This is a genomic window from Streptococcus pseudoporcinus LQ 940-04, from assembly GCF_000188035.1.
Lineage (GTDB): Bacteria > Bacillota > Bacilli > Lactobacillales > Streptococcaceae > Streptococcus > Streptococcus pseudoporcinus.
Genome location: NZ_AEUY02000005.1, coordinates 57672 through 115342, shown reverse-complemented (window position 1 = coordinate 115342; position 57671 = coordinate 57672). Strand labels below are relative to the sequence as shown.

Annotated in this window: 51 protein-coding genes and 1 pseudogene (2 of these 52 cut by a window edge); 46 read left to right on the top strand and 6 right to left on the bottom strand. The window is 37.3% G+C overall.

The window, feature by feature from the left end:
* Positions 1-2516, top strand: the 3' portion of a protein-coding gene (alaS, locus tag STRPS_RS01970; RefSeq protein ID WP_007894615.1) for an alanine--tRNA ligase. 106 nt of this gene lie to the left of the window's left edge; the window shows 2516 of its 2622 coding nt (coding positions 107-2622); its start codon lies beyond the left edge, outside the window; its stop codon occupies positions 2514-2516.
* A gap of 187 nt (positions 2517-2703) precedes the next feature.
* On the opposite strand, the gene STRPS_RS01965 is transcribed toward alaS, so the two are convergent.
* The 4 genes from STRPS_RS01965 to nrdH form a co-directional block, all read right to left on the bottom strand.
* A complete protein-coding gene (locus STRPS_RS01965) occupies positions 2704-3942 on the bottom strand; it encodes a chloride channel protein (protein ID WP_007894818.1) in 1239 nt (412 codons plus the stop codon).
* Positions 3943-4081: 139 nt separating this feature from the next.
* Positions 4082-5041 (bottom strand): class 1b ribonucleoside-diphosphate reductase subunit beta, encoded by a 960-nt coding sequence (gene nrdF / locus STRPS_RS01960; protein WP_007894771.1) that lies wholly within the window; start codon positions 5039-5041, stop codon positions 4082-4084.
* Between the two features lie 132 nt (positions 5042-5173).
* Entirely contained in the window at positions 5174-7333 is a 2160-nt protein-coding gene (gene nrdE, locus STRPS_RS01955) for a class 1b ribonucleoside-diphosphate reductase subunit alpha (RefSeq protein WP_007894803.1), read from the bottom strand.
* A gap of 18 nt (positions 7334-7351) precedes the next feature.
* Positions 7352-7570, bottom strand: a complete 219-nt coding sequence (gene nrdH, locus STRPS_RS01950; RefSeq protein WP_007894655.1) for a glutaredoxin-like protein NrdH — start codon at positions 7568-7570, stop codon at positions 7352-7354.
* 557 nt (positions 7571-8127) lie between these two features.
* Here nrdH and STRPS_RS01945 point away from each other — a divergent pair.
* From STRPS_RS01945 to STRPS_RS01930, 4 genes are all read left to right on the top strand, one after another.
* A complete protein-coding gene (locus STRPS_RS01945) occupies positions 8128-8391 on the top strand; it encodes a phosphocarrier protein HPr (protein ID WP_003085030.1) in 264 nt (87 codons plus the stop codon).
* 4 nt (positions 8392-8395) lie between these two features.
* Positions 8396-10129, top strand: coding sequence for a phosphoenolpyruvate--protein phosphotransferase (ptsP, locus tag STRPS_RS01940; RefSeq protein WP_007894703.1), 1734 nt, complete (start codon positions 8396-8398; stop codon positions 10127-10129).
* A gap of 340 nt (positions 10130-10469) precedes the next feature.
* Positions 10470-11897: an NADP-dependent glyceraldehyde-3-phosphate dehydrogenase gene (locus STRPS_RS01935; RefSeq protein WP_007894814.1), complete on the top strand. Its 1428-nt coding sequence runs from the start codon at positions 10470-10472 to the stop codon at positions 11895-11897.
* A gap of 168 nt (positions 11898-12065) precedes the next feature.
* Complete coding sequence (locus STRPS_RS01930; protein WP_007894700.1) at positions 12066-13352, top strand: polysaccharide deacetylase family protein; 1287 nt, start codon at positions 12066-12068, stop codon at positions 13350-13352.
* A 165-nt stretch (positions 13353-13517) separates the two neighbouring features.
* On the opposite strand, the gene STRPS_RS01925 is transcribed toward STRPS_RS01930, so the two are convergent.
* Positions 13518-14600 (bottom strand): DEAD/DEAH box helicase, encoded by a 1083-nt coding sequence (locus STRPS_RS01925; RefSeq protein WP_007894627.1) that lies wholly within the window; start codon positions 14598-14600, stop codon positions 13518-13520.
* A gap of 154 nt (positions 14601-14754) precedes the next feature.
* Here STRPS_RS01925 and udk point away from each other — a divergent pair, with 154 nt between their 5' ends.
* From udk to STRPS_RS01900, 5 genes are all read left to right on the top strand, one after another.
* Positions 14755-15390 carry a uridine kinase gene (gene udk / locus STRPS_RS01920; RefSeq protein WP_007894681.1) on the top strand — a complete coding sequence of 212 codons (636 nt, stop codon included), beginning with the start codon at positions 14755-14757 and terminating at the stop codon, positions 15388-15390.
* A gap of 1 nt (position 15391) precedes the next feature.
* Positions 15392-15676 (top strand): DUF1294 domain-containing protein, encoded by a 285-nt coding sequence (locus STRPS_RS01915; protein ID WP_408646527.1) that lies wholly within the window; start codon positions 15392-15394, stop codon positions 15674-15676.
* Positions 15677-15757: 81 nt separating this feature from the next.
* Entirely contained in the window at positions 15758-16255 is a 498-nt protein-coding gene (locus tag STRPS_RS01910; RefSeq protein WP_007894791.1) for a GAF domain-containing protein, read from the top strand.
* Positions 16255-17937, top strand: a complete 1683-nt coding sequence (dnaX, locus tag STRPS_RS01905; protein ID WP_007894744.1) for a DNA polymerase III subunit gamma/tau — start codon at positions 16255-16257, stop codon at positions 17935-17937. Before STRPS_RS01910 ends, dnaX begins: the two co-directional genes overlap by 1 nt.
* A 58-nt stretch (positions 17938-17995) precedes the next feature.
* Positions 17996-18199, top strand: coding sequence for a DUF3272 family protein (locus STRPS_RS01900; protein WP_007894838.1), 204 nt, complete (start codon positions 17996-17998; stop codon positions 18197-18199).
* Here the strand turns inward: STRPS_RS01900 and birA are convergent.
* Positions 18180-19114, bottom strand: a pseudogene (gene birA, locus STRPS_RS01895) (bifunctional biotin--[acetyl-CoA-carboxylase] ligase/biotin operon repressor BirA). The gene STRPS_RS01900 and the pseudogene birA sit on opposite strands and share 20 nt — an antisense overlap.
* 156 nt (positions 19115-19270) lie before the next feature.
* Here birA and STRPS_RS01890 point away from each other — a divergent pair.
* The 36 genes from STRPS_RS01890 to STRPS_RS01720 form a co-directional block, all read left to right on the top strand.
* Positions 19271-21478 (top strand): leucine-rich repeat domain-containing protein, encoded by a 2208-nt coding sequence (locus tag STRPS_RS01890; RefSeq protein ID WP_007894718.1) that lies wholly within the window; start codon positions 19271-19273, stop codon positions 21476-21478.
* A gap of 211 nt (positions 21479-21689) precedes the next feature.
* Positions 21690-22877: a methionine adenosyltransferase gene (gene metK / locus STRPS_RS01885; RefSeq protein WP_007894629.1), complete on the top strand. Its 1188-nt coding sequence runs from the start codon at positions 21690-21692 to the stop codon at positions 22875-22877.
* A 179-nt stretch (positions 22878-23056) separates the two neighbouring features.
* Positions 23057-24316: a UDP-N-acetylglucosamine 1-carboxyvinyltransferase gene (locus STRPS_RS01880; protein ID WP_007894762.1), complete on the top strand. Its 1260-nt coding sequence runs from the start codon at positions 23057-23059 to the stop codon at positions 24314-24316.
* 361 nt (positions 24317-24677) lie between these two features.
* Entirely contained in the window at positions 24678-26222 is a 1545-nt protein-coding gene (locus STRPS_RS01875; protein WP_007894723.1) for an MFS transporter, read from the top strand.
* Positions 26223-26288: 66 nt separating this feature from the next.
* On the top strand, positions 26289-27314 hold the full coding sequence (locus STRPS_RS01870; protein ID WP_007894683.1) for a sugar kinase: 1026 nt from the start codon (positions 26289-26291) through the stop codon (positions 27312-27314).
* An 11-nt stretch (positions 27315-27325) separates the two neighbouring features.
* Positions 27326-29116 carry a beta-glucuronidase gene (gene uidA / locus STRPS_RS01865; protein WP_007894844.1) on the top strand — a complete coding sequence of 597 codons (1791 nt, stop codon included), beginning with the start codon at positions 27326-27328 and terminating at the stop codon, positions 29114-29116.
* A gap of 38 nt (positions 29117-29154) precedes the next feature.
* Positions 29155-29874 carry a FadR/GntR family transcriptional regulator gene (locus STRPS_RS01860; protein WP_007894661.1) on the top strand — a complete coding sequence of 240 codons (720 nt, stop codon included), beginning with the start codon at positions 29155-29157 and terminating at the stop codon, positions 29872-29874.
* 125 nt (positions 29875-29999) lie between these two features.
* On the top strand, positions 30000-30620 hold the full coding sequence (locus tag STRPS_RS01855) for a bifunctional 4-hydroxy-2-oxoglutarate aldolase/2-dehydro-3-deoxy-phosphogluconate aldolase (RefSeq protein WP_007894662.1): 621 nt from the start codon (positions 30000-30002) through the stop codon (positions 30618-30620).
* 10 nt (positions 30621-30630) lie between these two features.
* Positions 30631-32031: a glucuronate isomerase gene (gene uxaC, locus STRPS_RS01850; RefSeq protein WP_007894640.1), complete on the top strand. Its 1401-nt coding sequence runs from the start codon at positions 30631-30633 to the stop codon at positions 32029-32031.
* 16 nt (positions 32032-32047) lie between these two features.
* On the top strand, positions 32048-33142 hold the full coding sequence (locus STRPS_RS01845; RefSeq protein WP_007894802.1) for a mannonate dehydratase: 1095 nt from the start codon (positions 32048-32050) through the stop codon (positions 33140-33142).
* A 41-nt stretch (positions 33143-33183) separates the two neighbouring features.
* Positions 33184-34023, top strand: coding sequence for an SDR family oxidoreductase (locus tag STRPS_RS01840; protein ID WP_007894659.1), 840 nt, complete (start codon positions 33184-33186; stop codon positions 34021-34023).
* 160 nt (positions 34024-34183) lie between these two features.
* Entirely contained in the window at positions 34184-34987 is an 804-nt protein-coding gene (locus STRPS_RS01835) for an HAD family hydrolase (RefSeq protein ID WP_007894774.1), read from the top strand.
* Positions 34988-35012: 25 nt separating this feature from the next.
* Complete coding sequence (locus STRPS_RS01830; RefSeq protein WP_007894687.1) at positions 35013-36803, top strand: glycoside hydrolase family 3 protein; 1791 nt, start codon at positions 35013-35015, stop codon at positions 36801-36803.
* Between the two features lie 142 nt (positions 36804-36945).
* Positions 36946-37497, top strand: coding sequence for a GNAT family N-acetyltransferase (locus tag STRPS_RS01825; protein WP_007894734.1), 552 nt, complete (start codon positions 36946-36948; stop codon positions 37495-37497).
* The gene (gene spxR / locus STRPS_RS01820; RefSeq protein WP_007894805.1) at positions 37490-38773 is read left to right on the top strand and encodes a CBS-HotDog domain-containing transcription factor SpxR; all 1284 of its coding nucleotides are present in this window, start codon (positions 37490-37492) and stop codon (positions 38771-38773) included. Before STRPS_RS01825 ends, spxR begins: the two co-directional genes overlap by 8 nt.
* Positions 38774-38805: 32 nt before the next feature.
* Positions 38806-39666, top strand: coding sequence for a methionyl aminopeptidase (locus tag STRPS_RS01815; protein ID WP_007894795.1), 861 nt, complete (start codon positions 38806-38808; stop codon positions 39664-39666).
* A gap of 1 nt (position 39667) precedes the next feature.
* Positions 39668-40627, top strand: coding sequence for a YihY/virulence factor BrkB family protein (locus STRPS_RS01810; RefSeq protein ID WP_007894663.1), 960 nt, complete (start codon positions 39668-39670; stop codon positions 40625-40627).
* Positions 40628-40716: 89 nt separating this feature from the next.
* Complete coding sequence (gene aroA / locus STRPS_RS01805; protein WP_007894812.1) at positions 40717-42000, top strand: 3-phosphoshikimate 1-carboxyvinyltransferase; 1284 nt, start codon at positions 40717-40719, stop codon at positions 41998-42000.
* Positions 41993-42484, top strand: a complete 492-nt coding sequence (locus STRPS_RS01800; RefSeq protein ID WP_007894705.1) for a shikimate kinase — start codon at positions 41993-41995, stop codon at positions 42482-42484. Before aroA ends, STRPS_RS01800 begins: the two co-directional genes overlap by 8 nt.
* Before the next feature lie 160 nt (positions 42485-42644).
* Complete coding sequence (locus tag STRPS_RS01795) at positions 42645-44123, top strand: LCP family protein (RefSeq protein WP_007894610.1); 1479 nt, start codon at positions 42645-42647, stop codon at positions 44121-44123.
* A 71-nt stretch (positions 44124-44194) separates the two neighbouring features.
* Complete coding sequence (gene rlmD, locus STRPS_RS01790) at positions 44195-45556, top strand: 23S rRNA (uracil(1939)-C(5))-methyltransferase RlmD (protein WP_007894741.1); 1362 nt, start codon at positions 44195-44197, stop codon at positions 45554-45556.
* On the top strand, positions 45553-45714 hold the full coding sequence (locus STRPS_RS10680; RefSeq protein ID WP_001843395.1) for a hypothetical protein: 162 nt from the start codon (positions 45553-45555) through the stop codon (positions 45712-45714). Before rlmD ends, STRPS_RS10680 begins: the two co-directional genes overlap by 4 nt.
* Positions 45715-45717: 3 nt before the next feature.
* Positions 45718-45999: a CD1845 family protein gene (locus STRPS_RS01785; protein WP_126476003.1), complete on the top strand. Its 282-nt coding sequence runs from the start codon at positions 45718-45720 to the stop codon at positions 45997-45999.
* Between the two features lie 90 nt (positions 46000-46089).
* The gene (locus STRPS_RS01780) at positions 46090-46860 is read left to right on the top strand and encodes a replication initiator protein A (RefSeq protein ID WP_007896428.1); all 771 of its coding nucleotides are present in this window, start codon (positions 46090-46092) and stop codon (positions 46858-46860) included.
* Positions 46857-47708, top strand: coding sequence for an ATP-binding protein (locus STRPS_RS01775; RefSeq protein ID WP_000588833.1), 852 nt, complete (start codon positions 46857-46859; stop codon positions 47706-47708). Before STRPS_RS01780 ends, STRPS_RS01775 begins: the two co-directional genes overlap by 4 nt.
* The gene (locus STRPS_RS01770) at positions 47705-48190 is read left to right on the top strand and encodes a PcfB family protein (protein WP_007896479.1); all 486 of its coding nucleotides are present in this window, start codon (positions 47705-47707) and stop codon (positions 48188-48190) included. The genes STRPS_RS01775 and STRPS_RS01770 overlap by 4 nt, the downstream gene beginning before the upstream one ends.
* Complete coding sequence (locus tag STRPS_RS01765; protein WP_007896201.1) at positions 48187-49971, top strand: VirD4-like conjugal transfer protein, CD1115 family; 1785 nt, start codon at positions 48187-48189, stop codon at positions 49969-49971. The genes STRPS_RS01770 and STRPS_RS01765 overlap by 4 nt, the downstream gene beginning before the upstream one ends.
* Before the next feature lie 166 nt (positions 49972-50137).
* Positions 50138-50449, top strand: coding sequence for a hypothetical protein (locus tag STRPS_RS01760; RefSeq protein WP_000807040.1), 312 nt, complete (start codon positions 50138-50140; stop codon positions 50447-50449).
* 3 nt (positions 50450-50452) lie between these two features.
* On the top strand, positions 50453-50668 hold the full coding sequence (locus tag STRPS_RS01755) for a Maff2 family mobile element protein (RefSeq protein ID WP_000394208.1): 216 nt from the start codon (positions 50453-50455) through the stop codon (positions 50666-50668).
* Between the two features lie 19 nt (positions 50669-50687).
* Complete coding sequence (locus STRPS_RS01750) at positions 50688-51551, top strand: VirB6/TrbL-like conjugal transfer protein, CD1112 family (RefSeq protein WP_007896405.1); 864 nt, start codon at positions 50688-50690, stop codon at positions 51549-51551.
* A gap of 17 nt (positions 51552-51568) precedes the next feature.
* Positions 51569-51832, top strand: coding sequence for a hypothetical protein (locus tag STRPS_RS01745; protein ID WP_007896551.1), 264 nt, complete (start codon positions 51569-51571; stop codon positions 51830-51832).
* 3 nt (positions 51833-51835) lie between these two features.
* Positions 51836-52225 (top strand): PrgI family protein, encoded by a 390-nt coding sequence (locus STRPS_RS01740; RefSeq protein ID WP_007896228.1) that lies wholly within the window; start codon positions 51836-51838, stop codon positions 52223-52225.
* Positions 52137-54566, top strand: coding sequence for a VirB4-like conjugal transfer ATPase, CD1110 family (locus STRPS_RS01735; RefSeq protein WP_037598881.1), 2430 nt, complete (start codon positions 52137-52139; stop codon positions 54564-54566). The genes STRPS_RS01740 and STRPS_RS01735 overlap by 89 nt, the downstream gene beginning before the upstream one ends.
* Positions 54567-54570: 4 nt before the next feature.
* Entirely contained in the window at positions 54571-56730 is a 2160-nt protein-coding gene (locus STRPS_RS01730) for a CHAP domain-containing protein (RefSeq protein WP_007896190.1), read from the top strand.
* A gap of 12 nt (positions 56731-56742) precedes the next feature.
* On the top strand, positions 56743-56979 hold the full coding sequence (locus STRPS_RS01725; RefSeq protein ID WP_000711923.1) for a hypothetical protein: 237 nt from the start codon (positions 56743-56745) through the stop codon (positions 56977-56979).
* Positions 56957-57671 carry the start of a CD1107 family mobile element protein gene (locus STRPS_RS01720; RefSeq protein WP_007896303.1) on the top strand. It continues 1475 nt past the right edge of the window, so the window shows 715 of its 2190 coding nt (coding positions 1-715); the start codon lies at positions 56957-56959; its stop codon lies beyond the right edge, outside the window. The genes STRPS_RS01725 and STRPS_RS01720 overlap by 23 nt, the downstream gene beginning before the upstream one ends.

Genomic DNA, 57671 nt, shown 5'->3' with positions numbered 1-57671 from the left:
CTACATTGCTCTGGATCAACTCGGGAGTGGCCACATTAAAAAAATATTTTGATGGTTCCGTAATCCCTGAAAATCCAAGAATTACCAATGCTCAAAAATCTATACGGACAAACGATATTGAAAATGTGGGTAAAACAGCTCGTCATCATACTATGTTTGAGATGCTAGGTAATTTCTCTATTGGGGATTATTTCCGTGATGAAGCTATTGAATGGGGGTTTGAACTCTTAACAAGTCCAGAGTGGTTTGATTTTCCCAAAGATAAACTTTATATGACTTATTATCCGGCAGATACTGATTCTTACAACCGTTGGATTGCATTGGGTGTTGACCCAAGTCACTTGATTCCCTTAGAGGAAAACTTTTGGGAAATTGGTGCGGGTCCTTCAGGTCCAGACACTGAGATTTTCTTTGATCGTGGCCCTGCTTTTGACCCAGAAAACATTGGAATACGTCTTTTGGAAGAGGATATTGAAAATGACCGCTACATTGAGATTTGGAATATTGTTTTGTCGCAATTCAATGCAGACCCTAAAGTGCCTCGTTCTGAATACAAGGAACTTCCTAGTAAAAACATTGATACCGGCGCAGGCTTAGAGCGTCTAGTTGCTGTTATGCAAGGTGCTAAGACAAACTTTGAAACGGATCTCTTTATGCCCATTATTCAGGAAGTTGAGAAACTCTCAGGTAAAACCTATGATCAAGATGGGGATAACATGAGTTTTAAAGTTATTGCGGATCATATCCGTGCACTTTCATTTGCCATCGGTGATGGTGCCCTACCTGGAAATGAAGGCCGTGGCTATGTACTTCGTCGCTTGCTCCGTCGCGCGGTCATGCATGGTCGTCGCTTGGGAATTACGGAGACTTTCCTTTATAAATTAGTTGTGACAGTTGGTCAAATCATGACATCTTACTACCCTGAAATTCTTGAAAAACGTGATTTTATCGAAAAGATCATAAAACGCGAAGAAGAAACCTTTGCCCGGACAATAGATGCAGGGTCAGGTCACTTGGATCAATTGCTAACGCAGTTAAAAGAAGCTGGTAAGGATACACTTGAAGGTAAAGATATCTTTAAATTATACGATACCTATGGTTTCCCAATAGAATTGACTGAGGAAATGGCAGAAGATGCAGGTTATAGAGTTGACCACGAGGGCTTCAAAGCTGCCATGAAAGAACAACAAGATCGTGCCCGTGCTGCTGTTGTTAAAGGTGGCTCTATGGGTATGCAAAATGAAACCTTGGCAGGCATCGTTGAACCGTCAGAATTCTCATATCAGGAAGAGACCTTAGATGCCAAACTTTCTGTTATTATTGTGGATAATGAACGTAGTGAGATGGTTTCTGAAGGTCAGGCCTTACTTGTTTTCGATCGGACACCATTTTATGCTGAGATGGGTGGACAGGTAGCTGATCATGGTCTTATAAAAAATGCAGCCGGCGACGTATTGGCAAAAGTAGTTGATGTGCAAAAAGCGCCAAACGGACAAGCACTCCATACCGTTGAAGTACTTGCAAGTCTTTCTATTAATGCTATCTATACTTTAGATATTGATCATAAACGTCGCTATGCTGTTGAGAAAAATCATACGGCCACTCACTTATTACATGCTGCTCTGCATAAAGTTATTGGTCAACATGCTACTCAGGCAGGCTCATTAAACGAAGAAACCTTTTTACGTTTTGACTTTACCCATTTTGAAGCGGTCACAGCAGAAGAACTTCGTCGGATTGAAGAAGAAGTCAATCAGCAAATTTGGAACGCTCTCTCTGTTACAACCGTTGAAACGGATGTTGATACGGCTAAATCAATGGGGGCTATGGCTTTGTTTGGTGAAAAATATGGTAAACTTGTCCGTGTTGTCACAATCGGCGATTACTCAGCTGAGCTTTGTGGTGGAACTCACCTTGGCAACACATCAGAAATTGGCCTCTTTAAAATCGTTAAAGAAGAGGGCATTGGATCTGGAACACGTCGGATTTTAGCCTTAACTGGTCAACAAGCTTTCGAAGCCTTCCGTCAACGTGAAGATGCCCTCAAAGAAATTGCTGCTAATCTAAAAGCACCACAATTAAAAGAAGTTCCTGCTAAAGTTGCAAGTCTTTCTGAACAGGTTCGTGACTTGCAAAAAGAAAATCATGAACTTAAAGAAAAAGCTGCAGCGGCACAAGCTGGAGATCTCTTTAAAGATGTTAAAAAAGCAAATGGTCATACCTACATTGCTACTGAAGTCGCAGTAGCAGACGCTGGTGCATTACGAACTTTTGCTGATAATTGGAAGCAAAAAGATTATTCAGATGTCTTAGTTCTAGTTGCTGCAATTGGTGAAAAAGTTAATGTACTCGTTGCAAGTAGAGATAAGGCAGTTCATGCTGGTAATCTCATTAAGTCTTTGGCACCAATTGTTTCTGGTCGTGGTGGTGGTAAACCAGATATGGCTATGGCAGGTGGTTCTGATGCGGGCCAAATCCAAGCTTTGCTATTAGCAGTCCCAGAGCTTTTGAAATAATAGGATAAGTGTCTCAGCACTTATTTCTTGATACCGAAAATAAGGTATGGTGTTCTATCGCCTAGGGCATCATGCCTTTTATTAGTTGAAGTCAATGACATAGAAAAATCCCCTTGAAAGCTAGATAATGTCTAACTTTTAAGGGGATTGAGTCATATTTTAGTGGTAGTCGTCACATTACCTTAGCCTAGATTTTTATCTTGAATAGAGAGGATCCTATTTTTTGACAAAGCAGTGCTGATAGAACAGCAATGGCGATAGGCAAAGCGTTCCAAAGAGGTTGGTCAGTAATCTCAAGTAAGAAAAAGACTGCGGCTACTGGTATATTGTTGATGATTGCTAAGAAAAGGGCAGCTCCAATAACGATGGCAAAGGGGATTGAGATATTTGGCAGGTAGGAATTCCAAGCCTGGGCTGCTAGTAAACCAAGTCCACCTCCCATCATCATAGACGGTGCTATTCTGCCTCCGAAAGCTCCAGCATAAAAAGTAACAAGGACAGCAACAGCCTTTGCGCTTAACAGACCACTAACATAAAAAAAATCATATTTAGCATGGAGAAAATAAAGTAAACCAGCTTTGCCATTCCCTAAAATGTGAGGAAAAAAGATACTAAGAATTGCCACAAGTACAAATGAGCTTATGACCCAATAGATGTAAGTAGGGCTTGTTAAATCTCTCTTTGGACTCATTTTAAGTAGGTATTTATAGAAAAAAATAATGATAGCCACGAAGAAACCAAAAAGAGGGGCCCACAGGAATAAAGAGCTATTCCAGTCTAGGGGGCTTAGTTTGTATTGAATCACATTTCCAGACAAGAGTCGAACAGTCCAGACAGCAGTAAATGATGTGATAGCGGCCGATAACACGTGACGTTTTGACCATTTTAAGAGAATATTCTCTATAATGAAAATTGCTGTGGCTAAGGGAGCGTTATAGACAGCACCTAAGGCAGCTCCAGAGGCACAGGCCAGTAGGAGACTTATCTCTTTTTTGTTCAGCTGGAAAAATTGTAACCAAGTGGCTGTGAGAGCAACTGAGACTTCACGAGAAGCTCCTTCACGTCCTAGTGGTGACCCCATAGAAACAGTCACTAATTGTAGTATTCCATGACAAAAGGTTGAGCTTGGATAGACCTTTTCATGATCCTGGACAATTGCCTTAATTGTTTTAAAAGGTTTAAAGTATTTGGCTAAAGCATGCCAACCAAAGGCAGCAACAATTCCTGCTAAAAAGACACTAATAGCGCGACGAAGGGGTGCTACTTTTGCAATTTCTGAACTAAATGAGCCTGAGTGATAACCAAAACTAATAGCTTGAATAAGGTGAATGAGAATAGTTAGTGTACTAGCAACGACTCCTGCTGTAATCCCAGTTAAGAGGAGAAGTAGCAACCATCTGAACTGGTTTTTTATTGATATCTTCATAATATCATTATAACAGAAGCTATTAGCCTTTGAAAGATATGACTATAAGGAAGGTCTAATAGAATAGAGGATTTAACTTTTAGAGATAAGAAAAAGGAACTGAGACGATTATCTTAGTTCCTTTTATATCTAATAGAGGTTAGCGGCCCATATTATAGTCGTCATCTTGCATAGCTTCTACAGAGCCTAACAAATAACCATTTCCGACTTGAGAAAAGAAGTCGTGGTTTGAAGTTCCAGTAGAAATACCATTCATAACGATTGGATTCACGTCATTTGCAGTATCAGGGAAAAGCGGATCTTGGCCGAGATTCATAAGGGCCTTGTTAGCGTTGTAACGTAAGAAAGTCATGACTTCATCAGTCCAGCCAACTTGATCATAGAGGGTTTTAGTGTAGTTTTCTTCGTTTTCATAGAGTTGATAGAGAAGATCATACATCCATTCTCTGAAGGATTCTTGTTCTTCTTCATTTAATTCGTTAAAACCGAGTTGGAACTTATAGCCAATGTAGGTTCCGTGGACAGATTCATCACGGATAATTAATTTGATAATTTCTGCTACGTTTGCTAATTTATTGTTTCCTAGATAGTAAAGGGGAGTGAAAAAGCCAGAATAAAAGAGAAAGGTTTCAAGGTAAGTTGAGGCCACTTTTTTTTGTAAGGCATCTCCGTTTGCATAGATGTCATTAATGATTTTTGCTTTTTTCTGCAAGAATTCATTATTGTTGGTCCATTCAAAAATGTCTTCAATTTCTTTTTTGGTATTCAATGTTGAGAAAATTGAAGAGTAGGATTTAGCATGAACAGACTCCATGAATTGAATATTATTCAAAACAGCTTCTTCATGAGGTGTTCTAATATCAGCACGGATAGCTTCAACACCTGTTTCAGATTGCATAGTATCAAGTAAGGTTAGACCTCCGAAAACTTTACCGACTAAATCTTTTTCTTGATCGGAAAGTTTGCGCCAGTCATCCAAATCATTTGATAGAGGTATTCGTGTATCGAGCCAGAATTGTTCCGTTAATTTTTCCCAAGTTGATTTATCGATGACATCTTCGATTTCATTCCAATTTATTGCTTCATAATAGGTTGTCATAGTATGAGTTCTCCTAAAGAGTATTATCAAGATATAAGCCAGTAACCTATTCTTGAGTAGATTACTGGCAGTTTTATTTTTAAACTGAATGTGATCTATTCAGTTGATGATGTTAGAAGGAACCTTCTAACACTAGATGACACAAGATTCACATTGATTTGCGCCAACTTCTTCCCCATCATCAGTAAAGGTGCGAACATAATAGATTGATTTAATACCTTTATTAAAGGCATAGTTACGAAGAATAGAAAGATCGCGTGTTGTTTGTTTACTTTCTGTTTTCCACTCATAAATCTCTTTTGGCAGCTCACTACGAAGGAAAAGTGTTAAAGATAGGCCTTGATCAACGTGCTGCGTTGCAGCGGCATAGACATCAATCACCTTACGCATATCCATATCATAAGCAGAAGTGTAATAAGGGATTGTATCGGTAGATAGACCATTTGCAGGGTAGTAAATTTTACCAATTTTTTTCTCTTGACGTTCTTCAATTCTTTGGGTTATAGGATGAATTGAAGCAGAGCAGTCATTAATATAGGAGATAGAACCATTAGGAGCGACTGCTAAACGGTTTTGGTGGTAGAGACCATCTTTTTGAACGGCTTGGCGAAGAGCTTGCCAGTCAGAAGCCTGAGGAATAAAATGGTTCTTAAAGAGCTCTTTAACCAAGTCTGATTTAGGAATAAATTGGCCGGTCACATATTTATCAAAGTAAGTTCCATCGGCATATTGTGACTTTTCAAAACCGACAAAAGTTGTGTGACGCTCACGAGCGATGTTGTTTGATTCTACCAAGGTCCAGTAATTCATCAACATAAAGTAGATATCAGTAAATTCTATCGATTCAGGGCTGCCATATTCAATGTGATTTTGTGCTAAGAAGGAGTGGAGACCCATAGCTCCAAGCCCAAAAGTATGTGCTTGTTGGTTACCGTTTTTGATTGTTGGCACAGCTTCAATATGGGAAGAATCGGTCACATAAGTTAAGGCTCTAGTCATGGCTTTGATGGAGCGACCGAAGTCTGGAGAGGTCATCATATTGAGAATATTGGTTGAACCCAGATTACATGAAATATCCGTACCTAGTTCAAGAAATTCTTGAGCATCATTGATAACACTTGGTTTTTGAACCTGTAAAATCTCTGAACAGAGGTTACTCATGATGATTTTGCCATCAATAGGATTTGTTTTGTTTGCCGTATCAATATTGATAATATAGGGATAACCGGATTCTTGTTGTAATTTTGAGATTTCAGTTTCTAAATCACGAGCACGTAGCTTAGTTTTTGTAATATTAGGGTTAGCTACTAGCTCATCATATTTCTCGGTGATATCAATGTAGTTGAAAGCAATGCCATATTCACGTTCTATGTCGTAGGGACTAAACAAGTACATATCGTCATTGTTACGAGCCAATTCATAAAATTTATCAGGAACGGTTAAACCAAGTGATAAGGTCTTAACGCGTACTTTCTCATCAGCATTTTCTTTCTTAGTTGAAAGAAAAGCAATAATATCAGGATGGAAAATATTAAGGTAGACAACACCTGCTCCTTGTCTCTGACCTAATTGGTTAGAGTATGAAAAACTGTCTTCGAAGAGTTTCATAACAGGTACAACGCCAGAAGCAGCACCTGCATAGCCTTTAATAGGGGCACCAGCTTCGCGAAGGTTTGATAAACTAATGCCTACGCCGCCACCGATTCGAGATAATTGCAAAGCTGAGTTAATAGAGCGACCAATTGAATTCATGTCATCAGTAACTTGAATAAGGAAGCAAGAAACCAGTTCTCCACGACGACTACGACCGGCATTCAAGAAAGAAGGAGTAGCTGGCTGATAACGTTGATTAATCATTTCAACTGCTAAATCTTTTGCCAGTTCCTCATTGCCATCAGCATAGTAGAGAGCGTTAAACATGACTCGATCTTCAATACTTTCTAAATAAAAATTGCCGTCATTAGTTTTCAAAGCATATTGTTGGTAGAATTTATAAGCTGCCATAAAAGATTTAAAGCGAAAATTTTCTGATTTTAATATAGTAGCTAATTCTTCAAGAAATTCTGGGCGGTATTTTTGGATAAATGCAGTTTCAATGTAGTCATTTTCCATTAAAAACTTAATCTTATCAGTAATAGATGGAAATTGTTTTGTATTTGGTAATACATTTTCTTCAAAAAAAGCTTTTAAAGCTTCTTTATCCTTGTTTAAAGGAATTGTCCCATTAACAGGACGGTTAATTTCGTTATTTAGGCGAAAATAAGAAATATCGCCAATATCTTTAAGACTCATAAAAATCTTCCTTACTACTTAAATAATTTCTTTTAATTTTGCGGGTTGGAATCCTGAGAAAACCATTTGCTCACTCTCAATGACGGGAGCAGCAGTAAATCCTAAACTTTTAACATAGTCAATTTTTTCAGGATGTTCATCAATGTTAATTTCTTGGAAGCTTGCACCATTTTGTTCTAAGAATTTTTTGGTCATTTTACATTGCATGCAGTTATTTTTTGAATAAAGTGTAATCATAAATAATTTCTCCTTTGCTATTTTCAATACTCTAATAGCATATAAAAATTGTATTTAAAAAGCAAGGTTTTTCTCTGAAAAAAACACAATATTTTGGGGTAGTTATTCAGGTGCGTCACTATATATTGTGTAAAAACTAAATTAGATCAGGATTTAAGAAGACAAGGACAGTGCTCCTCTTTGTTGGGTGATGCAAGGATGATTTGGACATCTTGTCTCATTAAAGGATGTCCTTGAAAATGGGATAGCTGAGTAACGTCAAGAATAGGCAGTGGCTTTGTGAAAAAGAAATAACTATAGAAAATTTCATGAAAACTTTCTGTTGAACTATAGAAAATTTAAGATTGTAAATGAAGATGAGTTGTAAGAACTCTAATAAAGATAGGGCTTTAAGCTAGATTGGAGCTATATGAAAATTTTAGGAAAATTTTAAGTGCTTTTTTCTTGTTAGAAGATTTAATCTTGAAAATAAAAATACAATATGCTATAATCGGTTATTGTAAGGGTTACCATGTGGCGACTCGAAAATACACAACTATTAAAAGGAGAACCATACTATGGCTTCAAAAGATTTTCACATTGTTGCGGAAACAGGAATTCACGCACGTCCAGCAACATTACTAGTTCAAACAGCTAGCAAATTTGCATCTGACATCACTTTAGACTATAAAGGTAAAGCTGTTAACTTAAAATCAATCATGGGCGTAATGAGCCTTGGTGTTGGTCAAGGTGCTGATGTTACAATCACTGCTGAAGGTGCTGACGCTGATGATGCTATTGCAGCTATCGAAGACACAATGACAAAAGAAGGATTGGCATAAGATTATGACAGAAATGCTTAATGGAATTGCAGCTTCAGATGGTGTTGCCGTTGCCAAAGCATATCTACTCGTTCAACCGGATTTGTCGTTTGAGACTGTCACAGTCCAAGATACAAACGCAGAAGAAGCTCGCCTTGATGTAGCATTACAAGCTTCACAAGACGAGCTTTCTGTTATTCGTGAAAAAGCAGTAGAGAGCTTAGGAGAAGAAGCAGCATCAGTTTTTGATGCCCATTTAATGGTTTTAGCTGATCCTGAAATGATTAGCCAGATAAAAGAGACCATTCGTGCAAAACAAACTAATGCAGAAACTGGACTAAAAGAAGTAACGGATATGTTCATCACAATCTTTGAAGGTATGGAAGATAATCCATACATGCAAGAACGTGCAGCTGATATTCGTGACGTTGCCAAACGCGTATTGGCACATCTTTTAGGTGTTAAGTTACCAAATCCTGCTACAATTGATGAAGAATCAATTGTTATTGCGCATGATTTGACTCCTTCTGATACAGCACAATTAAACAAGCAATTTGTTAAAGCCTTTGTTACTAACATTGGTGGACGTACTAGCCATTCTGCTATTATGGCACGTACCCTTGAAATTGCTGCTGTTTTAGGGACAAACGACATTACACAGCGTGTTAAAGACGGTGATATTGTCGCTGTTAATGGGATTACTGGTGAAGTGATCATCAACCCTAGCCAAGATCAGATTGTTGCTTTTAAAGAAGCAGGTGCTGCATATGCTAAACAAAAAGCTGAATGGGCGTTATTAAAAGATGCTGAAACTGTTACAGCCGACGGTCAGCATTTTGAACTTGCAGCTAATATTGGTACCCCAAAAGATGTTGAAGGTGTCAATGACAATGGTGCTGAAGCAGTTGGTTTATACCGTACAGAGTTCCTATATATGGATTCACAAGATTTCCCAACTGAAGATGAACAGTATGAAGCCTACAAAGCTGTTTTAGAGGGCATGAATGGTAAACCTGTTGTTGTCCGTACAATGGACATCGGTGGAGATAAGGAATTACCATATTTTGATCTTCCAAAAGAAATGAACCCATTCTTAGGTTATCGTGCCCTTCGTATCTCAATTTCTGAAACAGGAGATGCTATGTTCCGTACACAGATTCGTGCCTTGTTACGCGCTTCTGTTCACGGTCAACTGCGTATCATGTTCCCTATGGTTGCACTCCTGAAAGAATTCCGTGCAGCGAAAGCTGTTTTTGAGGAAGAAAAAGCGAAACTTACAGCTGAAGGAATTGCAGTTTCAGAGGATATTCAAGTTGGTATTATGATTGAGATACCGGCGGCAGCAATGTTAGCCGACCAATTTGCCAAAGAAGTTGATTTCTTCTCAATTGGAACAAATGATTTGATTCAATATACAATGGCTGCTGACCGTATGAATGAACAAGTTTCATATCTTTATCAACCTTATAACCCATCGATCCTACGCTTAATTAATAATGTCATTAAAGCGGCTCATGCTGAAGGTAAATGGGCTGGGATGTGTGGTGAAATGGCTGGTGATCAACAAGCTGTTCCATTGCTTGTTGGTATGGGCTTAGATGAGTTTTCAATGTCGGCTACCTCGGTATTACGTACACGGAGCTTAATGAAAACTCTTGATATTGCTAAAATGCGCGAATATGCACAACGTGCATTGACAGAATGTTCTACAGCTGAAGAAGTGCTTGACTTAGCAAAAGATTACTTACCAGAAAATTAATCTAAGAGGTTGGAGAACCGACTTCTCAGATTGAAGAAAAAGTCCAATTTGGACCATTTTCTTCAATCTTTTTTTGTTGGATTCGCTACTAAAAACGTTTATAGATACTGCTGCTATAGTCTTTATAAGAGCTATTGTTAAATTTGCAAACTTCTGACATTTCCAAAACTTTAACTTTGCATAGGTTTCTTAAATTTTAAGAAGTTGGAGAACCAAGGTTTTTACAACTATTTTGATGAATCAAATTGTTTTAATATTCTGAAAATAACTATATCAGATGTTTGAATTATCCTGAAAAAGTGTTAGAATAGATATATTATCTAAAAAGGAGATAAGTAATTTGACTAAACAGTATAAAAATCTTGTTAATGGAGAATGGAAACTTTCTGAAAATGACATCAAGATTTATGCACCAGCAACTGGGGAAGAATTAGGTTCTGTTCCAGCTATGTCAACTGATGAAGTAGATTTTGTCTATGAATCAGCTAAAAAAGCCTTTCCAGCTTGGCGTAGTTTATCATATGTGGAGCGCGCGGCGATTCTACATAAAGCAGCAGATATTTTAGTTAGAGATGCAGAAAAGATTGGTGCTATTCTTTCTAAAGAGGTGGCAAAAGGTCACAAAGCAGCTGTAAGTGAAGTTGTTCGTACGGCTGAAATTATCAACTATGCTGCCGAAGAAGGCATCCGTATGGAAGGGGAAGTGCTTGAAGGTGGTAGTTTCGAAGCCTCAAGTAAGAAAAAAATTGCTATTGTTCGGCACGAACCTGTAGGTCTAGTATTAGCTATCTCGCCATTTAATTATCCGATTAATTTAGCAGGTTCAAAAATCGCCCCTGCTTTAATTGCCGGTAACGTTGTTGCTCTTAAACCGCCAACACAAGGTTCTATTTCTGGTTTGCTACTGGCAGAAGTCTTTGCTGAAGCAGGAGTACCGGCAGGTGTCTTTAATACGATAACAGGCCGTGGTTCTGTTATTGGGGATTACATTGTTGAACACGAAGCTGTTAACTTTATTAATTTTACAGGTTCGACACCTGTTGGCGAACATATCGGTCAATTAGCTGGTATGCGTCCAATTATGCTTGAACTGGGTGGTAAAGACTCAGCAATCGTCTTAGAAGATGCGGATTTAGCTTTGGCTGCTAAGAATATTGTTGCTGGTGCTTTTGGCTACTCTGGACAACGTTGTACAGCAGTTAAACGTGTCTTAGTTATGGATAGCGTTGCCGATGAGCTAGAAAAACATGTTTGCAACTTAGTTTCCAAACTAAGCATTGGTATGCCAGCTGACGATGCTGATATTACTCCTTTGATTGATACTAAGGCTGCTGACTTTGTTGAAGGTTTAATTGAAGATGCTAATGCTAAAGGTGCAAAAGCTTTAACAGAAATCAAACGTGAGGGAAATCTTCTTTCACCAGTTGTTTTTGACCATGTCACAACTGATATGCGTTTAGCGTGGGAAGAACCATTTGGACCAGTTTTACCATTTATTCGTGTGAAGTCTGTCGAAGAAGCAATTGAGATTTCAAACGCTTCGGAATATGGTTTGCAGGCATCAGTATTTACTAATAACTTCCCTCAAGCTTTTGCAATTGCTGAGCAACTAGAAGTTGGTACCGTTCATCTTAACAATAAAACGCAACGTGGGACAGACAATTTCCCATTCCTAGGTGCTAAAAAATCAGGTGCGGGTGTACAAGGGGTTAAATATTCAATTGATGCCATGACAAACTTAAAATCAATTGTTTTTGATATTGCCTAATGACGCTAAAATACCCCCCAAAAAAACAAGTTTTCAATGAAAGCTTGTTTTTTAAATTGTTTTTAATTTTTGGAATAATTTAACTGAAATTCCTGAAAAATGCCACATTTTTTCCGTTTATTTCCCTTACCTATTGTGTTAAAATATCAAAGTAGTTAAGGAGAAAATATGAAAAAAATTCCATACTTCATTATCGCTTTTTTTCTAGTCATTGGTCTTGGCATAGCAACTTATGTTTACCATGACAAGCAAATGCAGAAACAAATCGCAAATATAGTAGAAACCGAGAAGCAGGTTGACGGTTCAGAAATAAAATCAACTAAAGTTTTAAAGGAAGGTAATAAACAATTTTATTACTTAGCACCCTTAAAGGATAATAGTGTCTTCTATAAAGAAAATCTACCTTTATCTTTCTACCAAAATTTAAGTGATAAAAAAGAAATAATTTTTATTAAGCCAGAATTTAAAGATACCCCTTTAGAAAATGTTAAAAAAGTCTTTATTCACCAAATTACCTATAAAAAAGGCTTGTTTAAGATTACTAAAAAATCGGATAAGGTTATTAGCAGTTATCATTTAAAATCTGATTATAGTCAGTTTAAAGTGACTGACTTAGTCAATGGTCATATTGATCGGATCGCTCAAGAAATTAAAAAGTTGGATCCTGACACAGTTTTTGATCCTAGTATCATGGGAAACCTTTCTGAACAGAAGAAGGGTAAACTAACAGATAGCTTGTTGATTAGTGAAAAAGGAATTATTATTCAAGATAAGAAACTTATTCCCTTCCAAAATGTGTTTGATGTGATTAATCCTCATTATCTGAAGGGACAAATAAAAAAAGACTATGAAGACTATCTGAAGAAGAAAAAAGAAGAGGCGAAGGCTAAAGTTTCTAAAGAAAAAATGGTTGCTCTAACCTTTGACGATGGACCAAATCCTGCAACCACTCCTAAGGTTTTAGAACTCTTAAGTAAATATGGTGCTAAAGCAACCTTCTTTATGATGGGATCCAAAATTGCTGGAAATGAGGCACTAGTCAAGAAGGTACATGATTTAGGCAATGATATTGGTAATCATTCTTGGGATCATCCCAACTTAACTAAGTTGAGTCCAGATCAAGTTAAATCACAAATACAATCAACTAATGATGCTATAGTGAAAGCCTGTGGTCAAAAACCTGTCTACCTAAGGCCACCATACGGTGCAACAAATGATATGGTAAAACAAGCCTCTGGTATGAGCCAGATGCTCTGGACAGTGGATACTCGTGATTGGGAAAATCATAGTACTGAAGGGATTATGTCCAATATTAAGAGTCAACTACAACCTGGTGGCGTTATTTTGATGCATGACATTCATCAAACATCAGTAGATGCTTTACCGACTGTTTTGGAGTACCTAAAAAAAGAAGGCTATCAATGTGTAACGCTTAGTCAATTGATGGGAGAATAAAACAGTAAGTTGTTTGTTTACAAATGAAATAAACAACCTCCAATTGATATGTTCCCCTTTCACTAGATCGTCCAGTGAAAGGGGTTTTTGTATGAAAGTAAAAAAAGATTAAAGAAAATTGCTCGTTTTGGGCCTTTTCTTCAATCTAAAACTTAAATAAAGCTTTTATTTTCCTTGTAATTTTTGGTTACGCAAGATTAATTCTGAGACGGGGGCGAATTTTTTTAACTTTTTGATATCTTCGGGGTGGCTGACTAAGGTAATAACGACCCCTTTGTTGCCCATTCTACCAGTCCTACCAGCTCGATGAGTGTAATTTTCCTTATCACGCGCTACTTCAAAATGAATGACGTACTCAAGTTGATCAATATCGATGCCTCGAGCAACTAAATCAGTAGCTAGTAAGAGCGAAATGTCATAATTCTTAAACTTTTCAAGAATTGCTTTGCGGAACTTGACATTGATATCACTAGCCAGTGAAACAGCATTTGTTCCCATATACTGCAATTTTTCTTCACTTGCTCCTAAGTCAGATAAACTATTGAAGAAAACTAGGGCCCGAAAGTTAGGGATATTGGCGAATTTTCGTAAGAGGTCAAGACGGTCGCGTTTGTCCACCGTGATATAGTAGTGCTCAATAGAAGTTAATTCTTGGCTAGAGAGATCAACAGTTACGGTGTCAGCAGCTAAAACGTCTTTTGAAACCTTATCGGTTGCGCTCATGTAGATCATCTGGTGATTCTTAGGGACATGGTGAGAAATTTTTTGAACAAATCGGTATTGTGAGTCACCTAGAAGTTCATCAAATTCATCTAACACAATGGTATCAACATTCATCATTTTAATTTTTTTATGCTGAATCAATTCATAGACGCGACCTGGAGTTCCAATTATAATTTGAGGCCCTTTTTTGAGGCGGTCAATTTGTCTTTTCTGACTTGTACCAGAGATAAAGAGTTGTGCGACTATTCCTAGTGGCTCAGCCCATTCTTTCGTGACGTCAAATAGTTGCCCAGCTAATTCTGTATTTGGGGCTAGAATTAATAATTGCTGGGCTTTCTTACTTTCAATTTTTAATAGACTTGGCAAGAGATAGGCCAAGGTTTTACCAGTTCCAGTTGGGCTAATACCAAGTACATTTTTTCCTTGGCGAATAGGTTCAAAAACTTGTTCTTGAATAGGAGTTAATTGTGTTATTCGACTCTGGGTAAGTTGATCCTGCCAACTTTTTGGAAATTCTTTTATCATTCTAGGTCCTTTTAATTTTCTTACCATCTATTATAGCATGAAATAGGATTAGTTTCTAAGTATAGTTAATCTCAAATTTAAAATTGGATGAGATAGCCATATTGTTTGAATTTTGGTAAAATATAGCGAAGACTTTTTAGAGATGGAGTAAAGAATGAACAAGAAACCGATTATCATTGGTGTTACCGGCGGATCTGGAGGCGGAAAAACAAGTGTATCACGAGCCATTCTAGATCATTTTCCTAATGCACGAATTGCTATGATTCAACATGATTCTTATTATCGGGATCAAGCTCATTTAAGTTTTGAAGAAAGAGTAAAGACCAATTATGATCACCCCTTAGCTTTCGAAACTGATTTTATGATTGAACAGCTGAAAGAATTATTAGAAGGGCGCCCTGTTGATATTCCGATATATGATTACAAAGCCCATACTCGAAGTCCTAAAACCTTCCGTCAGGAACCTCAAGACGTTATTATTGTTGAAGGTATTTTGGTATTAGAAGATGAGCGCTTACGTCAGTTAATGGATATCAAACTTTTCGTTGATACTGATGATGATATTCGAATTATTCGTCGTATTAAACGTGATATGATGGAACGTGGTAGAAGTTTAGATAGTATTATTGAACAGTACACAAGCGTTGTTAAACCTATGTACCATCAATTTATTGAGCCAAGTAAACGTTATGCAGATATTATTGTTCCTGAAGGTGTGAGTAATGTCGTAGCTATTGATTTAATTAACACGAAAATTGCAAGTATATTAGCGGAATATCAAGGTGACTAATTTGAAAGGAATTTTAGTAGTTCTCAGTGTATTGTTGTTATGGAACGTGATTGTTTTTGTGGTGTATGGGATTGATAAAGGCAGAGCCATTAAAGGCCGATGGCGTATCTCAGAATCAACTTTAATTATAATTACTCTGCTTTTTGGGGGCTTAGGTGCCTGGCTTGGTGCAAAAGTATTTCACCATAAAACACAGAAATGGTACTTTCAAGTGGTTTGGTTCTTAGGTATAGTTATCCTTGTGATACTAGGATATTTTAGTTATCTTTATTATTGTTGCAATTAAGCTATTGAAAGTAGGCTATTCAAGTTTTGGATAGCAAAGGTAATACTTAAAGAAAAAAACTTCTTGTGATATAATAGAATAATGAATATAAGGACAAAAGAAAAAAATTATCAACTCATGATTGCTCAGGCGCAGGCTTTATTTGCTAACGAAGATAATGCTTTAGCAAACCTAGCAAATGCTAGTGCTTTATTAATGTCCAGCTTGCCTCATTCCGTTTTTTCAGGTTTTTATTTATTTGATGGCAATGAACTCATTCTAGGCCCTTTTCAAGGGGGTGTTTCCTGTGTTCGGATTGCTCTGGGTAAAGGTGTTTGTGGTCAAGCTGCGCTAGAAGAAAAAACAATTATTGTAGCAGATGTCCTGCAACATGACAATTATATTTCCTGTGATTCCAAGGCGATGAGCGAGATTGTGGTGCCTATAATTAAAAATGGGCACTTATTAGGAGTCTTAGATTTGGACTCCTCGGTAGTGGGTGATTATGATCAGTTAGACCGTCTCTATCTGGAACAATTGGTTGCAATTTTGGTAGAAAATAGCTCTTTCAATTTTGAGATGTTTGGGGTGAAAAACTAATGTACCAAGCTTTGTATCGGAAATACCGGAGTCAAACCTTTGCTGAAATGGTTGGCCAAAAGGTGGTTTCGACAACTTTAAAACAAGCTGTTTCGTCTGGTAAGATCAGCCATGCTTATTTGTTTTCTGGACCGCGCGGAACGGGCAAGACAAGTGCCGCTAAAATTTTCGCAAAAGCGATGAACTGCCCAAATCAAGTTGATGGGGAACCTTGTAATCACTGTGATATCTGCCGTGATATTACCAACGGTAGCTTAGAAGATGTGATTGAGATTGATGCAGCTTCAAATAATGGCGTAGATGAGATTCGTGAGATTCGTGATAAATCAACTTATGCCCCTAGTCGAGCAACTTATAAAGTTTACATTATAGATGAAGTTCATATGTTATCAAGTGGCGCTTTTAATGCTCTCTTAAAAACTTTGGAAGAGCCTAGTCAAAATGTTGTCTTTATCTTAGCTACAACAGAGCTTCATAAAATTCCTGCTACGATTCTTTCAAGAGTTCAACGCTTTGAATTCAAGTCTATTAAACAGAATGACATTAGTAGCCACCTTGCCTGGATTTTAGAGACTGAAGAAATTCCTTATCAAGAGGCTGCCTTAGATTTAATTGCCCGAAGGGCAGAAGGGGGAATGAGAGATGCCTTATCAATACTGGATCAGGCATTGAGCTTATCCTCTGAAAACCAAGTTGATCTAGCTATTGCTGAGGAAATTACGGGGTCAATTAGTTTGGCCGCCCTAGACACCTATGTGCTCAACCTCAGTCATCACGATGCCCAAGCGGCGCTATCAGATTTGGCTACCATTTTTGATAATGGAAAAAGTATGAGCCGTTTTGCGACGGACTTGCTCACTTATTTGAGAGATTTATTAGTGGTCAAAGTAGGTGGTCAATCCTATTCACAATCTAAGCATTTTCAGGAGAATTTGCAGATTGAAACGGACACTATTTTTGCTATGATTGCAACTATTACTAAGTATTTGCCGGAAATCAAAAAAGGTAGTCATCCTCGGATTTATGCTGAAATGATGACCATCGCTTTGTCTAAGCCAAGTGATGCAACTACTTTGGGAATGTCAGAAGAAGTTGTGACTGATTTGGAAAACTTAAGGGCTGAAGTGGCCTTGCTAAAAGAAAGTCTAGCATCTTTAGAATCACAGACTTCGCAAACACAAGTAAATACAGCTGTTGCTAGTAACGTTAATTATTCTCGGAAAACTTTTACCTATAAAGTTGATCGTCAGAAAATTTTGACTATCATGGAAGAGACTGTGCAAGAGCGTGAAAAATCAAGACAATACCTAGACTCCTTAAAATCGGTTTGGAATGAAATCTTGGATAGTATTTCTCCTCAAGATAGAGCTTTGCTTTTAGGTTCAGAGCCAGTTCTCGCTAATAGTGAAAATGCTATTTTAGCCTTTGAGGCAGCCTTTAACGCAGAACAAGCTATGAATCGTCAAGATTTAAATGATATATTTGGGAATATTATGAGTAAGGCTGCTGGCTTTTCACCAAATATCCTTGCAGTACCGAGGGCTGATTTTAATCACATTAGGTCGGAGTTTGCTAAGCAAATGAAGACCCAATCACAGGAGCCAGTAGAAGAAAAAAGATCCAATGAGATTCCAGAGGAGTTTGGTTTCTTAAAGGACAAAATAAAAACATCAGAGGATTAGTGCTCACTAAAAAAGAAAATTCTTGGCAGAATTTTCTTTTTATTGATAGAATAGCAATATGACAATTAGACAATTTATCATTATGGCCATTATTTGTGCCTTTGAAACTTATTTTTTTAATGAAGCAATTTTTTCAGGTCACTTATTATTTGCTGGCTTCTGGGGTTTTTTGTTGCTAAGAGATTTACGAAAAGCTCATGCCATCAATAAATTTGCTAAGAGCCTATTAGAAGCAACTCGATCTACCAAGAAGAAAGACTAATTTCGCCACTTCTTAAGATTTGCTCTTGGCCATCAGCTAGTTGGACGACAAGGTGACCTTGATCTGTAATGTCAATAGCGCGTGCAGTTACTAGCTGTTCTTTTTCTAAAAAAGAAACCTCTCGGTCTATAACTAACGACTTTTCTTTGTAAACCTTTAGATGATCTTTAACAGGAATATTAAAGAATAGATCCCATATTTCGATGATTAATTGGTTGCGATTAATAGAGGCATTTCCCTGGAAAAGGGATCCTGCCTTAGAGCTGATTTCATCAGGAAAGCTTGGAATATCGAAATTTAAACCTAGGCCAATAATAACATCTGTAATTAAGCCTGTTTCAACAGAAGTAATAGCTTCGGTGATGATACCGGCTATTTTTTTTGTCCCAGGTAGATATCGTTAACCCATTTAATCTGGGTTTCAATACCTGTTAAACGAGAAATGGCTTTAACAATACTTGAAGCAACCATCAGTGTGTAGGGGTTGAGTTGTGCATAGGTCGCATTTGGTTTCAAATGAAGAGACATATAGATACCACCTGTATTAGATGTGAAAAAATCACGATTCATTCGACCCTTAGCTTTTTTCTGATTGGTTGCTAGAAATAAATGGGGAGTCTGCCCATTAGCTGTAATACTATCTTTAGCATCTTTCTGGGTTGAGATACTATTTGCTGTTAAGGTTACTGGAAAGCCTATAGCTTGACTGATTTGATTAGGCAAAAGCAAGTCGCCCCTTAGCAGCTTATAGCCTTTAACTTTCGATTTCTCAATAACTAATCCTTGATTTTCCAAAGATTTAATCGCTTTCCAGATAGAAGTTCTAGATAAATTCATTTTATCTGCCAACACTTCACCGCTAACAAATTGATTAGATTCATTTAGAAGAGTGTATATTTTTTCAGATGTTTTCATAGCTATAGTATAGCTTATTTTTTGTTCTTTTTAAAGCTGAAGCTGAGAAAAGCTAATTTATTTAATTAAGTAAATATTATAATAAAATAAATAAAGGATTGCAAAAAGAAACTTTTTTGATATAATTAACTAGTTAACTAAAATTTTGGAGGAAAAATGAAAAAACGTACCTATTTATTTATAGTGGGACTGACATTATCATGTGGTACTGCTATCGCCATTAATTTATCACAGTCTAAAGAATCACCAAAAACAATGTCTGGAAGTCAGAAAATCAGCACTGAAGTTAAAAAGAATTCAAAAATAGCTTCTTCTCAAAAAAAGAAGGGAATAGCAGGTGTTGATTATCCTACCAGCGATGGTTTTAAATTAGATGCTCATTCAAAGATTCTATCTCGGACGGATTCAGGAATTGTAGTAGAACATGGCAATCACTCTCATTTTATATTTTATAAAGATTTACAAGGAACTGCCTTTGCCTATTTGATACCTGCAGGTGCAAGTCTAAACAAGCCATCCTCATTGGAGATGAAATCTTCTGATTTTGGTGCAGGTCACCATTATGTCTTTGATCCTAAGGATATTGTTGCAGAAGATGCTAATGGCTATACCGTAAGGCATGATGATCATTTTCATTATATTTTAAAATCTAGTTTAGGGCTTGCTCCTGCTACACCTAATCATCCAATTCATCATCAGACTTTTCATCGTGATACCCATTATGTGCCTCAAAATAGAGGGATTTCCGGTTTAGACTATGCTACCTCGGATGGCTTTAAATTTGATGGAACTGGTATTGTTGGAAGGACCAAGGATAGTATTTTAGTCAATCATAATGGCCATTTGCATCCGATTTCTTTTGAGGATCTACGGAAATCAGGCTGGGCAGCTGTTGCAGATAAATTTGAAAATAAAGCGGATAAAAAGGAACACAATACTGTTGATAAAAAAGAAGATGATTTTCAGCTTAAGTTAGATTACTTGGCAAAAGCGTTGAACCTTCCCTCAACTGCTATTGAACGAATTGAAACAGAAGATGGTCGGATTGGACTTAAATACCCCCATCATGACCATAGTCATGTCTTGATGTTAGAGGATATTGAAATAGGCAAGCCTATTCCTGATCCCCATGAACTTGAGCATGCAAGAGAATTAGAGAAACACAAAATAGGTATGCAGACCTTGAAAAAGATGGGCTTTGATGATGATGTCATTCTTGACATTGTTAGAACCCATCAAGCAGAAACCCCATTTCCATCTAATGAGACCAATCCGGAGTTAATGAAGAAATGGTTAGCTACAGTTAGCAAATTAGACCTGGGTAGTCGTCAGAATCCTTTGAAACGGTTTGGTTTGGCCCTTCTTCCCAATTTAGAAACCTTAGGTATTGGCTTTACACCAATTGATGATATGAAGCCAGTCCTTCAATTTAAAAAATTGAAACGCTTATTAATGACAGCAACAGGGGTTCAGAACTATGACTTCTTACAGTATATGCCAGAGCTTGAAGCTATTGATATCTCACAAAATCAGATAAGTGATTTAAGCTTTTTGAAACCTTATAAAAACTTGAATTTAATTGCAGCAGCAGATAATAATATCAAATCATTGGAACCCTTAGCAGAACTTCCCAATTTAAAATTTTTAGTATTGAGTAATAATGCTATTCAAGATCTGAAGCCCTTACAAGGTTTGGAAAAATTGCAAGAAATTCATATTGAAAATAATAAAATTAGCGACTTGAGTTCATTAGCTGGGAAGAAAGATTTAAAAGTTTTGAATCTTTCAGAAAATAGTAATGTGGATTTATCAACTTTAAACCTTCCGAATTTGGAGACTCTGACAGTTAACAATACTGGTCTGAAACATCTAACATTCTTGGGGAAAAATCTGTCACTTTCAGAATTAACTGCAGCAAAAAACCAAATTGAAAATTTAGCGGGAATCGAGTTAGCTAAAAAACTTCATTTCCTTGATGTTCAAGGAAATAAAATTAGCAGTCTAAAAATTCCTGGGAAACAGGAATCTTTAAAATTTATAAATGTTTCTGACAATAAATTACAAAACCTAGAGGGAATAAATGATTATCAATCACTGGAAACCCTGCGTGCAGCTTCTAATGATATTAACACCTTAAACTTATCTGAGCCAAATCAACAGGTTAATAGTTTAGACGTCAGCCATAATCACATACCTAAAGAAGAGTTGACTTTAAATGAAAAAGGAATTCCGGTCGGAGTAGCTCAACATTTTAAAGCTGTTACAGAAGGTTCTATTGAAGGAAATCAACCGGTTAATGAAGCTCCTAAATTAGCAGAGAAGAGTGTTGACGATAAAGAGGATAGTAAAGAAGTGACTGACTAATCTTCCTTGTCTTTCCATGTTTTCTCAAAGGCAATCTATTAATAATCTCAAAAAAAATGATATAATAGATAAGTTAATGAGTCCCGAAAAGGCAGAAAAGATTATTTTTCTGGTTCTTTGTAACTTTTTAACCACATCGGTCTAAAAGACTGATAAAATTGCAAGAATTAAGCTTGCAAGTGTTTAAACTTATTAAAAGGGGGACATTTATATGTCAGAACGTAAACTTTTCACGTCTGAGTCAGTTTCGGAGGGACATCCAGATAAGATTGCAGACCAAATTTCAGATGCTATTTTAGATGCGATCCTTACCGAAGATCCAGAAGCCCATGTAGCTGCTGAGACAGTTGTATATACTGGATCTGTCCATGTTTTTGGGGAAATCTCGACATCAGCTTATGTTGATATTAATCGTGTAGTCCGTGATACTATTGCAGAAATTGGTTACACTGAGGCAGCGTATGGTTTTTCTGCGAATTCTGTAGGCGTACACCCGTCTTTAGTTGAGCAATCAGCTGATATCGCGCAAGGGGTTAATGAAGCTCTAGAAGTCCGTGAAGGCGCTGCTGACGAATTGAATGCTATAGGCGCTGGTGATCAGGGGCTAATGTTTGGCTTTGCGATTGATGAAACGCCTGAATTAATGCCTCTACCTATATCTCTATCACACAAGCTGGTTAAAAAATTAGCTGATTTGCGAAAAGCTGGTACTATTTCTTATTTGAGGCCGGATGCCAAATCTCAAGTGACAGTTGAGTATGATGAGGCAGATCAACCGATTAGAGTTGATACTGTTGTTATCTCGACCCAACATGATCCTGAAGTTAGCAATGAACGCATTCGACAAGATGTGATTAATCAGGTTATTAAAGCAGTTATACCTGCTAATTTACTAGATAGCCAGACACGCTATTTTATCAATCCGACAGGACGATTCGTTATTGGCGGACCTCAAGGAGACTCTGGCCTAACGGGGCGGAAAATCATTGTTGATACCTATGGAGGATATTCACGTCATGGTGGAGGTGCCTTCTCTGGTAAAGATGCTACTAAGGTGGATCGCTCAGCTTCCTATGCGGCTCGCTATATTGCTAAAAATATTGTTGCAGCTGGACTAGCTAGAAAAGCTGAAGTGCAGTTGGCTTATGCAATTGGGGTTGCCCAGCCGGTTTCTGTTAGAATTGATACTTTTGGGACAGCGACTGTATCAGAGAGTCGTATTGAAGCAGCAGTCAGACAATTATTTGATTTACGTCCTGCTGGAATTATCCAGATGCTTGATTTAAAGCGGCCTATTTACAAACAAACGGCTGCTTATGGGCATATGGGAAGAACAGATATTGAGCTTCCTTGGGAAAAAACAGATAAAGTTGATGCTTTGAAGGAACTCTTAAGTTAAAATTTCCTTATACTTTTAACTTTTGTAAGAAGATAGGTGAGTAATCATCTATCTTTTTTTGAATTTTTAATGGATATCTTCTGAATACTGTAAAGTCAGTCTGATCATTCATTTGTATTGCATATTAAATTATGATAAAATAAAAAGGTTGAATTCTAGTTTAAGAAAGATCTGAAAGTATGCGAAAAATTATTATTAATGGTGGTAAGCCTTTATCGGGACAAGTAGCTGTTTCTGGTGCAAAAAATAGTGTGGTAGCTTTAATTCCTGCTATTATTTTAGCTAATGAAAAGGTGACTTTAGATGGTGTTCCTAATATCAGTGATGTTGATAGTCTGGTTGATATTATGGAAATTATGGGGGCTCGGTGTCACTATCAGGATGAAACTCTTACGATTGATCCTAGCCAGGTTAAAAGTATTGCTATGCCTTATGGGAAAATCAACAGTTTAAGGGCTTCTTATTATTTTTATGGTAGTTTATTAGGCCGTTTTGGAAAAGCTACTGTTGGTCTGCCAGGAGGTTGCGATTTAGGGCCAAGACCGATTGATTTGCATTTAAAAGCTTTTGAAGCGATGGGGGCGGAGGTCTCCTTTGAAGGTGAATATATGCATTTAGAGGCTAAAGATGGACGGCTGCACGGTGCTCATATTTATATGGATACCGTTAGTGTGGGGGCAACCATTAATACAATGTTAGCTGCGACTCGTGCAATGGGGAAAACAGTGATTGAGAATGCCGCTAGAGAGCCTGAAATTATTGATATTGCAACCTTGTTAAACAACATGGGAGCACATATTCGAGGTGCTGGTACGGATATGATTACGATTGAAGGTGTTGAAGCGCTTCATGGTACAAATCACCAAGTTATTCCGGATAGAATTGAAGCAGGTACCTATATTGCCATGGCAGCAGCTATTGGTGAAGGGATTAAAATCACAAATGTTTTATATGAACATTTAGAAAGTTTTATTGCTAAGCTGGAAGAAATGGGTGTTCGTATGACAGTTGAAGAAGATGCTATCTTTGTTGAAAAACAGGAGAATCTTAAAGCTGTGAATGTGAAGACGTCGCCTTATCCTGGCTTTGCTACAGATTTACAACAACCGATGACACCTCTGCTTTTGTCTGCACATGGTCGGGGTACTATTATTGATACCATCTATGAAAAACGTGTCAATCATGTTCCTGAAATAGCTCGTATGGGTGCTAATATTTCAATATTAGGTGGTCAAATTGTGTTTCAAGGGCCAAATCAATTGACCGGAGCTCAAGTTAAGGCAACCGATTTAAGAGCTGGAGCTGCTTTAGTAACAGCAGGTTTAATGGCTGAAGGCCGCACGGAAATTCATAATATTGAATTTATTCTCCGTGGTTATGCTAAAATTATTGAAAAATTAAAAGCGCTTGGTGCGGATATTGAGTTAATTGAAGAATAGATAAATGAAGCTTGTTTAATGGATGCTAGTTTAGCATTATGAACAAGCTTTTTAGCTTCTAGAGAGGATTATAAGTCTTTTTAGGCTTTTACTTTTAGAATTTGTTTGAAATAATCTGTCTTGTTTTGAGAAGTCAATAACACATTTGACTTCTTTTTTAATGTAATAATCACTTTTAAGTTATCAGATGAATTAAACTAAATAAATGCATATTATAAGTATTATATCTAATAAAATAAAAAAATAGGGGAAATAATATAAAAATTCTAAATTTATATTGACAATACATCAGATGAATAGTATTATAAGGTGGTAAATAAAAACGCTTCCAAAAGTGGTGGTGAAAAAGGAGGTTTCTCTGATGGAGAAAACAATTGAATACAGGGAAGAAGTGGTAAGTTATAATCGAGCAAAAGTTTGGGAATTAGTTCTTTTTGCTCTTAATAATGCATCCACAAATATTTATCTGTTTACATTTATGTTTGTGACTTACTTTTCAACGGGGATTTTAGGTCTAGCAGCTATTTTTGTTAGTCAAATTATGGGTTACATTCGTATATTTGATGGCTTTATTGACCCTGCTATCGGTATTGTTATTGATAAAACGGAAACAAAATTTGGTAAGTACCGTCCTATTTTAATTTTAGGAAATATAATTACCGCCTTATCTTTACTTTTACTATTAGCATTAAGTAATGTCGATCAATCCATCCGCTTCCCATTATTTGTCATTGTTTTAATTATTCATAAAATTGGTTACTCTATGCAACAAACCATTACTAAAGCAGGACAAACAGCCCTCACTAACGATCCAAAGCAACGCCCAATCTTTAATATCGTAGATGCTGTTATGACAACCTCGCTAATGACAGGTGGACAGTTTGTTGTTTCGTCATTCTTAGTACCAAAATTTGGTAATTTCACTCCTCAATTCTTCAATGCCCTTATTTATGGCACTATTATTATTTCCGCAGTATTGGCTACCCTCGCAGTTATCGGTATTTGGTCAAAAGACCGCAAAGAATTTTTTGGACTTGGGGAAAATACACAGAAAACGCAATTAAAGGATTACTGGAAAGTCATTAAAGGGAATAAACCGTTACAGGTTCTCTCTTTAGCTGCCGCTTTGGTAAAATTCACTGTTCAATTCTTTGGTGATTCTGTCGTTATGGTAATGCTATATGGTATTCTTTTTGGTAATTATGCCTTATCAGGACACTTTTCATTGCTCTTTGTTATTCCAGGAGTGCTCCTCAATATCGTGATTTCAAACATTGCTCGTAAAAAAGGCTTACGATTCTCTTATGTTAGATCATTGCAATTAGCCCTAATCTCTCTTCTTGCATTTGGTGTGGTGCTCTACTTTGGTAAGCAAGGGTCTTTAAGTTTAACAAATATTAATCTCTATACAATCTGTTTTATAATCACTTATATGTGTGCTCGTTACATTAGCCAAGCGCCAGCAGGGCTTGTTTTAACTATGGGTGCTGATATCTCTGACTATGAAACCTCTGAATCAGGACGCTATGTTTCTGGTATGATAGGAACAATTTTCTCATTAACAGATTCTATCGCATCCTCTTTTGCTCCAATGGTGGTTGGTGCGATTTTAGCAACAATTGGCTTTTCTAAGGCTTATCCAACGATGGAAACACCTTTGACACCTGAGTTGAAAATGGCTACAATTATCTTATTAGTAGGTATTCCATTTATCTCTTTATTAGTAGCTTTAGTATTGATGAAATTCTATAAACTTGATAAAGAAGAAATGGTTCGTATTCAAGAAAAAATTCAAATCATGAAATCAGCTTCAAGTGATGAACGTGTTAAAGCCATTGCTAAAAACGTTCCATTAACTGATATGGATTATGTCGATGTGACTCAATATCCTATTAATAAAGATTAGTTTACTGGAACAGCTGTACCAATGGTACCGCTGTTTCCTTTTTTGAAGAATAGTTAGGGAGTTTTTATGGCAAAAGTACTTTCTTTGGGTGAGATTCTTCTGAGATTAAGTCCACCACAATATCAAACCTTAACCCAAGCTAACCAGCTGGATTGTCAGTTTGGAGGTTCAGAATTAAACGTCTTAGCAACGCTTGCACAATTAGGTCATAATGTTTCTTTAATTTCAGCTATCCCTGACAATGATCTGGGACGTATGACAGAACAATTTTTGTTTTCAAAACAAATTGGACAAGAATTTATGATAAAAAAGGGTGACCGACTTGGCTTGTATTTCTACCAAAAAGGGTTTTCAATCAGATCTAGTAGGGTAACTTATGATCGTAAATATTCTGCTTTTTGGGAAAGTCGTTTGGCAGATTTTGATTTTGAAGCTGTTTTTGACGGAGTGGATTGGTTTCATGTGTCGGGGATTACACCTGCTCTAACAGAAGAATTATATGCTATTACTGAATTTTTGATGAAAAAAGCACAATCTCTAGGGGTAAAAATCTCATTTGATTTAAATTTTAGAGCTAGCTTATGGGACTCTTTTCAACAAGCACGTCAAAAACTATCATCACTTTTACGCTTGGCTAATATTTGTGTTGGTATTGAACCAATTGTTCTAGAAGGTGAAAGTAAAGATTTGAAAGACGAATTAGGTCTGGCAAGACCGTATTGTGATGAAAAGCTCTTATTCCATATTGTGGAAGAAATTAGGAATCAATATCAATTAGAATCAGTAGCCTTTACTCAGAGAGAAAGTACACATACTAATGAATACCAATTAAAAGCATTTCTCTTTCAAGATGGAAAATTATATAAAACTGAGAAAACAGGTATTCAAGTGTTGGATCGTGTGGGGACTGGTGATGCTTTTACTGCGGGATTAATACATGGTTTATTGAGTGATAGTCAACCACAATTAGTCCTTGAAACGGCTATGGCTTGTTTTAAATTTAAACATACGATTGAAGGCGATATTAATATCGTTACCAACCACGATATTGAACAATTATTATATTCAGATTCGCATGAAATAAAAAGATAAGGAGAAAAAGGATGTTATATCCATTATTGACAAAGACAAGAAGGGTTTACGATTTAAGTGGGGTTTGGAACTTTACTTTAGGAGATCATGATCCACAAAGGCTATTAAGCTCAGAGGAACTAATGGTTGTCCCTAGTTCTTTTAATGATGTTATTGTTGATAAAGACAAACGAAACTACATTGGGGACTTTTGGTATGAGCGCTTGGTCGATCTTCCGTCTGTATCAGATACTGAAGAATTAGTCATTCGCTTTGGTTCAGTTACCCATCAGGCTAAAGTTTATGTTAATGGAACGTTTCTAGGAGAGCACAGGGGAGGATTTACGCCTTTTGAAATTGTTATTCCGGATAGTTTTTATCAAGCAGGTCACATCAAACTTTCGGTTTGTGTTAATAATTGTTTAGACAAGACCACGCTACCTGTTGGTAATTACTCAGAAGAAGTTAATGAAGATGGTTCGGTTAAAAAAATAGTTAAGGAAAATTTTGACTTTTTTAACTATGCAGGTATTCATAGACCAGTGAAATTAATTGTTCGACCTAAAAATCATATTTCTGATATTGCCATTAAGTCTGTTCTTTCAGATGATTTAAAATCTGCGGATATAGAAATTGCTTTTACTACCAGTAAATCTATTGATTCTTATAAAATTACCATCTTGGATGAGGATAAACATATCCTTACGGAAACATCAATGAATCATATTCATTTGGAGCAGGTTCGCTTGTGGGAGGTTTTAGACGCTTATCTTTATACAGCGCGTATTGAAACCTTTTGCCATGGTCTGCTAGTTGATGTCTTTGAAGAAAGGTTTGGCCTGCGTAAGGTTGAGGTGAAAGAGGCGCAATTTTTAATTAATAATAAACCTGTCTATTTTAAAGGGTTTGGAAAGCATGAAGATACTTTTATTAATGGGCGTGGCCTTAATGAGGCTGCTAATTTAATGGACTTAAATCTCTTAAAAGAGATCGGAGCTAATTCTTTCAGAACGTCACACTATCCCTATTCTGAGGAGATGATGAGATTGGCAGATAGAATGGGCATTTTAGTTATTAATGAAGTACCTGCTGTAGGCTTATTCCACAACTTTATGGCTTCCCTTGACTTAGATGATAAAGATAATGGAACTTGGAATGTCATGAAGACTAAAGAAGCGCATGAGCAAGCTATTCGAGAGCTAGTTAAACGCGACAAAAATCACCCTTCCGTAGTCATGTGGGTTGTGGCAAATGAACCTGCTAGTCATGAAGAAGGTGCTCACGATTATTTCGAGCCTTTAGTTCAGTTATATAGAGAATTAGACCCAGAAAAACGGCCAGTAACTTTGGTTAACATTATGATGGCTACTCCTGATAAAGATCAGGTTATGGATTTGGTTGATGTTATCTGCCTAAATCGCTATTATGCCTGGTATGTTGACCATGGAGATTTGAAAAAAGGGGAGGATGGACTACGCAAGGAATTGCTTGCTTGGCAAGAAAAGTTCCCTAAAAAACCAATTATCATGACAGAATACGGAGCAGATACACTGCCAGGATTACATTCTTCTTGGGATATTCCTTATACAGAAGAGTTTCAATCGGCTTTTTATGAGATGTCCCATAGGGTTTTTGACAGCCTACCGAACTTAGTTGGGGAGCAAGTATGGAATTTTGCTGATTTTGAAACTAACTTGATGCTTTTACGTGTTCAGGGGAATCATAAGGGGCTTTTTTCAAGGAATCGTCAGCCTAAACAAGTTGTCAGAGATTTTAAAGAACGCTGGAGAGCCATCCCTAATTACCATTACAAAAAGAAATAGTGTACAATAGAGATAGATAAATGGGAAGAGGTGATCAAATGGCTAGGCCCTTAGTAGAACAAGCAGCTGAGCGCTTATTGCATTTAATATTAGAACGTGAGTACCCTATCGGGGCTAAGCTTCCAAATGAGTATGAACTAGCGCAAGATCTTGATGTCGGAAGAAGCACGGTACGTGAAGCTGTTCGGAGCCTTGCTGCTCGAAATATTTTGGAAGTTAGGCAGGGGTCGGGTACTTATATTAGTTCCAAGAAAGGTGTTGCAGAGGATCCTTTTGGCTTCGCCTTTGTTAAGGATCGTGTGAAATTAACAACCGATTTATTTGAGTTGCGCTATCTGCTAGAACCCCGAATTGCAGAAAGAGCAGCCCAATTTGCTAGTGATGAGGATATCAAACGCTTAGAAGAAGTTGTTTATGCCATTGAAGAAGCATTGGAGGCAAACGATCCCATCCATCTTGAATTAGATGTCAAGTTTCATAGTATGATTGCAGATATGAGTGGTAATATTGCTGTTTCCAGTTTAATTCCAGTCATTAACCAATCTATTCAAATCATCAATGAAGACTATACAAATCGTCAGATGAAAAAAACAAGTATTGAAGCGCACCGAAACATTTTAAAAGCCATTCAATCAAGGCATCCTATTGCTGCCTACGATGGTATGATGTCTCATATTCTTACAGTAAGACAGTCAGTTTTGAATGATTGGTTTGATAAGAAAATCGATATCCAAGGATTACCCTCCTCTAAAAAGTGATAAAACACGAAAAGAAGATTAGTTGATCTGATCTTTTTTTCGTTTTTTAATGTAAAATTCTTGACAATTCATCTGATGACTTCTATAATGTATTTATGGTAACGATTACAAAATAGGAGGCTGAAATGTTAGACATCTTAAAAAATAATTTTTTCTTTGCCGTAGTTCGCGGTAAGGATCAAGCTGATGCAATCACTATTTCTCGATACGCTATTAAAGGTGGTATTCGTAATATTGAAATAACTTTCTCAACACCTAATGCAGCTCAGGTGATTACAGATTTGTCTGAGGAATTTAAGGATTGTAAAGATGTTGTCATTGGAGCTGGAACAGTAATGACAACTGACTTGGCCAAGGAAGCTATTGATGCTGGGGCGCGTTTTCTGGTTAGTCCTCACTTTGATGCAGCTATTGCAAGCTTAGCAGTTGATAAGAATGTCTATTACTTTCCGGGGTGTGCTACCGCAACAGAGGTGGTAACAGCTATGAGAGCTCAATGCCCTATTATTAAATTATTCCCTGGCGGTATTTTAGGTCCAGGCTTTATAAAAGATATCCATGGTCCAATACCAGAAGTTGAACTCATGCCATCAGGTGGCGTGGCTATAGAGAATGTTGCTGAATGGAAAAAAGCTGGAGCCGTCGCAGTTGGAATCGGATCAGCATTATCAAAGAATGTAGCAAGTCAAGGCTACCAAAGCGTCACAGAAATTGCTAAGGCATTTGTTTCAGCTCTTAAGGAATAAGGAGAAATGTATGGTTTTTAACGATGATAAGTTTATGCTGAAAAATGAAGCAGCCGAAAAGCTTTATAGTCAGATTAAGGATCAACCAATCTTTGATTATCATTGTCATTTAGATCCGAAAGAAATTTTCGAGGATAAAGTTTATGATAATATTGTTGATTTATGGCTGGGCGGCGACCATTACAAGTGGCGACTCATGCGAGCAAATGGTGTTTCAGAAGAGGACATTACAGGCTCTGCTAGCAAATTAGCTAAATTTAAAGCCTTTGCAAGAACGATCGAAAGAGCTTACGGAAACCCCGTTTATCACTGGTCAGCAATGGAATTGAAAAACATCTTTGGTATCAGTGAACCATTGACACAAGCCAATGCCGAACAGATGTATCATCAACTGAATGAGTATTTAGTAAGGCATCAGATCAGCCCAAGAAAATTAATTGCTGATAGTAAGGTAACTTTTATTGGAACAACAGATAATCCTCTAGATGATTTGGAATGGCATCAAAAATTAGCTGATGATGAGACCTTCTCAACTGTGGTTGCTCCAACCTTTAGACCAGATCAAGCATTTATTGAGCACGGGCAATTTTCAAGCTTTGTTGAAGACTTAGGTCAATTAACAGGCAAAACAATTACAGATTTCCAAACATTCGTTAGTGCTTTGGAAGATCGTGTTGCTTATTTTGCAGACCACGGTTGTAAAGCGAGTGATATCAGTTTTACAGAAATTGTCTTCGAAAGTGCTGAAGAGTCTGAACTTGACTGTCTGCTCCAAAAAGGTATCCAAAACCAACAAGTAAGCCAACATGCTATTCGTCAATGGCAAACAGCTGTTTTTTCAGAGTTATGTCGACTTTATAAAGCTTATGGCTTTGTTACTCAAGTTCATTTTGGAGCTCTTCGTAATAATCATTCTGTCCTCTATCATAAACTTGGTGCTGATATTGGAATAGATTCTATGGGTGATCAAACTGCGTTGGCAGTTAATATGAATCGTCTTTTAGATCATTTGAGTGTAACTGATCGTTTACCAAAAATGATTTGGTATAACTTAAATCCAAGTTATAACATTACAGTAGCTAATACACTTGCTAATTTCCAGGCTAATGAAGCTGGGATCAAATCCTACCTTCAGTTTGGTGCGGGCTGGTGGTTTGCTGATACCAAGCTTGGTATGATTAGTCAAATGGATGCTTTGGCAGAGCAAGGAATGTTAGCTAATTTTGTTGGTATGTTAACGGATTCGCGTAGCTTCTTATCATATCAACGTCATGATTATTTCAGACGGATACTTGCAAGCTACATTGGCCAATGGATCAGCCAAGGCGAGGTTCCAGAGGATTATGAAGCACTTGGTCAGATGGTTCAGGATATTGCTTATAACAATGCGCAAGCTTACTTTAAGAACTAAGAAATAGGGGAAAACAATGAAAATGTCATTTAGATGGTACGGGAAAAATGATCCTGTATCGCTTCAAGAAATCAAAGCTATTCCAGGAATGCAAGGAATTGTAACGGCTGTTTATGATGTACCGGTTGGTCAGGCTTGGCCCTTGGAAAATATTCTTGAGCTAAAGAAAATGGTAGAGGATGCAGGTCTTGAGATCACGGTTATTGAGTCTATTCCTGTCCATGAAGATATTAAACAGGGGAAAGCTAACCGAGATGAATTGATTGAGAATTATAAGACGTCAATTAAAAATGTGGGAAAAGCTGGAATTCCAGTTGTTTGTTATAATTTTATGCCAGTCTTTGATTGGACACGTTCAGACCTTAATCATCCTCTTCCAGACGGTTCAACCTCATTGGCTTTTCTGAAATCAGATTTGGAAGGTGTGGATCCGGTGGCTGATGATTTAAATTTACCGGGATGGGATTCCTCTTATTCAAAAGAAGAAATGAAGGCTATTATTGAAAATTACCGTCATAATATTTCAGAAGAAGACCTGTGGGCTAATTTGGAATACTTTATCAAAGCTATTATGCCGACGGCTGAAGCTGCTGGTGTTAAAATGGCCATCCACCCTGATGATCCTCCATATGGTATTTTTGGGCTTCCTCGTATCATTACAGGGCAAGCGGCTATTGAACGTTTCCTTGATATTTATGATTCAGAGAATAATGGTATTACTATGTGTGTGGGTTCTTACGCGTCAGATCCTAAAAATGCCGTCATTGCCATGACTGAGTACGCCTTAAAACGTAACCGTATCAACTTTATGCATACGCGCAATGTGACTGCTGGTGATTGGGGCTTCCAAGAAACAGCTCATTTGTCTCAAGCTGGAGATATTGATATGAACGCTATTGTTAAACTCTTAGTTAATTATGATTGGCAGGGAGCACTTCGTCCAGATCATGGTCGTCGCATTTGGGGAGATCAAACCAAAACACCGGGTTACGGACTTTTTGATCGTGCCCTTGGAGCAACTTACTTTAATGGTTTGTATGAGGCAAATATGAGAGCTGAAGGGAAAATGCCCGATTTTGGAATAAGAGACAAAACAGTGGGTCATAACTAAGCGTGTTTAATTGGCAAGAGTCAGGTAAGAGAGGAAAGAATATGTCTAGAATAATTGATTTTAAAGATAAGGTTGTCGTTGTTACAGGTGCAGGTGGAGTCCTTTGTGGTTTTATGGCTAAAGAGTTTGCCAAAGCCGGTGCTAAAGTTGCGCTTTTAGATTTAAACCAAGATGCAGCACAAAAATTTGTTGATGAGATTGCAGCAGAAGGTGGCATTGCAAAAGCCTATAAGGCTAATGTGCTTTCAAAAGAAAACCTAGAAGAAGTTCGTCAAGCAGTCCTTAAGGATTTAGGTCCGACTGATATTCTAGTTAATGGTGCGGGTGGTAACTCTCCTAAAGCAACAACTGATAATGAATTTCATGAGGTTGATTTACCATCTGAAACAAAATCTTTCTTTGATTTAGATGAAAGTGGTATCAGTTTTGTATTTAATTTAAACTATCTTGGAACCTTACTTCCAACACAGGTTTTTGCTCAGGATATGGTTGGCCGACCTGGTGCTAATATTATTAACATTTCATCAATGAATGCTTTTACGCCACTAACAAAAATTCCAGCCTATTCAGGAGCTAAAGCAGCCATTAGTAATTTTACGCAATGGTTGGCTGTTCATTTCTCTAAGGTTGGTATCCGTTGTAATGCTATTGCTCCAGGTTTCTTAGTTACTAATCAAAACCGTAGTTTATTATTCTCTGAAGCTGGTGAACCAACAGCCCGTGCTGAAAAAATCATTAATAACACACCGATGGGACGATTTGGAGAGGCTGAAGAGCTTATTGGTGGACTCTTCTTCCTAGCTGATGAAAAATCAGCAAGTTTTGTTAATGGAGTTGTCCTACCAATTGATGGTGGCTTTGCCGCTTACTCTGGTGTCTAAGAGCCAGTCTAAGGATTATTCGATTGTTCTTGATTTACTAGTCAGATTTAAGGGGAAAGGTCACGTGCATAGAGACCTTTTTACCTTGTTTAGAGAGTAAAAAGATCAAGACATACTATTGTGTGGCGATTAGTCTACACGTAACTATTTGGAGGTTCATATGACAAATAAACAGCAAAACTATGTCTTTTGTGTGGATTCAGATGGTTGTGCTATGGATACCATGACCTATAAACACCAGTTGTTTTTTGGCCCTTTAGCTGCAGACATTTTTGAAGTTAATGATAAAGAAATATTTTTGCAAGAATGGGATCGCATTAATCTCTTTTCTGAAACGAGAGGGGTGAACCGATTTGTTGGTTTGGTAATGGGGTTGGAATATGCTGGGGTTTCTGGTATTACAGCTTTAAAAAATTGGGTTGAAACGACAAACTCATTGTCAAATCAGTCTCTAGAAGCAGAGATTGCTAAGGAAGCTAGTCAGGATTTAATCAAAGCCTTGCAATGGTCAAATGAAGTTAATCATCATATTAAAAGTTATGAAGGTCAAGCTTTAGCCTTTGAGGGTACAAAAAAGGCTCTAGAAAAATTAGGTCAGGTTGGACAGGTCTTTGTTGTTAGTTCAGCTAACAAAGAAGCTGTAGAAGAAGAGTGGAAGGACCAGGGGTTAATTCCTTATGTTGCTGACCTCTATTGTCAAGATCGTGGGAAGAAAGAAGATGTCATTGCTCAACTGATAAGTGAGGGCTATGATCAATCAAAAATCCTAATGATTGGTGACTCTCCAGGAGATTTGGCCGCAGCAGAAATGAACCAAGTATCTTTTTATCCGATTTTAGTTGGTCAAGAAAAAGCTTCTTGGTTGGCGCTGACAGAAAAATTCGCAGATCTCTTTATCAGCAATGGCTTAGATGACCTTGAACTAGCCCAATTAAAAGAGAAATTCTGGAAAAATTTACAATAATGCAATAGTTAGAAAGGATAGCAATATGACACATTTAGTAGACTTAAGTAAAAAACCATACAATCTTGATCGGGAAGCTATTGATTGGGTTGAAAAAACAATCGCTTCAATGACACTTGATGAAAAGATTGGACAATTGTTTGTTAATATGGGCAGTAGCCGTACAGAAGAGTATTTAAGTCAAGTTATGACAGACTATAAATTTGCTGCTGTCCGTTATGCACCAGGCCCTGCAGCAGATATTTGGGAGCAAAATTACATTTTACAAACCAAATCAAAAATTCCGATGCTTATCGCTGCCAATACAGAATCAGGTGGTAATGGTGCAGTAACTGACGGCACTAAAATTGGTGATGAAGTAAAGATTGCTGCTACAAATGATCCTAAATATGCCTATGAACTAGGTCGAATTGCAGGATTAGAGGCTTCAGCAGTGGGGTGTAATGCTTCATTTGCACCCATTATGGACTTGAGCCGTAACTGGCGTAATCCCATTATTGCTAACCGTACTTGGGCTAGTGATGTTGACCAAGTTATCGCTTTATCTAAAGAATATATGCGCGGTATTATGGAACATAATATTATACCATTTGCAAAACATTTCCCAGGTGATGGGATTGATGAACGTGATCATCATTTGTCCTATGCTTCAAATCCCATGACCAAAGCAGAATGGATGGAAAGCTTTGGTCGAATTTATGGAGAAATGGTTGATGCAGGTTTACCAGGTATTATGGCTGGTCACATTCACTTGCCTAATGTCGAAAAAGAAATGTATCCAGAGCGGGACTTTGATGACATGCTTCCAGCTTCCTTAAATAAAACACTGTTGGATGAATTATTACGAGGTGAATTGGGCTATAACGGTGCGATTGTAACCGATGCATCACACATGGTAGGGATGACATCATCAATGCCACGCCGTGAGCTTTTACCGACTGCCATTGAAGCAGGCTGTGATCTCTTTTTATTCTTTAATGATCCTGACGAAGATTTAGCATGGATGAAAGAAGGCTATGAAAAAGGTATTCTCTCTGATCAACGCCTTCATGATGCGCTACGTCGAACTTTAGGATTAAAGGCCCGCTTAGGCTTGCACAAGTATGACAATTGCCGTGAGCAAATCATGCTTTCTAAAGACGAAGCAATGGCTTTGATCAATACAGAAGAAGCGAAAAGGATTTCTAATCAGGTTGCTGATGCAGCAATCACCCTTGTTAAAGATAAGCAAAAAGCGATCTTCCCAGTAACACCAGAACGTTATAAACGGATCTTGATAGTAGAAGTAGATGGCTACAAGGGTGGTTTTGGTGCCCTTATTAATTCTGGTAAAAAACGTGCTTCAGATACCTTGAAAGAACTACTAAAGAAGGCTGGACACGAGGTTTCTATTTGGGAAAATACAGAAGAACGCATTAAGAAATTACCAGAATCAGAGCAAGCAGCCGCTATCCAAAATGTTTATGCCTCAAAACGCCCAATTTCAGCGATAACAGATAATTATGACTTGATTATTAATCTTGTAGATGTTAATTCTGGGGGAACAACTCAACGTATCATTTGGCCAGCTGCCAAAGGCACACCAGATCAGCCTTTTTACGTTCATGAAGTTCCAACCATTGTTGTTTCTGTACAGCACCCATTCGCGTTAGCTGATATGCCTCAAGTGGGAACTTATATTAATGCTTATGACGGTATGCCTAATACGATGACTGCCTTATATGAAAAGCTGGCTGGAAAATCGGAATTTAAAGGGGTTTCACCTGTAGATGCCTATTGTGGCCTTATCGATACCCATATTTGGCGACAAAAGTAACTCTTATATGATAAAGAACTCTTTATAGAAAGGGTTCTTTTTTAGAAATTAATACAGTTGCTTACTATTTGCAAACTGTTATAGTAAATAAAGAAAAAATTTGTTATAATTATCTCAAATTAGGCGAAAAGAAGGGGATTTTATGGAGTTTTGGACACAGTTAGCACGACTATCTCTGATTGAAACCGAACGCTTATATTTACGCCCCATAACCTACTTTGATAGTGATGCTTTTTTTGAGTTTGCATCAGATCCTAGTCAGTTGTCTTTTATTTTTCCAGCAGTGGCAACCAGATCAGAAAGTGATTACCTATTGACACATGCTTTTTTGAAAAAACCGCTAGGTTGCTGGGCTATCGCAGAAAAGAATCAGCAAGAGATGATTGGTTTTATCAAGTTTGAAAATATCGTAATCAGCAGTGCATCGGCTGAGCTTGGTTATTTTTTAAGCAGGCCTTATCGGGGTCAAGGCTATATGACAGAAGCGGTTAGGCATTTACTTGCCTTTTCCTTTGAGGAGTTGAGCTTCAAGTGTCTGAGGATTGTGACTCATAAAGAAAATGTTGCTAGTCAAAAGGTTGCACAGGCCGCATCCTTTTCATTAAAACGTGCTTTTAAAGGCAGTGATCGTTATACCCATAAAGTAAGGGATTATCTGGAATACCAAATAACAAAAGGTGACTATCATGAGTAAACATCAGGAAATTTTAGACTATTTAGAGAAACTGGCTATTGGCAAACGTGTCAGTGTTCGCAGTATTTCCAACCATTTAAAGGTTAGTGATGGGACTGCTTACCGCGCCATAAAAGAAGCCGAGAATCGTGGTATTGTTGAAACGAAGCCACGAAGTGGGACAGTTAGGGTTGAGCGCAAAAATCGTATACGTATTGATAAATTAACCTATACGGAGATTGCTCGTATCAGTAATTCAGAAGTTTTGGCAGGGCATTCTGGTTTGAGCCATGAATTTAGTAAATTTTCAATTGGTGCCATGACTGAGAAAAATATTGGCCGTTATTTGGTTAAAGGTGGTCTGCTTATTGTTGGGGATCGTGAGGAAATTCAATTATTAGCTTTGAAAAATCACAATGCTATTTTAGTTACCGGTGGTTTTCCAATCTCAAATCGTGTTCTTTCAACAGCTAATCAACTAGGGATCCCCGTTATGGTGACACATTACGATACCTTTGCGGTTGCAACCTTGATAAATCACGCTCTCTTGAATTTTAGAATCAAGACAGATCTGAAAACAGTGGAAAATAGCCTAATTCCATTAAGTGACTATGGTAAACTTTACGAAACAGACAAAATTGAACAATTTAGTCGTTTGGCTAAAGAAACAAATAATGTCCGTTTCCCTGTTATTAATCAGGATTATCAACTTGTTGGTGTAGTGAGCATGCGAGATATTGTTGGCAAATCAGGACAGCTAACTCTTAAAGAAGTGATGTCGCAAGACCCGATTTTTGTTTCTCCCAAAACGAGTCTAGCTAATGTTGGTCAGAAAATGATTTTTGAAGATTTAAACATGTTGCCTGTGGTGGATGATGATAGCCGAGTTATTGGTGTTATTACTCGTCGGTTGGCGATGGATAATCTGAAAAACAGTCCCTCTATTGCTCATCATACCTATAGTGAACAAATAGTATCTGAACTGGAAGAATACAATCACTATTTCCAACTGGTTGTTGAACCTAATATGATTGACAGTACTGGCAATCTCGCTCAAGGAATTATCTCGGAAATCTTGAAAGAAATCACACTAAAGGTCTTTACAAGAAAATATCAAAAAAATATCATTATTGAACAAATGATGATATACTTTTTACATGCCGCTCAAATTGAGGATCAATTAAAAATTTATCCTAAAATTATTACTGAAAACCGAAGAAGTGGTGTCCTAGATTTTGAGATTTATGTCAATAGTCAGATAGTCGCTAAAGCGGTTATTACCAGTAAAATTAACTAAGAAGAATATAACTAAATAAGGAGATTCAATAAATGATAACATTAAAATCTGCGCGTGAGATCGAGGCAATGGATATTGCGGGAGATTTCTTAGCAAGTATTCACATTGGCCTACGGCAGATCATTAAACCCGGTGTTGATATGTGGGAAGTTGAAGAATATGTGCGTAAACGTTGTAAAGAAGAAAACGCTTTACCCTTACAGATTGGTGTTGATGGACATATGATGGATTATCCCTATGCAACCTGTTGTTCCCTAAATGATGAAGTAGCACACGCTTTTCCAAGACACTATCTTCTAAAAGATGGCGATTTGCTCAAAGTTGATATGGTCCTTAGTATGCCCCTAGACAAATCAGTTATTGATGTGGCATCATTAGACTTCAATGATGTTGCTCAAATGAAAAAAGTGACTCAGACCTACAATGGCGGCTTGGCGGACTCATGTTGGGCCTATGCTGTGGGTAAAGCATCTAAAGAAGTGCAACAATTGATGGACGTCACAAAAGAAGCAATGTACATTGGTATTGAAAAGGCCCAGGTTGGTAATCGTATTGGCGATATAGGGGCTGCTATCCAAGCTTACGCTGAAGGTCATGGCTATGGTGTTGTCCGTGATTTGGTCGGACATGGTGTTGGGCCAACGATGCATGAAGAACCGATGGTACCAAATTTTGGTACGGCTGGACGCGGTTTACGCTTAAAAGAAGGTATGGTATTAACCATAGAACCAATGATTAATACAGGAACCTGGGAAATTGATACGGATATGAAAACTGGCTGGGCACATAAAACCTTAGACGGGGGCTTATCCTGTCAATATGAACATCAATTTGTCATTACAAAAGATGGTCCTGTTATCTTAACTAGCCAAGGAGAAGAAAGAACCTACTAAAATGGAAAAAAAGAAAAACCTTTTTACCAGACTAATGGAAAAATGGCAATATGAACCTGTTCAAGCTTTTATGAAACATTTTGCCAGTGCGGAGATGGATTTGTCTTCAATTGCGGTGGCCTACTACCTTATTTTAACGGTTTTCCCTCTGATTATTATTGCAGCAAATATTTTTCCCTATTTAAATATTGATATTTCTGACTTGCTAAATTTGATGAAGCAAAGTTTGCCAGTTGATATCTATAAACCAGCAGCATCTATTGTCACTAATATATTTTCAAAGCCTGCTGGTAGTATTTTGGGAATGGCCACCCTAGCTGGTTTATGGACAATGTCAAGAAGTTTGACATCGCTGCAAAAGGCAATTAATAAAGCTTATGGCGCCTCTCAGCACCGTGATTTTTTAGTGAGTCATATCATTGGTCTCTTAATCAGTGTTTTTATTCTTTTTCTATTAACATTTGTTTTGATTTTTTCAACCTTTTCAAAGGCAGCTATTCAAGTTATCGACAAACACTATCATTTAAGTGATAACATCACGTCACTGTTTTTACTACTGATTCAACCCATTACCATCGTCATCATTTTTATCGGCATTATGGTTTTATATTTTCTGTTACCAAATGTTAAAATACGTAAAATTCGTTACATATTACCTGGGACCTTTTTGACTGCTTTTGTTATGACTTTTATGAGTAACATGCTTGCCAATTATGTTGTCCACAGTGTTGAGCGGATGGTAGATATCAAAATGTTTGGGTCAATTATGATCTTCATCATCATGCTATGGTTCATCTTTTTAGCTCGGATTTTGATCTTTGGTGCCATATGTAATGCCACTTATCAAGAGCTTGACCAAGGTAAATTGGTTGGCAGAAGGGGAAATGTAGCTTCTATTATGGAACGCCTTTTTGGCAAGAAAAAAACAGATAAAGAAAACAAAGATGAAACTAAAGGTTAGAAAGATGATATAGTCTTTCTAGCTTTTTTTTATGCTAGAACTTCCAAAACAGATATGATAGAATGTTAGGGATTGGACAAGGAGAAAGCATGAAACTCACAACGGATTCTAAACCTTTACGCGGGTGCTTAACAATGCCTGGTGATAAATCAATTAGTCACCGAGCCATTATTTTTGGAGCAATTGCAGAAGGAACTACAGAAATTGAAGGACTTTTAAAGAGTCATGATGTTAATGCAACCATCTCGTCTTTTCGAAAAATGGGCGTTTTAATAGAAGAGACAGATCAAAAGGTCATTGTTCATGGACAAGGTTTTTCAGGCCTTAAAAGACCCCAAGAACCCCTTGATATGGGGAATTCAGGGACGTCCATTAGACTCTTGTGTGGGCTTATAGCTGGTCAAGATTGGACTGTGACCCTAAAAGGTGATGCCAGCCTGAGCAAGCGACCGATGGACCGGGTTGCTATCCCACTAGAATTAATGGGAGCTGAGATTTCAGGCCAAGGACCTGTTAAACAACCACCTATTACCATAAAAGGTCAGTCACATCTTAAAGCAATCACTTATCATTTACCTGTGGCTTCAGCACAAGTAAAATCAGCGATCCTGTTAGCAGCCCTACAAACTAAGGGGCAAACCAAACTAGTTGAAAAGGCCATTACACGTAATCATACAGAAGAAATGATCAGGGTTTTTGGTGGTCAGGTTCACCAGTTAGGAAAAGAAATAACTATCCAAGGGCCACAGCCTTTAAAGGGGCAGAAAATTAAAGTAGCAGGAGACATTTCCAGTGCAGCTTTTTGGCTAGTAGCGGGATTAATAATACCTGGGTCAGATATTAGGTTGGAAAATGTTGGGATCAATGAAACTAGAACAGGTATCCTAGAGGTTATCAAAAATATGGGAGGACAGGTCACTATTGAAAACTACGATAGTAAGAATCAATCAGCCCATCTTAGAGTTACTTATTCTGAATTGAGAGCTACCGAAATTTCAGGTACTTTAATTCCTCGATTGATAGATGAACTTCCAATTATAGCTCTTTTAGCAACACAGGCAAAGGGACAAACGGTTATCAAAGATGCTGCTGAACTTAGGCTAAAAGAGACAGATCGAATAGCAGTGGTAGCTGACATTCTCAAAAAAATGGGCGCAAAGGTTGAAGAGAAAGCTGACGGGATGATTATCACGGGCGGTCAAGAGCTAGTAGCTTGTCAAGCAGATGCACAAATGGATCATCGTATTGGAATGATGGCTGCTATTGCTGCTCTTCTTGTCAAAAAAGGGACAATGACTTTAAAAGGCGCAGAAGCTATTGCGACTAGTTATCCTAATTTCTTTGCAGATTTAGAAAGGCTACAAGATGACTAAAGTATTACTTGGCTTCATGGGAGCAGGAAAAACAACAATTGGTTCTCTATTAGATGAGCATTTTTTGGACATGGATGTGATAATCGAAGATAGGATTGGAATGCCTATTACGGACTTTTTTACCCATCATGGCGAAGCCGCATTTCGAGCAATTGAATCAGCTTTGCTAGCAGAATTGATGAGTATGAAAGGAGATTATATCATTTCAACAGGAGGTGGTGTCGTGATCAGTCAATCTAACCGTGAACTTTTACGTCAAAATCGAAAAAATAATATTTTGCTGTCAGCTTCTTTTGATGTTCTGTATGATCGCATTAAAAAAGACAAAGTCTTTCAACGGCCTCTATTTCTAAATAATTCGAAAGAAGATTTTCATGGTATTTTTGAACGACGGATGACCCTTTATGAAGGCCTTTCTGATTTGATTATTAATGTTGACAATAGAACTCCTGAAGAAATTGTGCGTATTATCAATAGCATTTAATAAGCAAATGATGTCTTTTGAAAAGTGATAAGAGAAAGGCAAGACTGCTATGATAAGTCTTAAAAAAGAATTTTTCACAGACAAGTTGGATAAGTTAAGTTATAATAGTAACTATTGAAGTAGTTGAGAGAGAAATACAGTTTAAGCAAATGAGATAGATATGGTAAGAGATGAAAAAAAAGGTTTAACCCACCACGAAGAACTAAGGTATTTTTACTTACTGAGGAATTTAAATTATCTAAGTGAAAATGAGATGAGAGAGTACCGCTATTTAAAAGCCAAAATGGAAGCTAAAATATCGGAGAGATCGACCTCTTATCCTTACAAACCTGAAACGCAAAGGGCATTTGAGAACCAGCGTTTTCAGGATTTTTCTGCTTCCAACCATTACCAAGAAAGGCAAGTCGAGAAGGATAGCAACGCTAATGGTGTTTACCAAGCAGAAGAAACCTTGCCAAGCGGTTTACCTATTTACCCCAGTCAACCGCCAATGTCTCGTAGCTCCAAACGTCATCAAAGGCTTAAGCGAGAAGAAGTGCTAGCTCCTGATAATTTTGAGCAAGAAAGTGCTTTATACGAAACCTATAATAATCCAGAAGCTGGTGCTCGTAAAAAAACTAAAAAGCCAAAGAAAAAAGGAAAGCTAAAAAGGAATCTTAAGATTTTGGCATTCGTTTTGATCTTACTGATAGCCGGTGTCCTTTTTATGTTTGCAAAAGGTTATTTTGATATTTCCACTAATAAAGCCAAGTACAAGCCTGCAGTGACAGAAACTTTCAATGGTGTTGACACTAAAAATGGAACCAATATCTTGATTTTAGGCTCAGACCAACGTGTGACACAAAAATCCGAGGATGCTAGAACGGACACCATCATGGTCCTTAATATTGGCAACGAAGACAAAAAGGTTAAGCTGGTTAGCTTTATGCGCGATACCTTAGTCAATATCCCAGGCTATAGTTATAACAATAATGACTCTTACGACCTCAAATTGAATTCTTCCTTTAACTTTGGAGAACAAGATGGCCATAAGGGTGCAGAAATGGTCCGTAAGACCTTAAAGCACAATTTTGATATTGATGTAAAATATTATATGATGGTTGATTTTGAAACGTTTGCAGAGGCTATCGATACCTTATTCCCAAATGGTGTTAAAATAAATGCAAAATTTGCAACTATTTCTGGAGAAGCTGTAAATTCTGTTGAAGTGCCAGATGACTTACGCATGAAAAACGGAGTTGTACCAGAACAAACTATCAAAGTTGGTGAACAACGCATGGACGGTCGAACTCTCCTTAATTATGCGCGATTCAGAAAAGATGATGATGGAGACTATGGCCGGACAGTAAGACAACAACAAGTTATGACAGCTATCATGTCACAAGTCAAAGATCCAGTTAAATTATTTACAGGATCAGCAGCTATTGGGAAGCTTTATGCTTTGACCTCAACCAATGTTCCTTCTGGTTTTATCCTTCAAAAAGGTTTAAGTTCCGTAACTTCCGGAGCAAAGATGGAGCATGTCACTATCCCAGCTCAAGGCGATTGGGTGGATGAATTTGATATGTATGGTGGTCAAGCCCTATACATTGATTTTGCTAAATACCAGAAAAAATTATCAAAAATGGGATTACGTTAAAGTATGTTATAATGAAGAGTAACTAAGGTTGCTCTTTTTTAGTGCCAACCCCCCAAAGAAAAGGAAAAATAATGTTAAAGAAAAACGATATAGTTGAAGTAGTTATTGAAGATTTAAGTCATCAAGGCTCAGGGATAGCCAAAGTGGATGGCTTTGTCTTTTTTGTGGAAAATGCCTTGCCAACAGAACGCATTACTATGCGCGTATTAAAACTCAATAAAAAAATTGGTTTTGGTAAAGTTGAAGACTATCTGGAAAAATCCCCACATCGAAATGAAAATCTTGACCTTGCCTATTTGAGAACGGGTATCGCAGACTTTGGGCACCTAGCTTACGAAGAGCAACTGCTTTTCAAAGCTAAACAAGTTAAAGATAATCTCTATAAAACAGCTGGTATCAAAGCAGTTGAGCTATTACCAACTATTGGCATGGAGCAGCCCTATGCCTATCGTAACAAGGCACAAATCCCAGTGAGACGGGTGAATGGGCAGTTAGAAACAGGTTTTTTTAGAAAAAATTCCCATGATTTATTGCCTATCTCTGACTTTTACATTCAAGATAAGGAAATTGATAAACTAATCCTCTTCGTTCGCAACCTCTTACGCCGCTTTCAAGTTAGTCCTTACAATGAAGCAGATCAGTCTGGTTTGATTAAAAATTTGGTTGTCCGGCGTGGTCATTATTCTGGTCAAATGATGTTAGTCTTTGTCACTAGCCGACCAAAAGTTTTCCGTGTAGAGCAAATGGTCCAACTCATTACCGAAGCCTTCCCACAAGTTGTCTCCATTATGCAAAACGTCAATGATCAAAATAGCAATGCTATTTTTAGTAAAGACTTCAAAGTACTCTATGGACAAGACTATATCACAGATAGCATCTTAGGCAATGATTATATGATTTCCGCTCAATCCTTCTATCAAGTCAACACCGTCATGGCGGAGAAACTTTACCAAACAGCTATTGATTTTTCAGACTTAAGTGCTGACGATGTGGTTATTGATGCCTATTCTGGTATCGGAACTATCGGCTTGTCCTTTGCTAAAAAGGTCAAAAAAGTTTACGGTGTCGAAGTGATAGAAGCCGCAGTCAAAGATGCTCGAAAAAATGCTGAGAGAAATGGCATCCGCAACGCAGAATTTCTTGTCGGCAGCGCAGAAGCAGCCATGGAAAAATGGAGCAAAGAAGGCATCAAGCCAAGTGTCATCCTAGTTGATCCGCCTCGCAAAGGCTTGACAGAAAGCTTTATCAAAGCAAGCGCAGCTATGGCACCAAAGAAAATCACCTACGTGTCATGTAACCCAGCTACTATGGCCCGTGATATTAAGCACTACCAAGAACTCGGCTACAATCTCATAAAAGCCCAACCAGTGGATCTTTTCCCACATACCCATCACGTCGAGTGCATAGCGTTGATACAAAGAGTGAAATCGTGAAAATACTGCATTTTAAGCAGTTTTATAAGCATTATGTATTTGTAGAAGACGGAGAGGGAGGACGAAAAAAAGTCTTAAAAAATTATATTGATGTGAATGTTTGCATTGATATGGTGTGTGGAGATACAAAGAATGCTTTAGAAAGTGAGGACTACTAAATGATGAGATGGATAATAAAAATAATCTTGTTTCCAATTAGCTTGGTGTTAAGTATCCTCACTGCATTTCTGACATTTCTACTTGGTATCGGAACAGCCCTACTGTATTTGCTGATGATTTTTTGCATATTTGGAGCAATTGCATCTTTTCTGCAAAAAGAAGTTACCATCGGAATCGAAGCATTGATATTAGGATTCTTAGTTAGTCCATACGGAATACCGATGGTTGGAGCAACAGTTATAGCTTTTTTACAAGGTATCAATGAAGCAATAAAATCAATCTAAAAAATTTCATAAAAATGGTTACCAAAGGCGATAGAAGAAAAAACTATCGTCTTTTTCTTTGCAAATTTTTAAGGAGGGAGGTGATCTTGCATGGACTTTGACTATTTCTATAACAGAGAAGCGGAAAGATTTAACTTTCTGAAAGTGCCTGAAATATTAGTAGACGGAGAAGAATTTAAGGGACTGTCTGCTGAAGCCATTATCCTATACTCCATGCTTTTGAAACGCACAGGAATGTCCTTTAAGAATAACTGGGTGGACAAGGAAGGCAGAGTATTTATCTATTTTACTGTTGAAGAAATTATGAGAAGAAGAAATATCTCAAAGCCTACTGCCATAAAAACATTGGACGAGTTAGACAGCAAAAAAGGAATAGGACTGATTGAAAGAGTAAGGCTTGGGCTTGGTAAGCCGAATGTCATTTATGTTAAAGATTTTATGAGCATAATAGCGGTAAAAGAAGATGACCTCTTGAAGTCAAAAAACTTAACTTCAGAAGTAAAAGATTTTAACCTCAGAAGTAAAGAAAATGAACTTCAGGAAGTTCAAAATGTTGACTCTAACTATATAGAGAATAATAAGAGTAAGTATAGTAAGAGAGAATATAGTTTTGGAGAAAACGGACTTGGAACATTTCAAAATGTCTTTTTAAAGGACGAAGATATAGGAGAATTACAAATAAAAATGGCAGGAGAGCTTGATAACTACATTGAAAGATTATCAACCTATCTTCAAAGTACCGGAAAGACATATAAAGACCATAAAGCAACAATTCTTTCTTGGTTTTATAAAGATCAGGGAAGTAAGAAAAAAACCAATATCCCTACATGGGAGGAATATAACAAGGGAGTACATTTATGATTAAAGAATTAGAGAAAGTGATGATAGAAGATGTGGAATACAGCTTCAATCCTGAAAAAGAATACATCAAAGACGGACACGCCTACTGTAAAGTGTGCCATGAAAGAAAAGATGGAAAAGCATTAGACTTTTTCGGAAAGCAGATGATATTTAAGACAGCTTGTAAATGCGATAGAGATAGAGAAGCAAAAGAAAAAGAAAGACAAAAGCAGCTTGAAATCGAGAGATTAAAAAGTATCTGCTTCACATCCATGATTCAATGGGCATATACATTTGAAAACTATCAGGGAAAAGAAAATCAGAGTCTTATCATCGCAAAGAATTTTGTAAAAGATTACGAACTGATGAAAAAAGAAAACATCGGACTCTTGTTTTATGGTTCGGTGGGTAGCGGAAAGACCTATCTTGCCTGCTCTATTGCCAATGCACTGATTGAACAGTATCAGATAAGCGTTAAGATTAGAAACTTTTCACAGATAATCAACGAACTGCAAAAAGGCGGATTTGACCTTGATAAAAACGCATATATAGAATCCCTTGTAAACACTTCCGTTCTCATCTTAGATGATTTAGGAATTGAAAGAGATACAAGCTATGCCAAAGAGCAGGTATATAACATTGTGAATAACAGATACCTAAAGCACAAGCCAACAATCTTTACCACAAATCTTTCATACAGCCAAATTGAAAACTGTACGGAGAGTGTGGAATACCAAAGAATTTACTCAAGAATTATCGAGATGTGTATTCCTGTGATGGTACTTGGAGAAGATTACAGAAAAGTTATTCAGGAAGAAAAATTAAAGAGGAATAAAGAAAGATTACTGACTGGAGGTGAGAGAACTTGATCAATGAAGAAATCGCAAGAAAAACGCTTAACATGGAAGTGAAAGCTGCTAAAGTAACAGGAAAGCTAATTCTGAACTTATTAAAGAAACTGATGAAAGAGGCTGAAAAACTTGGAGGACTGGAAAAGCTGGTTAATGCTAACGGAAATGAAGTGAAGCTCAAAGATATGGTTAAAAAGGGACAGCTTGAAGAAATTCCGGTAGAAGAAGCGGAGCTGAAGGAACTGAAAAAAGAGCTGAACAGATATGGGGTAAAGTTTTCTGTGATGAAAGATAAAGAAAGCGGGAAATACTCCGTATTCTTTCAGGCGAAAGATATGAAAGTAATGGATAAAGCCTTTAAACATGCTCTTTCAGAATCGGAAAAGAAAACGGAAAGGAAAGAGTCCATTCATAAAAGCATAGAAAAGTTCAAGGAGATGGCAAAGAACACTGTTTCTAAAGATAAAGTCAAGAATAAACAAAAGGAGCAGAGCCTATGATAGATAAGATACTAAAAGACATCAAAGGCTTATTTAAGGTGCAAGATAAGGCAAAGTTTCTAAAGCAGAATATTCCCTATCTTGCATTTTTCTATGTGGGCAATATCTTCTCTCACCATGTAAGAGCCTATACGGGTGGCGATGTTATAGATAAAATCTTTCAAGGAATATTAGAACTTAATACCATGAGCTTTATTCCGAGTATTCATGTGGCTGATATTTTAATGGGCGTAGGAGTGGCAGCTATAATTAAATTTATTGTCTATACCAAAGGCAAAAATGCAAAAAAGTTCAGACAGGGGAAAGAGTATGGATCAGCACGATGGGGAACGAGAAAAGATATAGAGCCGTATGTGGATGAAAAGTTCCAAAACAATATCTTGCTTACTCAAACAGAACGATTAACTATGAATGGCAGACCTGCTAATCCAAAGTATGCAAGAAATAAGAATGTACTTGTTATTGGTGGTTCTGGCTCCGGAAAGACGAGATTTTATGTAAAGCCAAACCTAATGCAAATGCACTCGTCATATTGCGTAACAGATCCAAAAGGAACAATAGTCATTGAGTGTGGGAAGATGCTTGAAGATAATGGCTATGAGATAAAAATCTTAAATACCATCAACTTCAAAAAGAGTATGAAGTACAATCCCTTTGCTTATTTGAGAAGTGAAAAAGATATTTTAAAGCTTGTCCAAACAATTATAGCCAACACCAAGGGAGATGGAGAAAAGGCAGGAGAAGATTTCTGGGTAAAGGCTGAAAAGCTATATTACACTGCCCTTATCGGTTATATCTATTATGAAGCACCAGAAGAAGAAAAGAACTTTAAGACACTTTTGGATATGATTGACGCAAGTGAAGTCAGAGAAGATGACGAAACCTATATGAACCCAATTGATAGGCTCTTTGAAGCTCTTGAAAAGAAAGACCCAAGTCATTTTGCAGTTAAGCAATATAAGAAATATAAACTGGCAGCAGGAAAAACGGCGAAGTCTATTCTTATTTCATGTGGTGCAAGGCTTGCTCCTTTTGATATTCAGGAGCTTAGGGACTTGATGAAAGAAGATGAACTTGAACTTGATACACTTGGAGATAGAAAGACAGCACTTTTTGTCATTATCTCTGATACAGATGATACCTTTAATTTTGTGGTGTCTATCATGTACTCACAGTTATTTAATCTACTTTGTGATAAGGCAGATGATGAGTATGGAGGAAGATTACCTGTTCATGTAAGGTGTCTATTAGACGAATTTGCGAATATCGGCTTAATTCCAAAGTTTGAGAAATTGATTGCGACAATCCGTTCAAGAGAAATTTCAGCAAGTATTATCTTGCAGGCACAATCTCAGTTAAAGGCGATATATAAGGATAATGCAGATACGATTGTAGGTAACTGTGATAGCACGCTATTCTTGGGTGGAAAGGAGAAAACAACACTTAAAGAGCTATCTGAAACCTTGGGTAAAGAAACTATTGACCTATATAACACATCGGAAACAAGATCAAATGCCAATAGTTATGGACTCAATTATCAAAAGACAGGAAAAGAGCTGATGAGCCAAGACGAGATAACGGTTATGGATGGTAGTAAATGTATTTTTCAGCTTCGAGGTGTAAGACCGTTTTTATCAGATAAATTTGATATTACAAAGCATAAGAATTACAAGTTACTTGAAGATTTTAATAAGAAAAATGCCTTTGATATTGAGGAATATATCAAGAGAAAAGGGAAAGCAAAATTAAATAGAGAAACGGTTATTACAAGAGTGCAGTAAGTCTAAAGAACATAGATTTGCTGCTTTTTTATTACTCAAAATCAGGAGGAAAGATGGTAAGGATAAGAAGTCCCACTAAGGAAAACTAAATAGCAAGAGTATCAGCGATTGGAAAAGAAAAAACTCCAGTCGCTTTTTTTATTGAAAAGAAAAGGAGAAATTTTTAATGAAGCAAGAAATGATTAACATCAATGCCAACTTATTGGCAGAACCAACTTTTTCGAGTTTTGACAAAGAGGGAGAAGCTGTTGAAGTTGTAAACTTTACGCTTGTAAAAAAGTATGGGAAAGGCAAGGAATATATCAACTGTGCAGCCTATGGAGAAAAAGCGGAGAAAGCAAAAGCCTTTGAAAAGGGCGATTTGATTCATATCTTTGGCTACTTCAAGAAGCGTGAAAAAGAGGGAAAGACTTACAAAAACTTTGTTGTGAAGTCATACAACAAAATTGAAAAGAAAGAAGAAAACGAGGAGGAATAAATTATGGAATTTTTTACACAAGCAGTAAATGTATTAAAGATTTTAGTTATGGCAGTAGGTGCAGGACTTGGAGCATGGGGCGTTATTAACCTGATGGAAGGTTATGGTAATGACAATCCGGGTGCAAAATCTCAGGGCATTAAGCAGCTTATGGCGGGAGGCGGTATCGTCTTAATCGGATTAAAGCTAATTCCACTACTTGCAAATGTACTCAAGTAAGAAGAAAAGGAGAAATTAAATGTTTGGAATATTCGACAAGATAGAGGAGTTTTTCAAAGATCTTCTACTGGGCGGTATCCAAGCAAACTTAGAGTCCATGTTTCTTGACATCAACGATAAAGTTGGTGCGATTGCAACGGATGTGGGAAAGACACCGATGGGGTGGAACGGACAGGTTTTCAGCTTTATTAAAAGCATTAACGACTCTGTCATTATCCCCATTGCAGGGCTAATCATAACGGCAGTCCTTTGTATCGAGCTTATCAATATGGTTATGCAAAAGAACAATATGCACGATACAGATACCTTTGAATTTTTCAAGTACATCATAAAGATGTGGATTGCCGTATGGTTAGTATCCCACGCTTTTCAGTTTTCTATGGCAGTCTTTGATGTTGCACAGCACATGGTAAATAAAGTGGCAGGGGTAATTAACACCTCTGCCGTTATCTCCGGAGATCAGATTGTAACGATGGTAGAAGGCTTAAAAGATAAAGGTCTTGGAGAGCTTGTCATGATACTCTTTGAAACCTCGCTCATAAAGGTGGCAATACAGGTCATTTCTATTGTGATTATGCTTGTGGTTTACGGAAGAATGTTTGAGATATATGTTTACTCATCCGTTTCAGCCATTCCATTTGCAACTATGGGAAACAAAGAGTGGGGACAGATTGGAACAAACTATATCAAAGGCTTATTTGCCATAGGATTACAAGGACTCTTTTTAATGGTTTGTCTTGGAATATACGCAGTATTAGTTAAGACAATACAGATAACAGATATACACACAAGTACCTTTACGATACTTGGATATGCGGTTTTGCTGGGGTTAATGATGCTAAAGAGCGGAACACTGGCCAAAAGCGTATTAAATGCACACTAAAAGAAAGGAAATATATGATGAACAAAAGAAAAACAGTATTGATAGCAGTAGCAGTTGGAACAGGTATTTTGGCAGTGATGGATAGAATCAGGCTTCACAGCAAAGTGAATGACTTGGAAGAAAGAACAAAGGACATCGGTCGCTGCCACAATGATTTTTGTCTAATGCAGGAAAGATATAACAGAAGTATAGATGAACAGATTGCAAGTATTCAGGAAGAAATCGGCTCCGTATATGAGCATATAGAGGAGCTTTCAAAGAATAAAGAAGATGGGAGGTAAGTTATGGCGTATGTACCTATCCCAAAAGACTTAAAGAAGGTAAAAACAAAGGTTGCATTCAACTTGACCAAAAGACAACTGATAGGTTTTACGATTGCAGGAATGATTGGAATACCAATCTATTTATTTATGCGAAAGGTAGTTCCAAATGATATAGCAGTCATCTTTCTCATTGTGTCCACTCTCCCTATATTTTTCATCACTCTTTTTGAAAAGGACGGACTTAGCTTTGAGAAATACTTTAAGTATGTTTACCTTCATAAATTTTATCAGCCACAAAAAAGAGTGAGAAAGGAGGTTTACCTTGAAAGACAAAAGAAAGATTCAGCAGCTAAAGTTAGAACAAAACCAAAAGAAGTTAAGAAGTCAAAAACAGGACTTAAAGCAAAATAAAGGAAAGTCTAAAAAAGATAGGGGCGGATTACTTGACCTTATCTTTAGGAAAGAACCGAAAAGATACACTGTTGAAGATACCATTCCCTACCTTAGACTTTTAAAAAGCGGGATATGTCAGATTGATGAAAAGCATTTTAATAAGAGTATCGCCTTTGAGGATATAAACTATCAGCTTGCCTTAGAAGAAGATAGGGATTTGATTTTTAATCAGTTTGCAAACTTTCTTAATTCCTTTGATCCAAGTATTAGCATCGAATTTTCATATATCAATCAGCTTGGCAGAAATGAAGAAATGAAATCAGCCATTCAAATACCGGATAAAAAGGACGGGTTTGACGATATACGCCTTGAGTTTAGGGAGATGCTTAAAAGTCAGATTGTTAAGGGAAATAACGGACTGAAAAAATCAAAGTATGTAACCTTTACGGTGGAAGCGGATAATTTAGAGCAGGCAACATCAAAACTGGAAAGACTGGAGATAGATATATTATCGAGTCTTAAAAGTATGGGAGTAAGAGCGGAAAGCCTGAACGGAGAGGAAAGGCTAAAGATTCTTCACGATGTGTTAAATCCTAATAAGACCTTTGAATTTTCATATAAGAACTTAAAGAAAAAGGAAAGCACAAAGACATACATTGCTCCTGATGAATTTAACTTTACACCGTCAAGGTATTTTAAGTTTGGAAAGTTTATCGGAGCAGCAAGTCATTTTCAAATCCTTGCAAGTGAGCTTTCAGACCGTATGCTTGCCGAGTTTTTGGATATAGACGATAACATCAATATCTCTTTTCACATCAAGGCAATCGAGCAGTCAGAAGCCATCAAGATGGTAAAAAGGAAAAATACTGATATTGACAAGATGAAGATTGAGGAAAATAAAAAGGCTGTAAGGTCGGGATATGATATGGACATTCTTCCAAGTGATTTAATTACCTATGGAGAAGATGTAAAAAGTCTTTTAAAAGACCTCCAGACAAGAGATGAAAGAATGTTTGTTGTAACCATTATTTTTATGAACTTTGCAAAGACGATTCAAAAGCTGGATAATACCATTTCTCAAATCAGCTCTATTGCCAATAAGCATAATTGCAAGTTAAAAAGACTTGATCACTCACAGGAGCAGGGCTTAATCAGTGTACTTCCACTTGGGGTAAATAAGATTGAAATTGACAGAGGACTAACCTCATCATCTACGGCAGTATTTATGCCTTTTACCACAGAGGAGCTTTTCATAAATTCGGCGAACAGTTTGTATTATGGACTAAATGCCCTAAGTCATAACTTGATTATGGCAGATAGAAAGAAACTGAAAAATCCAAACGGTCTAATTCTCGGAACTCCGGGAAGTGGTAAGTCCTTTAGTGCAAAAAGAGAAATGGCAAATGCCATTCTTACAACCGATGATGATGTGATTATCTGCGATCCGGAAGGCGAGTACGGAAACCTTGTGCGTCAGTTTAAAGGAGAAGTCATAAAGGTTAGCAGTAAGTCAAAAGACTATCTAAATCCCCTTGACATCAATATGAACTATGGCGATGGGGACGCACCGCTGAAAGATAAAGCAAACTTCATTATGTCAATGCTTGAATTAGTAGTTGGTGGTAGCGGTCTTACAGCAGAAGAAAAGTCGGTTATAGACAGATGCCTTCCTAAGATTTATGAAAAGTATTTTGAAAATCCAAAGCCTTGTAATATGCCCATTCTTCAAAACCTATATGATATGTTAAAAAATCAGGAAGAAAAAGTCGGGAAAAAACTGGCAACGGAAATGGAGATTTATGTAACAGGTTCTCTTAATGTATTTAACCATCAGTCCAATGTGGACTTAAATAAGCAGCTTCTTTGTTTTGACATTAAGGAGTTAGGCTCGCAGCTTAAAAAAATTGGAATGCTCGTTATTCAGGATCAGGTATGGAATAAGGTATCGCAAAACAGAGGGAATAAGGCTACAAGGTACTATATCGACGAGTTTCACTTGCTTTTAAAAGACGAGCAGACAGCTTCTTATTCCGTAGAAATTTGGAAAAGATTTCGTAAGTGGGGAGGAATCCCGACAGGTATTACACAAAATGTCAAAGACCTACTGATGAGTAAGGAGATAGAAAATATCTTTGATAATACGGACTTTGTGCTAATGCTTAATCAGGCTTCAGGCGATAGAGAAATTTTAGCAAGGAAACTTAAAATCTCACAGCCACAGCTAAAATATGTAACCAATTCCAATGCAGGAGAAGGACTTTTGTTCTTTGGAAATACCATTGTACCTTTCCTTGATAAGTTCCCGAAAGACACAATTCTTTATCAGAAGATGACAACCAAGCCTGAAGAAGTGAGGTAGGCTTATGGGAAAGAAACTGAAAAAGGACTTTAAGGAAAGGCAAAGGGCAAGGATTGAAAAGGAAAGGTTGCAAAGTAATGGCAGTATAGAGCCTGAAGAAAATAAACTAAAGCATAATGATGATTACAGAGGGAAAATCGTCCATGACAAAGACAGATTTCAAGATAAGGTTCATGAAAAGGTCAGTAAGAGAAGTGCAGAAACTGAATTAAACGGAAAAACTTCTAAAAGAAATGCAAGGTATAGAGCTTCTGATAAGGATAGCGTAGCTTCTGTAACTGAAACAGAAGGTGTAAGTCAAAAAGAAATTGGAAAAGCTGATTATGATACTGAGGTTAAGGATGGAAAAATCTATGATCCTTTAGGAAAAGACCTCGACAATGACGGAATCATAGACAGATATGACAATGACTTTAGGGACAGCGACTATTTTGAGTCAACCTATGATGTAGAGGATAATCTGCAACATAAAGTAGAAGAGACAAAAAGCTTTTCAAAAAGCCAAAAAGCTCAAAAGAAAAATTATAAGAGAAAAAACTATTCCGATAAGCTCTATACCAGAAAAAAGGATAAAGAAGCCAAAGAGGAAAATGCTGACAATAAAAAAAGCGGAAAAGAAGCCATCCTTGATAGAGAAAAGAAAAACAGGATTTCTAAAGAACAGGAAAGAACTTTTAGGGATAAGGCTTCTAAGGTGTCCGCTTTATCAGGACTTGCTAAAGGAAGTGAAACCGTAAGAGATTACTTATCTCATGGAAGTGATGAAAATCAAGGGGTAGAGGCAGGAGAAAAAACAGCCGACACAAGCTCAAAACTCATTCATGGCATTAAGAACTATTCAGATAAGAAAAGAGCAAAAAAAGGATATGACCTTACGAATAAGGACTATAAAATCAGAAAGCGAAAATCCAAGTTAGAGTTTCGAGATGCCAAAGAGGAGCTAAAAAAGACACAGGAGTATCAAAAAGCAAATAACTTTAAGCGATTTCAAAAGCGAAAGCAGATGAAAGATTCCATTAAAAGGCAGAACAAGTCAAGGCTTAGAGATCGCATTAAGGAAGGGCTTATCGGAAGTCTTAAAAGTTCAAAGGAAGTTATATTAAGAAAAGCAAAGGGACTTATGATTATTTTCATAGGTCTTATTATTTTGGGAACTTTCTTTATCAACTTTGCAGGGACAGGAATGACAGGCTTTATGAACTCCACAAGTTCTGTTCTTACAACAAGCTATTTGTCAAAGCCAAATGTCCTAAATGAAATCAATCAGAACTTTTCCGCTATGGAAAGTGAGCTTCAAAACGAGGTTGATCATGTCAAAGAGAATTATCCCGGATATGACGAGTACATCCTAAATAACACAGAGTACATCGGGCATAATGTCCATGAGCTTTTATCCTACATTACATCAAGGTGCGGAGAAGTAAAGAATGTATCGGAAGTAAGCTCCGTATTAAATGAGCTTTTTAAGTCCATGTATGACCTTGAGTATAAGGAAGAAGTGGAAATCAGATATAGGACAGTTACAGAAACTTATACCGATGAAGATGGAAATGAATATACCGAAAGCCATGAAGAACCTTACGAGTACAAGAAACTCATTGTAACCCTTCATAAAAGGGAAATGGACAGTATCATCAGAGAAGTCTTTGCAAACTATCCTGACAATCTAAAGCACTATGAAGCCTTATTCCTTGCTCAAGGCAATATGGGAGAAGCCTTTGGTAATAGCGACCTTATTGCTTCCAATGGAGGTATCGGAGGCGGAAAAGAGTATGAAGCTTCTACGGAAGTTCAAAAGAAAATTGTAAATGCTGCATACATTACGCCATCTCCGGGTGCAGGCTGGTGTGCCATGTGGGTATCGCAGGTCTATCAAAATGCAGGACTTGGATATATTGGCGGAAATGCCTGCGATATGTACCGAAACTACACCTTTACATCAGACAGGTCAAAACTCAAGGTGGGAATGCTTGTAGCGGTGGAAAGCAGTAGTAGTGGAAGTACAGCAGGACTTACCTATGGTCATGTAGGCATTTATATAGGCGATGGCAAGGTAATAGATAATATCGGGAGAATCAGAGTAACTACCTTAGATGATTGGATAGCAACTTTCTGTCAGCATCATCCAGTAGGCTTCGGCTTTCCGCCAAATGTAAACAGATAAGGAGGACACAATTTGAAAAAAGAACTGACAGCAGTAAAAAACAGAATAAAGAAGTTAAAGGATAAAAAGGCTCTGATTGATGAAGAATTGGAGCCTTTGTTCATTCGTGAGGAAGAACTTGAAAACGAAGAAATTATTGCCATTTGCAGAAAGAACAACATTACAATCAGTGATTTAATGGCAAAAGTAAACAGAGAAAAAGCAGAAGTGAAAAAGGAGAAAACAAATGAAAACCAGTTTGAAAAATAAAAGAATTACAGCTATTGTTGTAGCTTTTACCCTGTTAATGGGTGGAGTTTTAGGGGTATTAAAAGTTGGTGCAAAGACAGTATTTGCGTCAAATGAACCGCCTGAAAAATATGAAACATATTATGAACTGAAATTTGAGGATCATACTTCAGATGACACCTTTAGAGGATTTTATTATGTCGGAAAAGAAAATAAAGAAGGTCAGCCATTGAACTTTAAATTTTCCTTATCAAAATCCTTTGAAGAAAAGGGAGGTGTAGTTGTCGATAAGTATAATGAAACCTTTACCAATGAGAATATGGACAAAGAAAATCAGTTAGATGATCTAAGATACATGACAAAGAAAACATATCCATATTATCGAATTCACAATGTAGGGACAGGTGCTTTTACAAGTATCGTTTCTCCAAGAGATAAAGATAATTACTATATTGGAGATATTACAGAAAATGCGGAAGAGCGAACCGTAAAAGGAAAGAAAGCAAATGTCATTGTCTATACCTGCCCTGTTTTACAGTTAAATAGAAAAATTGAGAAAGTAACAGTTGACTATGAGGGAGAGCTTAAAGAGGAAACAAAGAACGCTATTATTGGCAGAGTAAAGGAAGCAAATCCCAATATCAACAATGTAAAAGAAATCAAGATTGTTAAGGACAAGCTGATTATTGAAACATGGAACAGATTTCATACCG

Coding starts and splice junctions, on each gene's coding strand:
- nrdF (WP_007894771.1), bottom strand. CDS start 5,041: ATGACAACCTATTATGAAGCAATAAATTGGAATGAAATCGAAGATGTC.
- uxaC (WP_007894640.1), top strand. CDS start 30,631: ATGGTTTTTAACGATGATAAGTTTATGCTGAAAAATGAAGCAGCCGAA.
- STRPS_RS01925 (WP_007894627.1), bottom strand. CDS start 14,600: ATGATAAAAGAATTTCCAAAAAGTTGGCAGGATCAACTTACCCAGAGT.
- STRPS_RS01870 (WP_007894683.1), top strand. CDS start 26,289: ATGGCAAAAGTACTTTCTTTGGGTGAGATTCTTCTGAGATTAAGTCCA.
- STRPS_RS01740 (WP_007896228.1), top strand. CDS start 51,836: ATGGCGTATGTACCTATCCCAAAAGACTTAAAGAAGGTAAAAACAAAG.
- STRPS_RS01880 (WP_007894762.1), top strand. CDS start 23,057: ATGCGAAAAATTATTATTAATGGTGGTAAGCCTTTATCGGGACAAGTA.
- STRPS_RS01890 (WP_007894718.1), top strand. CDS start 19,271: ATGAAAAAACGTACCTATTTATTTATAGTGGGACTGACATTATCATGT.
- STRPS_RS01795 (WP_007894610.1), top strand. CDS start 42,645: ATGGTAAGAGATGAAAAAAAAGGTTTAACCCACCACGAAGAACTAAGG.
- STRPS_RS01765 (WP_007896201.1), top strand. CDS start 48,187: ATGATAGATAAGATACTAAAAGACATCAAAGGCTTATTTAAGGTGCAA.
- STRPS_RS01830 (WP_007894687.1), top strand. CDS start 35,013: ATGACACATTTAGTAGACTTAAGTAAAAAACCATACAATCTTGATCGG.
- STRPS_RS01965 (WP_007894818.1), bottom strand. CDS start 3,942: ATGAAGATATCAATAAAAAACCAGTTCAGATGGTTGCTACTTCTCCTC.
- STRPS_RS01875 (WP_007894723.1), top strand. CDS start 24,678: ATGGAGAAAACAATTGAATACAGGGAAGAAGTGGTAAGTTATAATCGA.
- STRPS_RS01910 (WP_007894791.1), top strand. CDS start 15,758: ATGAATATAAGGACAAAAGAAAAAAATTATCAACTCATGATTGCTCAG.
- spxR (WP_007894805.1), top strand. CDS start 37,490: ATGAGTAAACATCAGGAAATTTTAGACTATTTAGAGAAACTGGCTATT.
- STRPS_RS01835 (WP_007894774.1), top strand. CDS start 34,184: ATGACAAATAAACAGCAAAACTATGTCTTTTGTGTGGATTCAGATGGT.
- STRPS_RS01930 (WP_007894700.1), top strand. CDS start 12,066: ATGAAAAAAATTCCATACTTCATTATCGCTTTTTTTCTAGTCATTGGT.
- STRPS_RS01730 (WP_007896190.1), top strand. CDS start 54,571: ATGGGAAAGAAACTGAAAAAGGACTTTAAGGAAAGGCAAAGGGCAAGG.
- nrdE (WP_007894803.1), bottom strand. CDS start 7,333: ATGAGTCTTAAAGATATTGGCGATATTTCTTATTTTCGCCTAAATAAC.
- dnaX (WP_007894744.1), top strand. CDS start 16,255: ATGTACCAAGCTTTGTATCGGAAATACCGGAGTCAAACCTTTGCTGAA.
- metK (WP_007894629.1), top strand. CDS start 21,690: ATGTCAGAACGTAAACTTTTCACGTCTGAGTCAGTTTCGGAGGGACAT.
- uidA (WP_007894844.1), top strand. CDS start 27,326: ATGTTATATCCATTATTGACAAAGACAAGAAGGGTTTACGATTTAAGT.
- rlmD (WP_007894741.1), top strand. CDS start 44,195: ATGTTAAAGAAAAACGATATAGTTGAAGTAGTTATTGAAGATTTAAGT.
- STRPS_RS01775 (WP_000588833.1), top strand. CDS start 46,857: ATGATTAAAGAATTAGAGAAAGTGATGATAGAAGATGTGGAATACAGC.
- STRPS_RS01815 (WP_007894795.1), top strand. CDS start 38,806: ATGATAACATTAAAATCTGCGCGTGAGATCGAGGCAATGGATATTGCG.
- STRPS_RS01785 (WP_126476003.1), top strand. CDS start 45,718: ATGAGATGGATAATAAAAATAATCTTGTTTCCAATTAGCTTGGTGTTA.
- STRPS_RS01760 (WP_000807040.1), top strand. CDS start 50,138: ATGAAGCAAGAAATGATTAACATCAATGCCAACTTATTGGCAGAACCA.
- STRPS_RS01845 (WP_007894802.1), top strand. CDS start 32,048: ATGAAAATGTCATTTAGATGGTACGGGAAAAATGATCCTGTATCGCTT.
- STRPS_RS01900 (WP_007894838.1), top strand. CDS start 17,996: ATGACAATTAGACAATTTATCATTATGGCCATTATTTGTGCCTTTGAA.
- STRPS_RS01840 (WP_007894659.1), top strand. CDS start 33,184: ATGTCTAGAATAATTGATTTTAAAGATAAGGTTGTCGTTGTTACAGGT.
- STRPS_RS01780 (WP_007896428.1), top strand. CDS start 46,090: ATGGACTTTGACTATTTCTATAACAGAGAAGCGGAAAGATTTAACTTT.
- STRPS_RS01825 (WP_007894734.1), top strand. CDS start 36,946: ATGGAGTTTTGGACACAGTTAGCACGACTATCTCTGATTGAAACCGAA.
- STRPS_RS01745 (WP_007896551.1), top strand. CDS start 51,569: ATGAACAAAAGAAAAACAGTATTGATAGCAGTAGCAGTTGGAACAGGT.
- STRPS_RS01855 (WP_007894662.1), top strand. CDS start 30,000: ATGTTAGACATCTTAAAAAATAATTTTTTCTTTGCCGTAGTTCGCGGT.
- STRPS_RS01860 (WP_007894661.1), top strand. CDS start 29,155: ATGGCTAGGCCCTTAGTAGAACAAGCAGCTGAGCGCTTATTGCATTTA.
- STRPS_RS01800 (WP_007894705.1), top strand. CDS start 41,993: ATGACTAAAGTATTACTTGGCTTCATGGGAGCAGGAAAAACAACAATT.
- STRPS_RS01945 (WP_003085030.1), top strand. CDS start 8,128: ATGGCTTCAAAAGATTTTCACATTGTTGCGGAAACAGGAATTCACGCA.
- ptsP (WP_007894703.1), top strand. CDS start 8,396: ATGACAGAAATGCTTAATGGAATTGCAGCTTCAGATGGTGTTGCCGTT.
- aroA (WP_007894812.1), top strand. CDS start 40,717: ATGAAACTCACAACGGATTCTAAACCTTTACGCGGGTGCTTAACAATG.
- STRPS_RS01750 (WP_007896405.1), top strand. CDS start 50,688: ATGTTTGGAATATTCGACAAGATAGAGGAGTTTTTCAAAGATCTTCTA.
- STRPS_RS01755 (WP_000394208.1), top strand. CDS start 50,453: ATGGAATTTTTTACACAAGCAGTAAATGTATTAAAGATTTTAGTTATG.
- STRPS_RS01810 (WP_007894663.1), top strand. CDS start 39,668: ATGGAAAAAAAGAAAAACCTTTTTACCAGACTAATGGAAAAATGGCAA.
- udk (WP_007894681.1), top strand. CDS start 14,755: ATGAACAAGAAACCGATTATCATTGGTGTTACCGGCGGATCTGGAGGC.
- nrdH (WP_007894655.1), bottom strand. CDS start 7,570: ATGATTACACTTTATTCAAAAAATAACTGCATGCAATGTAAAATGACC.